Below are 57,671 nucleotides of genomic sequence, written 5' to 3' on the forward strand. Positions count from 1 at the left end.
TGAAGTACAGTCTTCCAACTCATGTATGACGCTGGAGTTTGTTTCTGATGGTTTCAACTCCGCTGGTGGTTTTGTTGCCAACTGGCAATGTTCACCATTGGAATGTGCGGGATCTGAGTTTGACAACCCGGTAACAATTACGGAAATCCCGTTCAATAACCCTGCCCTCACTACTTGTGGGGAAGGCGCCAACTTTAATACCACTCCTTGTGGTACTATTCCTTTTTTGAACGGTCCTGAAACAGTGTTTTTGTATCAGTCGGAGGGAGGCATTTGTGCGTCGATCAATGTTACTGGCGCAGAACCAGGTACCGGTGTATTGGTACTTGACGGCTTGCCAGACGACCCTGGTACCGTTTGTGTTGCCCAAAGTGCAGCAGGAACGATCAGTAGCGCTAATTTCCAAACACCAGGCGATTACTACATTATTGTAGCCAACCCTTCTGGATGTACCGATTTCGGATTGAATATCGTAGAAGCCGATTGCGCGCTTTCCCCAGCTTTAGTGGATGCCCTTTGTAATCCGCTTAATGGCTGTATTGATGGTGATGATATCACCAGCGAGTTCATGTTTGAAGATGGTTTTCAGGATATTCCCAATACCCAAGGTGTCAACAATGGTTGTTGGGGTGGTGTAGGTGTAGAACCTGATTATTACTGGTTTACCATTGAGGCACAAGCTGATGGACCATTTGGTTTCATCCTGAGCAGTGCGAATATTCCTTCAGATATTGACTTTAACGTATGGGGGCCTTTCTCACCGGAAGAGGTTTGTGAAACACCTCAGAGTGTAATAGATTTTGTTACCAATAACCAACCTATCCGTAGTAGTTATGCTGGTGGTACAGAGCCTACCGGCCTTGCCGATGTTCACCCGCAGCTGGGATATGATATAGAAGATGAGTACGATTGTCAAGGAATCAACGATGATATAGTAATGACGATCCCTGCAATGGAAGGAGAAGTCTTCGTGGTATTGGCCAATGACTGGGGTAACCAAATTCAAAACGGAGGTATTCAAGTTGATTGGGGGCCTTCTGATCCTGATGTAATCGCACCCCTCACAGGAGGAATATCGGTAATAGGAGCAGATACTTCGGTGTGTATCGGCGAAACGGTGCAACTGGAAGTTATTACTGGTTTGGAAGTTATTGAGTGGATTGGCCCCAATGCAGGTGATTTATCTTGTACTAACTGTTTCGATCCAATAGCTACGCCTAGTGAGACCCAGGTTTATCAAGCTGTTGTTGATGCTGTTTGTTATGCAGATACCTTGGAAGTAACCGTTAATGTTTTTGACCTTGACGCAGGCCCAGATATCATTGTTTGTATCGGAGAAGAATTTGAAATTCCTGCCGGTCAGGATTTTGCAACAGCTACCTACTCCTGGTCACCTCCTCCTGGGTTGACCTTTAGCTGTACAGAGTGTCCTACCCCGATAGTGATTGCTGATACGCCAGGTGTTTATGATGTACCCGTTACGCTTAATGCCGAAGCTTGTAGCTTCATGGATTTTGTAACCATTACGGTACTTGACTTTACCGCCCCAGAATACACGATCGCAGACGATGAGCGTATCTGTGATGGAGAATTAAGGCAAATTGGCGGTGATTTTGTTGATGGCAATGTCTATGTATGGACGTCTGTACCCGCATCAACGGTTGAACAACTCGCCAACCCAGTTGTACAACCTGATGTAACAACGACTTACTTTCTTTCGGTAACAAACGGAGAATGCCCCACACCTTCGGTGGATAGTATTACCATTGAGGTTACTCCTTTACCGATCATTGATATTGCGGAAGAATCGATGGATGCTATTTGTTTGGGCGATGAGATTTCTCTATCGAACACCATTGTTGAAGATGATGTAAACTACAGCTGGTCTGGCCCTAACTTCATCGTTAGCCCCGACAGTAACATAACCGTCATTATACCAGCTGTTAGTGGCGATTTTGTACTCACAGGCGAGCGCCTGGGCTGTGAATCCACAGATATTATACCCGTCGAAGTGGTGGATATCTCCATAGATTTGAACGAACCCGATACTACCTTTATTTGTCAGGGGGAGTCGGTTCAGGTACAAGCTGCCGTCACGCCAACGGATGCTACTGTCGTATGGAACCCTGCTGATGTATCAGGCCCTGCACCGTTGCTGAGTCCGGATACCTATACGGTATACACCGCCACGGTAACGATTGGCAACTGTGTACGCAGTGATACTTTTGCTATCCAGGTAGATTCTCTTCCCGGAGACATGGCTATTATGGCCGACCCCATGGAAGATTCTTACTGTCAGGGCGAATTGGTAACGCTAAGTTCGCCAACTTATGACCCTGTTATGTATCCGGATATTACGCACGAGTGGATAGGCATTGGCCTGGAAACTTCCGATACCTTATTTAATATGGTGTTGACCACTGCAGATACCTTTACTTACCAGCGTATAACGGTTAATGGCGGCTGTGTGCAAGTTGATACCATTCTGTTGAATGTGATCAGTAACGATGCATTAGAGATTACACCAGCACAACCAGAAGTATGTGCTGGAGAAAGCATTCAGTTGACAGTAATGTCAACGACACTCGGCGAATTAGAATGGACACCAGGCGAAACCCTGAGTTGTGATGATTGCCCTAATCCACTAGCCAGCCCTACATCAACGACTACGTATACCGTAAGCTCGAGTATAGAAGGTTGTGCGATTGAACAAGGTGTGACCGTTATAGTGCCTCCCGCTCCGGTGATGAACGCACGGGGAGATATTACGCTATGTCCTGGTGAGTCTATTGACCTCAACCCCAATGGTGGTGGAGGCCAGGATGGTACCACTTATCAATGGACATCAGCGACCAATCCAAATGTAAGCACAGACGTTAACCCTATCGTTACTCCTGTAACTACAACGACTTACACCGGTACTGCCACCAATATTTGTGGTACGGCAACCGATGAAGTCACCGTCACAGTGGTTGACCCAGGCGTATTGCTAGATGTCAATGGCGGCATCGAAACCTTAGTCACTTGTCGTGGCTTCGAATTTGATCTGGTTGCCAATGTTGACAACAGCACCAACGGTACCGAAACACTTACCTGGTTGTATAATGGCGAGAGCCAAATTGGTGAAACAACTACTTGGGTTGCCAGTGAAAGCGGCATCGCAGAGTTTATTTACCAGTACGGAATTTCTGCAGACGAAGATTGTGCCGAGTTTAGAGACACCGTTATGATCGTTGTCAACGATGCGCCACAGTTAGTAGAGGTAAGGCCTGATACAACGATCTGTTTTGGTTTAGACCTTCCATTGACCTTATTCACCGGCGAAGTAGAACCAGGTGTTACTTACAGCTGGACAAGTACCGCAGGTGACGTATTTATGGAGGCAGACCCTGAAGTTCAACCAACAGCTACCACTACTTATACACTAGAGGCCAGCTTAGGAGAATGTGTGGCAACCGAAACCGTAACAATCACGGTTGTTGAGGAAGCTACTTTCGCTATTGATACAGATCTGAGTACTACCCTTATCACGGAAAATATGACTTCCGTAGATTTGATTGCAGCTATGCCTAATGAAAGTAACCCTGACGTGGTTTGGTCCTTTAGTGGCGTTACGATTGGTAATGGTTCCCCACTGGGATGGATGCCAAGTAGTGCACAGCAGGATTCTTTGCCTGGCTACGTTTTTGCATCCTTAGATACGGGCTGTCAGACCTTAGAAGATTCGATCCTTATTCAGAAGCTTCTTTTCGAGATGCCAAATATCTTCTCTCCTAATGGAGATGGTGACAATGATGTATTCAAGCCCTTCTTCCTTGGCGAAATGGAAGTGGTAGAACTAACGGTCTACAACCGTTGGGGGCAAGTCGTTTTCGAATCTAACGATCCTAATAACCCAGGATGGGAAGGTAAGAAAGACGATAAAGATGCTCCTTCCGAAGTATACATTTACACTGTGCGTGTAGGTGTGGGCGGAGAAATTGAGGAAAGAACCGGGCAGGTGACGCTGCTGAGGTAATCCTCCTGGTTTTATAAAATAAAAAGGGTGTAGCGATTTGTCGTTACACCCTTTTTTGTTGATTTGGGGCCATGCCATCTCCCGTCCCGACTTTTCTAGTCGGCACGGTATCGGCACCGGGCTGTCGGTCGCTACCGCTCCTGCCCATCCCATTGTCCTTGCGCCGTCCCGGCCCCGAGCTCCGGCCTATTGGCCTGCGCACTGGCTTTAGGCGCTTACTGTATGCCTAATACGCCAACAATCCAGCAATTTTATCTACCACTTTTTCAGTATTGGGAAGCATCGTTGCTTCTAAGGTACTGTTGAGGGGAATTGCTGGCATATTTACGGAGCCCATTGTCATCACTGGTGCGTCCAACTGCTCAAAGCAATGTTCCTGAATACGGGCAGCAATACTTTGGGCGAAGGTATTATTGACAGGCTCTTCGGTCAATACGAGAATCTTGCTGTGGCGGCGTGCCGCCGCATAGATATACTCCTCGTCCAGGGGAGCTAAGGTCCGCAGGTCTACAATTTCTACCTGGCCGGGGAATTTTTTTGCAGCATTTAAAGCCCAATGAACACCCATGCCGTAGGTAACTACAACGACAGAGTTGCCTTTTTCAAGTGCGACATCATCAGCTTTTAATGGTGAAGCTGCTTTCCCAAACGGAAGGATATAATCAGCGGCAGGTTCAACTGTACGAGCTGCTTCTGTACCAGGGACTTTCGACCAGTAGAGGCCTTTGTGTTCCAGCATCACTACTGGGTTGGGGTCGTAGTAAGCGGCTTTCATCAAGCCTTTGAGGTCTGCACCATTACTGGGGTAGGCAATCTTGATACCACGTATATTGGTCAATACCGATTCTACACTAGAGCTGTGGTAAGGGCCACCACTGCCATAGGCACCAATAGGCACCCGCAGTACCATACTTACTGGCCACTTACCATTAGAAAGGTAACAGGATCGACTGACTTCTGTAAAGAGCTGGTTAAGGCCCGGCCAGATATAATCGGCAAACTGGACTTCTACAAAAGGCTTTAGGCCCACAGCAGACATACCAACGGTGCTGCCTACGATGAATGCTTCTTGAATTGGTGTATTGAAGACGCGTTCGTCGCCAAATTTCTGCGCGAGGGTAGCCGCTTCGCGGAAGACTCCACCCAAGCGAGCGCCTACATCCTGGCCATACAATAGGCATTCAGGGTGTTCTTTCATCAACTCTTCGACGGCGTGCAAGGCGCTATCGACCATTACCGTAGGGCTGCTTTCTGTGGGTTGCCGTTCGCCACGTTCTTCTTCAATAGAGGTAGGCGCAAAATCGTGGGTGTAAAGATCTTCGGGGCGAGGGTCTTCCGCGGCCTTTGCGCGTTCAAAATCAGCAGTAACCAGTGCCATTGCTTCCTGCTCAATCTTGTTGATTGTTTTTTCGGTAACACGAGCGTCAAGTAAATACTGCCGCAGCTTGGGGTAAGGGTCTCGTGTTTGCTGTTCTTCAAGATCGTCACGGTACCACTCTTTGCGTACGCCACTGGTGTGGTGATTCAGCAAAGGAACAGAAGCATGGACAAGAAAAGGGCGTCGCTCCGTACGGACAGTCTTGATAACTTGTTCCAGCGCAAGGTAACTTTCTGCAAAGTTACTGCCATCCACTCGCACTACTTCCAGGCCATGGAAGCCCGCAGCATAATCGGCGGCATCCTGGGCCCGGGTTTCTTCCGCATTGGCGGAAATATCCCACCCATTGTCCTGCACCAGGTAGATAATAGGCAGCTGCCGTAGGGCGGCCATCTGAAAAGCCTCTGCAACCTCTCCTTCCGTAACACTGGCATCACCGAGGGAACAGACGGCTATCGGAGCGGTATTCTTTTTCCACTTTTGTAAATTTGTCTGCTCCTGGTATTGAAAACCCAAGGCTACGCCAGTCATGGGGATTGCTTGCATTCCTGTAGCGGAAGACTGGTGGGGGATTTTAGGGAAACCTTCCCGCCGTAGGCTGGGATGAGAATAATAGCTACGCCCCCCGGAAAAAGGGTCGTCCCGCTTTGCCATCAACTGTAGCATGAGTTCGTAAGGTTCCATACCGATGCCCAAAAGCATCGCATCGTCACGGTAGTAAGGACCTAGATAGTCCTGCTCCTTTAACTGTAAGCCCATTGCCAGCTGTATAGCTTCATGCCCACGACTGGTAGCGTGTACATATTTAGAGACGAACTTGAAGTTGTCTTCATAAAGCTCGGTCAGCGATTTGGCAATGGCCATCTTGCGAAAGGCTTCTTTTAAATCTTTGGTTTTGATAGTGGTGGAAGTCTTTGGTTGGACCATGGTTAAGGAAAATATGCTTGGTTAGGAACAGCACAAAAATGAATGCTCAACTTACTTTTTGTGCACTATATCGTATGGGCAAATGAAAAATCACTGGTGTAACAATGAGAACATTGAAATTGATCAACCTCACTGAGGTAATTTTGGGAGTTTCTCTAGAAGCAGTTGGTATTGCAATTGGTTAAAAGGAGTGTCTCCAAAAATAGAATCTGCCATCTGGTGGGCCATCACGCCTGCCATCATGGATTTAGCTTCCTCTTGTGTATAGCCCATTTTTACGAGCCGCCAGAGGGTGTTCTGAACAAAAGGGGGCTTGCCGCTTGTCAGTTGCTCTTCCACAGTATTTAAAAAACCCTTTAGCAAGTTATCTTTGGACATCGATCGGGGGGAACTTACGCTCTATTTATTCTTAAAAGCGGCAATTGCATTCCTGGTAAAGTCTGACAGTACCAACTCTCCGCTTATTGCAGCACGGGTGTCCAGTAGTTCATTCCAGTTTTCGGTACCTTCCCAACTGATTCTTTTAAGCTCCTTCATTGCTTCAGGGCTTGATTGAGCAAGTTGCTGAGCGAGTTTAAGCACGGCAGCATCTAGTTCTTCAATACTGGGGAATACTTCGGCAAACAAGCCTTTTTCGCGTGCCCATTCTGCTGTTTGAAAAGCCGTAGCGTTGATCGCCAGTTGCTGAAAGGCGCTCTGTCCAACTTTACGTGCAACAGCAGGGCCGACGACGAAAGGTCCAATACCGATGGCCAATTCACTCAGTTTTATAGCAGCAAAAGTAGTGGCCAGGCAATAATCCGTTGCCGCAGCAAGTCCTACACCTCCACCAATCGTCTTTCCTTGTACACTGCCAATGACAAACTTGGGGCATTCCCGCAAGGCATTGATAACCTGTGCGAAACCGAGAAAGAATTCCTTGCCAGCGGCAAAATCACTGATCGCCATCAATTCGTCAAAGCTGGCACCAGCACAAAAAGTACGGTTGCCACCACTTTTGAGAATGATTACCCGGCATTCGGTATTGGTGCCAGCCTGGCGGATAGCATCACGCAACTGCGCCAATAAACGCCCCGGAAGGCTGTTATGCGCAGGGTGCGAAAAAGTGATAGTGGCTATCCCTCCTTCAAGCTGCGTATCGATCTGTCCTAAAAGTGTTTTGTCTTCCATACGAATGAATGTTCGTTCGCAAAGGTAGAAAAATCCAAGCAGGTTTTATACCCATTAATTGGATGATGATTTCGTTAAAAAGTCTTAAAAACGCGTTAGGGAAGGATTAAAGGATAGGAAAGGGGGTACCAAAAGTGACCTGAGAACGTCAATAGCTACAAATCACAGAGCAATGCGTAAACTTCTTGACACTTTCGTTTTGGTATGTTTGTTGGTAGGCCCAGCTTTGGTGCTTACCTGCGTACGTCAACCAGCTACCGAACAAATCACTGAAGAGCAAACGGCAACGGAAGAAGAAGAGCTTGCTGATTTGTATGTACTCAATGAATATCCACGTCCATAGTATTTTTGCGAACTCCCTTTAATACTTCTTTTGCCAAGGTTTCGCCCAATAAGTCGTTCTTCCCGCAATTTTTCCACTTTCTACTTTACTTTTCCCGTCAGGTGCCAGGTGGCCGTCGAAGCGCCATTTATTCCAAAACCAGTCTTCCTCATATTGTTTGTAATAAGGAGCTTTCTCTACGGCTTCGTGGAGGACTTCCTGTGTTTTAGCAAAGATTTCTTTCCTCTTCTTCAAAGGTATTTTAATTACGGTACTCGCCGGATGAACCCTGGTTTGGAACAAAACTTCATCCGCATAGAGGTTACCGACACCGGCCAGGTTCGATTGATTCAAAAAGAAAGCCTTGATATTGGTTTTCTTGCCTTCCATTGCGGCTAGAAACTCGGCTTCACCAATGACCAGCGCATCCGGTCCCAATTTCTTTTCAATAATAAAAGCGTCTCGATCGTCAAGGTAATTGATACGGGCAAACTTCCGCATGTCTTCAAATCCCAGGCGATTTCCATCTTGAAAGACAAAAGCGAAACGCTCAAAACGCGGTCGGTCTTCTTCGTGTTGATAAAGTTTAAGATCTCCTGTCATTCCAAAATGGAGCAAAACGCTATGGCCGTTATCGAGGTCGGCAAAAAGATACTTACCTCGCCGGGTGGAATTAACGAAAGTACGCCCGACCAGCTTTTCTGCAAAAGTAGCTCCGTCAGAACTGCGGATAATCTTGTCATCAGAGACATCTACCTGCATGATGGTTTGTTGCAAGGCAGCTGCATCAAAATATTGCTTAAAGGTGTTGACTTCGGGCAGTTCGGGCATGGGGTTTGTATTTAAGGAAAGTAACAGGGAGAAAGAGCCGCTGGTTCACCATTATCTCCGACTTCCGCCTTCAAAAACCATTAAACCTTTACACCCTTACACCTTTATTACCCTTACACTCTTTTTATATCCCCCCCATATACCAAATCACCATGTCCCGAATATCATTTTTTACGGTCTCACCACTGGCGGTAAACTCTTCCAGTTTATCGTAAGTGTACTCGCTGAGGAAATCGAGATTAGCTTCGAATCCTTTAGCCATGAACTCAGGAAGAACGACTACGTAGGTGTTAGTACTGTCCAGCGGATTACCGTTTACGATCCACTTATCGCCTTTCTTTTCGGCTTGGTAACGTTGGAGATAGCCGCCTTCCCCCCTGTTCGTGGTTTCGCCGGTATTGAGCAGGCGAGCGAGTTGGTCTCCTTTCATACTCATTCTTACAACGGGGCCTCCGTAAGGAAACGAACGTAGCACATCGTAGGCAGTAACAGCACCAGAGAGATTGTCGTCGAGCCGGAGTGATCCGCTGTTGAAGGCGTACACATCAGCCCCTGGCCATGCTTTGGCGATGGCTTGGTTGGTGAGCAGCCCGTAATTGGTCTGGCTGGTACGGGTAGCGGCTTCTGTGCCATTGAGTGGCGTAGCCAAGGTGGTCAATTCCGCACTGGCATCGTATCCCATCTGGCTGATAAGGTCTCCAATTTTAGCCTGCCATTTGTCAACTACAGCAGCGGTAACAGGATCTTCGGGAGTTGATTCATCGATAGGGACGAGTTCTGAAAACAACTGTGTTACTTTACTGTCGGGATAGTAGGTAAAGCGGTGGATGTATACCGTTTTAGCATTAGCATCGGCTTTAGTGATGGCGGTTTGCCCTACATAACGGCTGAGGTTTTCATGTTCATGGCCTCCCATAAATAGTGGCAAGCCAGGTACGGCAGCAGCCAGCGCTACGTCGCCGTCCACGCTTAGGTGGGTAAGGCCGATAACAAGATCAGTCTCTTGCCTGGCAGTCTTCACCGCGGCTGCAAAAGTAGCTTCAACGTCTTTGTAACCCACATAAGGTGGTTTCGCAAAGGGAAGGACAACTCCTACAATTCCTAGTTTGTAAGTAGCGCCATTTTGTTCAAAAGTGAAGGTGCTGAATTCAGGAACAGAGACACCATTTTGCTGAAACGGCCGTTGCTGCTCTCCGTCTACGCAATAGGCATTGGTAGTCATGTACTCGAACTCACTTTGGTCAAGGCGTTTTTCAAGAAGTTCCGCATTTTTCAGGTCAAATTCATGGTTACCAAAGGTGGCATAATCAAGCCCCATCGCGTTGAGGGCTTCTACCATTTGGAGGCCAGCAATACGTTCGCCATTGTCTAGTTTTAGCGTTCCCATGAAGGAGGGACTTAGAAAATCACCTGCCAATACCGCAATGGTGTTAGGGTTTTCGGCTTCTAATTGTCGGAGTAAACCTGCTACTCTGGCCAGCCCGCCTACTTTGCCGCCTTCCAGTGGAGCGATTTCGTAAACGTCATTGATTTGGAGAACTACAAATTCTACGGGCGAGGTATTTGTGGTGGATAGGGTATTGGTCGTGTCACAACTGAATAGCAATAGGCCACTCACTAGAAGACTAAAAATGGAGTGTTTCAGCATCGTATAAAATTTAGGTGTTTTGTGAAAATAAGTTTTTTTGGCAAAATTCGGTAGAAAGAAGCGGGCAGCTTCGCGCCCTCAAGGTAAAGCGTATAGGGACTATTAATCTCTATACGCTCTACTCAAAGCGGCGATTTAATCGTCGCGTATCCTTTTACAACTCGTAATTTGGCCGGAGCTCCTTCGCTCTGACTTCATAGAACTCGTTGATAATTTGGATAATATCCTCTGGCGTATCTACAACAGGGATAAGGTCCAGATCTTTAGGGCTGATATTTCCTGCCTTATCCAGCATACTGGTTTTTATCCATTCTTTGAGGCCTCCCCAAAATTCAGAGCCTACCAAAACAACGGGTACGGGCGTGATTTTTCCGGTTTGTACTAAAGTGAGGACCTCGAAAAGTTCGTCTAGTGTACCAAAACCACCGGGAAGAGCAATGAAGGCCTGCGCAAATTTCACGAACATTACCTTTCTGACAAAGAAGTATTTGAAGTTGATGTCTTTATCATGATCGACATAGGGGTTAGAGCCCTGTTCAAATGGAAGGTGAATATTGAGACCTACTGATTTCCCGCCATTGAGGTGAGCGCCTTTGTTGCCAGCTTCCATGATACCAGGGCCGCCGCCAGTAATGACGCCGTAACCTTCTTCGGTGAGATGCTGGGCGATTTGTACCGCAAGTTTATAATAAGGATGATCAGGTTTGGTACGTGCAGAACCGAAGATACTTACACAAGGACCTACCAGGTTGAGTGTTTCGAAACCCTGAACAAACTCTGAAACTACTTTAAACATTGTCCAGGAATCTTCCCCTTTGATCTGGTCACTCCATTTTTTCATGTTGTGGTGCTTGGGGCGTAGATGGTTTTTATTTTCTTTTGTTTCCATTGGTATAGTTTTTAAAAAGCTTTGGGGTATTTTTAATTGGATCATTAATGGTTAGGAAAAACAGAGAGAAGACTCCGGTTATTTTTGTGTAATACTTAATGATCACCCGAAACTTGTGATTTTTTTTGCAAAAAGCTCGTTAAGGTAAAGAATTTCAATAAAAAAGGCAGTACTCGAACAAAATAGACGTCAAAAAGGATCATCCTTAGTGGAGGGATGTTAATTTTGCGACAAAATTGATGATACGTATGATTCACTGTAGGAACTGGATGTTGCTGGGAAGTTTTTTGGTATTACTTATAAGTAGTGCTTGCCAGTCGGATTCTCCTGCAAGTGAAGAAAATCTTCTAGCCGAAGAGCGAGTGTTAAAACCTCAGCAGTCGAACCGTTATTATCACCTTCAAGGGTCTTTGGGAGATTTAGCCATCAGTATGGAGTTGCAAGAGGAAAGTAACTACCAGGGGAGGAACGGGCGATTTTTTCGCGGGTTTTACCGTTACGATGATTACGGCGGCCCTATTGGCATTTATGGCAACCTGGAAAATGGCAACCGCCTTATTCTTACCGAGCAAGGTTCCTGGGATGGTGACCCTCATTTGTTTCAGGGGCGTTGGGAAGAAGATGGCGACTTTTCGGGGCTTTGGCAGCATAGCAATGGCAAAGATGTTTATGATTTTCGATTGCAAAAAAGCGCCAATGCCGTTCCTCTGGAAGGATATTGGATACAAGATTCACTGATTGCTTTCCCGGAGTGGGAGGCATCGCCTGTTCTTTCTTATTCACTAGAGTGGCTGGATGTTGCCGAAGGGAAAATGCCGGAAAAGCAACGTGATTTTTTGAGAGAACAGATCGCACGAGGAATGTTGGAAGGCAGCGCAATTGGTGATCCTAATGATCTATTGACGAAACTTACGGAGGAGAGGAATACCTTGTATTCGGACTTCAGGGAAGAAATGGCCTCGATGACAGACGCAGGGATTATTGATTCTCTTGCGGATCCAGATATGTTTTTGAGCTTCCATTATTCTTACAATACCTCGGTGCAGGTTTATTATAATGCCCCCGAGTTGCTGACCCTGGGCTTTACGGATTATTCCTATACGGGAGGTGCGCACGGCATGTATGCGACCATCGTTTCTAGCTATGACCTGAAGAACAAGAAGGTGCTCAAGTTGAGCGATATTCTGCTTCCTGGCTATGTAGAGGCGGTAAGCAAGGCATTGGCAAAAGCGGTGCGAACAAAGTATAACTTGGGAGCTTCTGCACCACTCAACACCTTTCTTTTTGAAGAAGAGATTGCGCCTAATGAAAATTATGGCTTTACAGATAAGGGCGTGTTTTTTGTTTACGCACCTTACGAAATTGCGCCTTATGCAGCGGGCGAGATTGAGCTTTTTGTTTCTTTCGAAAAAATAAAGGAGTTTGTAAACCCCGCATGGCTTACAGAAGAGGAAGCAGAAAAAGAGGAATGACCAGCTTTCAAGGAAACTTTTTTAGACCTGCAATCATTAGTTTAACTTACGGGATTTAGTCCTTTGTATTCAAATTTTAATAATTCTATGAACCGTTATCTCATTACCTCGGCTTTACCTTATGCCAACGGCCCTTTACATCTTGGGCATTTGGCCGGAGCCTATCTGCCTGCTGACATCTATGTTCGTTATTTGCGAGCGATGGGCAAAGACGTGGTATGGGTGTGTGGTAGCGATGAACACGGCGCAGCCATCACAATTCGCGCCAAGAAAGAAGGCATTTCTCCTCGCGAAATTATTGATAAGTACCACAATCTGAATAAGGGCACCTTTGGTGACCTGGGGATTTCATTTGATTATTACCACCGGACGAGTGATCCCTTGCATCACGAGACGGCTCAAGCGTTTTTTCTCAAGCTCAATGAACAGGGCGACCAGTTTGAAACCAGGGAACAGGAGCAGTATTATGATGAGGAATTCGACCAGTTTTTAGCAGATCGCTACATCAAAGGTACTTGCCCAAAGTGTGGTCATGCAGAGGCTTACGGTGATCAGTGTGAAAATTGTGGTTCCGACTTGTCACCTTTAGAACTCATCAACCCGCTTTCTACCCTTAGTGGCAAGCAGCCTATTCTGCGGAAGACCAAACACTGGTACTTCAAGTTGGATGAGCACAATGAGTGGCTCAAGGAATGGATTGAAAAAGGAACGATTGATGGTAAACCGCACCATGACCCCAAGTTGTGGAAAAAGCACGTTACTGGTCAAAGCCTGGGTTGGTTGAACGAGGGCTTGCAACCTCGTGCCATCACTCGTGACCTGGACTGGGGGATCAAACTACCCGTCGAAGGGGCGGAAGGTAAAGTCCTTTACGTATGGTTTGATGCGCCAATTGGGTACATTTCGAGCACTAAGCAATGGGCTAAAGAAAACGGGAAGAACTGGGAAGATTATTGGAAAAATGAGGACACCCAGCTGATTCACTTTATTGGCAAGGATAACATTGTCTTCCATTGTATCATCTTCCCTGCGATGCTTAAAGCACATGGTGATTACAATCTACCCATCAATGTACCGGCTAACTCGTTCCTGAATTTTGAAGGACAGAAATTTAGCAAAAGCCGTGGTTGGGGCATCGAACAGCATGAATACCTCGAAGAATTCAAAGATTTCCCGAATGCAGTAGATGCCTTGCGTTGGGCCCTCGTTCGTAATATGCCCGAAACCAAGGATGCCGATTTTAAGTGGGATGAGTTTGTTGATTTCCATGATAAAGAATTGGCAGATAAGCTGGGGAACTTCATCAATCGAGTAGTTGTGCTAACGCATAAATACTTCGACGGGAAGGTGCCTGCTACAAATGCCGATATCAATACTATTCTGGCACCGGTAAAGGCTTTTACCGATCAGCTGGTCGCAGATATTGAAGGATTCAGTTTCAAGCAGGCTGCTTTTAATGTGGTGGAAATTGCCAGTTGGGGTAACACTTATCTACAGGACGCTGCTCCGTGGACTTTGGCCAAGGAAAATAAGGATGATCCGCGTATCGCAGAGGTAATGAATGTTAGCCTCCAGGTAACCGCATTGGTTGCCCAGCTCATTGAGCCTTTCTTGCCTTTTATTGCTCCCAAGTTGAGGGCCCTGGTAGGACAAGAACCTACACAGTCTGGCGAACTAGAGGAGACGCTCAATAAGTTGGCTGAGGGAGAGTGGCTACTGGAGCCAGGGCATCAGATTGGCAAGTCAGACGTTTTATTCCCTAAGATTATCGACCGTAAAGATGATAGTCGTAAACAAATCATTGATCGGCAGAAAGCAAAGCTGGAAACCATCCTCGCAGAGGAGAAAGGCCCTGAACGCCCACCTGTAAAAGAAGAGATCACTTTTGATGACTTCACTAAATTGGATTTGCGGACAGCTACCATCAAGGCAGCAGCTCCTGTACCTAAGGCGGATAAATTGCTACAATTGACCCTTGACCTAGGGTTTGAGGAGCGGACTGTGTTATCTGGTATTGCAGAACATTACAAACCTACCGATATCATTGGTAAGCAGGTGGTAATGGTTGCTAACCTTGCTCCTCGTAAGATGAGAGGCGTCCTTAGCCAGGGAATGGTCTTGATGGCAGAGGATGAAACCGGTAAATTGGTGTTTGTAAGCCCACCTGCCGGATTTGGCGATGGTTGGGTGGTGAGGTAGTTGTTTTTACAACCACAGGCACCAATTATTGAACCATATGAGGGATTTAAGGAATTATAAGAGGCTAGCCTGACAGGGTAGATTCATGAATTTACCCGACACGCGGATTTTTAAACCACCACAGGTACCAAAGGTTTTGAACCATATGAGGGATTATAAGGAATTATAAGAGGCTAGTCTAGTAGGGTGAATTCACGAAATTTACCCGATATGTGGATTTTTGAACCACTAAAGGCACCAAAGAAATGATTATGCAAAATAAAAAGGATAGGACGCAAGTCCTATCCTTTTTTATGTGGTTCTATAGAGGAAGAGAAGGCATGGTGCACATAGTTGTATGGCCTAAACCATCTAACAATCAACCATCAACCATCTAACCAAAAAAAACTACCTCCGCTTTCCTTTCTTTTGTTTAGGGAAACCGAATTTCTTTTCTTTTCTTTTTTTGAAAGAGCCCTTCTTGGAGAAACTACGGTCTTTCTTGGGGCCGCGATTACGGCGACCATCACCGCCTCCACCCTGAGGGCCATCGTCAAAGTTGACTCTCATGGCACGTCCTTCCCATTCTGAGCCTTTGAATTTCTTGACGAGGGCACCAGCCAATGCATGGTCTACGTCAAAGAAAGTATGCTTGTCGCGCAGCTCTACGTCACCAATGCCTTTGGCGTCAATTTCACCGAAGAAACACACGAATTCTATAAATTCAGGAATGCCGGCGACTTCTTTCTTGCCGATGTTGATAAACATCCGCTGGTATTTGCCTGGCGACTTACGGACCTCACTTTCTTTTCTGTGGCCTTTGCTTTTGTTAGCATTACGTGGGTCTAGTAAGTATAGAGCTTCGCGCTGGTAATGCACAGGCAATTCGCCGAAGTTAAGTGCAGCGACACGCTGGATAAGCTCCTCTTTGCTGAGGTCGAAAAGGGTCACTTCCAGCTCTGCGGTAAGGGGTGCCAAGGCTGGGATAGTTTTGGCTTCGAGCAGGCTTTGAAAAGTGCGCTGTAGGCGGCGTTCTACCAATCCTAATACACTTGGTGGCTCTGTTTCGTTGAACTGGAGGTTCATCTGTCTGTCGAGGCCCCGTAGCTTGTGACGGTCATTGGGGTGCAACAACATGATGGATTTACCTTTTTCGCCAGCGCGTCCGGTACGACCAGAACGGTGAGCATAAAAGGCCCAATCATCGGGGATGTTGAGGTGGAAAACGTGAGTGATCCCTTGTACATCGAGTCCGCGAGCAGCCACATCTGTAGCAATTAGAATTCGTACACGCTTACTGCGAAAACGCTCCATGGCTCGGTCGCGTTGGGCTTGGGAAAGGTCACCGTTGAGAACGTCTACAGCGTAGCCATCGCGTTGCAGATCATCGGATAAGCTCAATGTTTCGGCACGGGTACGACAGAAAACCAGCGCGTAAAGTTCTGGATCTGAATCGAGGTAGCGGCGCAAAACTTCCAGTCGTTCACGGGGGCGAGCTACGATGAACTGGTGGTCAATATCTTCATTGGTTTGGCTGGTGTCACCCACTTTGATTTCGTGGGGGTCATGCATGTAGTGCTTGGTCAGCCTCCTTACTTCTTTAGGCATGGTAGCCGAAAAAAGCCAGGTACGTCGTTCGGAAGGAACGCTTTCCAGGATTTCGTCGATTTCTTCCTTAAAGCCCATATTGAGCATCTCGTCGGCTTCATCAAGAACAACAGTTGTGATGGAGTCGAGTTTGATGGCTCTACGCTTAATAAGATCACGCAAACGACCAGGGGTAGCTACAACGAGCTGAGAACCGGCCTTGAGTTGTTTCATCTGTGCCCAAATGTCAGCACCTCCGTAGACCGCTGTAATATTGAGCATTGGCCGGAAAAGCGCAAATTGTTGCAGTTCCTTGGTGATCTGTACACACAATTCACGGGTAGGTGCAAGGACCAGCCCCAAAGGCTTACCGATGCTGAGGTCCATGCGGTCGATGAGGGGAAGGCCAAAAGCAGCAGTTTTACCTGTGCCTGTTTGTGCCAAACCCACGAGGTCGCGGTCACCAGCGAGGAGAAAAGGAATAGCCTCTTGTTGGATGGGGGTAGGTTCTACAAAACCCAATTCAGCAATAGCGTCTAAAAGCGGTTGGGACAAGCCCAGAGAAGAAAAATCTGACATTAAAATAGTACTACGAATGAAGAAACGACGGGAATGAAAAAATAGCGTTCCTGAATTAAGCCGCAAAGGTACGATTTTTAATAACCATTGTGTGTGTTTTGACTGATTATGTGTTAATTAGGAGAGATTAACGTGTGCTGAAAATAGCTGGCTTGCTAATCATTGCAAAAAGTAAAATCGTAATTTATTTTTTTTGCTGTTCCTTTTTTGATAGCAAGGGCTGTTAGATGGGGGCAGGAAGCATCAAAAAGGAGGAGGATATTTCTTAATGTGCGACCTCCTCCGAGGTCGTTTCATCCTGGATGAAGTCCTTTGTTTTTTGGAGATGTGCCCTCAATTGTATGATGGCACTGGTACGATTGGCGGAGAAATCGGCGCGGAAGGCAGCGCCTGAAGCCCGGCGGATCCCGATTTTTCATCGGGAGAGCAGGACAAAGGGTGGCAGCGGTATGCAATGCGCAGCACTGCATGAGAGCGAACAACCTGGTGCCGTAGGTGCGGTTGCGCAGCAACGCTACTACCGGCATGGCCCCTAAGTAGATAATTTCCTGACTTTTCCTTAAGGGATGAGGAAATAAATAATCTACGCAAAGGGCGTAGCAAGTTTTTAATTAGACAAGTCAGATTTTTCGCGGCATAGCGGGCTACGCAAGGGAAATCTGATGATGGATAAATAAAAATTTGTAGCAAGGTGTGTAGATTATTTTTTGCGAACTCCCTAAATTGTATTCTTCCAAAATACTAGCCAATGACCGCCAATTACCTCGATAGCGCCCGTAAGCAATTCCAGTATTATAAAACATTGGGAGATCGAACGATGGACCAATTGACCGATGATCAGTTGTTTTGGCAATATAATCCCGAAAGCAACTCTATCGCTATCATCGTCAAACATTTGTGGGGTAATATGTTGTCGCGTTGGACTGATTTTCTGACTGCTGATGGCGAAAAAGAATGGCGCCAGCGAGAAGCGGAGTTTGATGCAGATATAAAAGACCACAAGGAGCTGCAGGAAAAATGGGAGGCCGGATGGCAGTGCTTATTTACGGCTTTGGACACCGTGGATGAAGAAAACTTTGACACCATTATCTATATTCGAAATATGGGCCACACCATGGTGGAGGCGATCAATCGACAACTTGCCCATTATGCCTATCACGTAGGGCAAATGGTGTATATTGGTCGGATGTTAAAGGGGGCAGAATGGGCAAGTTTGTCTATCCCCCGAGGCGAATCTGCTGCCTACAATGCTGAAAAATTTAGTCAACCCAAGCACCGTGAGCATTTTACGGAAGAGTGGGGAGACCGAGAGACGGAGAAAAATAAATAAGAATATGTTTTACGCTTTTAAAGGCTTTCAACCTGTCGTTCACCCTACTGCTTTTGTACACCCACAAGCCACGGTAACAGGGAATGTTGTTATTGGAGCCGACGTTTATATTGGTCCTGGCGCTGCGCTTCGAGGAGACTGGGGGGGGATTGTGATAGAAGATGGTTGTAATGTGCAAGAAAACTGTACTATACACATGTTTCCAGGCGTGACGGTATTGCTGGAGGAAGGCGCACATGTAGGGCACGGTGCGATCATTCATGGTGCTCGTTTGGGGCGTAATGTAATGATCGGAATGAACAGCGTCATCATGGACGAAGTTGTGGTAGGGGAGGGGAGTATCATTGGCGCACTCTCTTTTGTGAAAGCCAAGACGATTATTCCTGAGCGCAGTTTGGTGGTCGGGAATCCTGCCAAAATCATCAAAGAAGTAAGTGACGAAATGCTGGCCTGGAAAACCAAAGGCACTCGCCTGTATCAGCAATTACCTTCGGAACTGCACGCACAATTGGAAGCTTGTAAACCCCTGCGAGAAATTCCAGATGATCGACCTGCGCAGGAGAGCCTTTATGCTACCTGGGAAGCGATAAAAGGGAGTTGAGACCCGGTAACCAGATGATAGACCAACTCATAAATTGGGGTAATTCTGATCCAAGAAAGCTATTCTTGGTAGATGGATTAGGAGCGATGCTATCGGCTTTTCTGTTGGGCGTTGTTTTGGTTGAATTTGAGGAATACTTTGGAATTCCCAGACCAACACTTTACACCCTCGCACTATTACCGTGCTTGTTTGCGAGTTATGATTTTTTCTGTTACCAGAAGAAAAATAGAAATATCGCCCCCCTTTTGAAGGGGATTGCCCTCCTAAACATAAGCTACTGTTTACTGTCTATTGGGTTGGCCATCTATCATTACGAGAGGATCACCTATCTCGCGTGGGGGTATATTTTGATTGAAGTTTTGATTGTGATGACGCTCGCGATGATTGAGCTCAAGGTATCAGACTCGTAGTCTGATAACAAAAAACGCGTACTTTGAATTAGCAGTGTTTTTTTAGCCCATGATTCCATTAAGCTTGTCTATATCAAGGATATGTATACGGCCATCGATGATCTGGATGTAGCCGCTTTCGCGGAAATCTGTGAGGGTACGAATTACGCTCTCTTTAGCGGTACCAACCATTTTGGCGAGGTCTTCACGTAGGATGTCAAACTCCATGGTGTTTTCCTTTTCTGCAATGACGACCAAGGTGTCGGCCACCCGTTTGCGGATCGAGTCGTAGGCGAGTTGCATCAATTGTTCCTCCTTGTCTGCAACATTATTGGCCAACATTTTTATCATGCGGGAGGTGACGTTAGGATTGGCAGAGAGTAGTTTTTCAAAATCTTCCCTTGGGATTAATCGAAGTTCGCTGTCTTCCATCGCTGCGGCGGTAAAAGAATAGGCTTCCTGGCCACTGATCAGGGGGGTGTAGCCTAAGAAATCGCCTTCCTGGCAGTAGTTGATAATGTATTCTTTACCGAAATCATTGGTTTTGTAGAGTTTGATTTTACCCTTCTCAACCAAGTATAAATAACGGGGATAATCGCCTTCCGTAAATACTTTTTCTTTTCTGGTGTAGCTGCGCAGGCGGTGGTCTGTAGAGAGTTTTTTTAGTTCGGCATGGCCTCTGGCTTCGTCGATGAAGGCGCTGAAGGTAACAGAGGTTTGGCTGAACTGTCGTTGCAGGCGCTCGTGTTTAGCGAGGCGTTGCTGTACGACTTCGAGGAGCTCGTCTTTATAAATTGGCTTCATCAGGTAGTCGTCAGCCCCGAGGTTCATGCCTCGGCGTAAATCTTCTTTTTCTGTTTTTGCCGTCAGGAAAATAAAAGGAACCCCCAGGGTAGTCTCTTTCTGGCTCAGTATTTTTAAAACGCCATAACCATCCAACTCAGGCATCATGACATCACATAGAATCAGATCGGGGGGGGCTGCCAGCGCCTTTTCCACTCCTTCTTTACCATTGATCGCCTCCTCAATGCTGTAGCCATAAAGGCTGAGGATTTCCGAAAGGTTCTCCCTAACCTCGGCGTTGTCTTCAATGATGAGTATACGTTTCATGATTATTAGTTTAGTATTGTAAAGCAACGGTTTTTTACCAATTCTAGATAGGCAAAGTAATTCGAAAAACGGAGCCTTTGCTCATTTCGCTGGTAAATTCAATTTTCCCTTTTAGTAAATCGAGATACTGCTGTACAATGTGCAAACCTAGTCCCGTGCCCTTAATGTTTTCGACATTATGTGCTCGGAAAAACCGGGTGAATAGATGTTTCTGGTCTTCTTTGGGAATGCCCATACCTTCATCTTTAATCACAAAAGTAACAGCTGTTTCGTCTTTTTCCACATCAAGATAGATGGTTTGCCCTTTTTCGGAATACTTGCTGGCATTGGAAAGAAGATTGAGTAAGATATTACGCAATATTTTGGGGTCGGTAGTGATGACCCATTTTTCCTTCTGAGAAGGGAACATTAATTGCTGCCCGTCTTTGAGTAGTAGATTAATTTCATCTTCCATTTCACTAAGAAAAGCTACCAGTTCAAGTTCTTCCAACTGCACATCGAGTTTTCCTTCTTCCAACCTACTGAGGGATAAGAAATCATTGAGGATGTTATTGAGGTTACTAACCGCAGCTTTTATCCGGTCGATATGGCGAAGCCGCTTGGGCTGCTGTTCCTCCTTATGATACATTTCCACCAACTCGGTAGAGCTTAGGATAGTACTCAATGGTGTGCGAAATTCATGAGACGCCATACTAACAAAGCGACTTTTTAGTGCATTTAGCTCTTTTTCTTTCCTAAGGGCTTGCTGGAGTTCTTGCTCTTGCTCGCGAAGCTGGTTTTCGACGGCTTGCTTTTCCTCGATTTCTTGCTTAAGGAGCTGGTTTGTACCTAGAAGCTGGTCTACGGCATTAGCCAAGTCTTCGGTGCGTTGGACGACCTTTTCCTCGAGGGCACGATTGAGTTCCATAATGCGCTGTTCAGCGGCTTTAATATCACTGAGGTCATGGACAACCCCGGTGTACATGCGCTGGCCATCAATAGTCATTTCACTTACAGCTAAACGAAAAGGGAAGACGGTGCCATCGCTACGAAGTCCTTCTACCTCTCTGCCTTTGCCAATTATTTTTGCCTTACCGGTACGGTGGTAGTTATTCATGTAGTCATCATGCTCTGCATGGTAAGGAGAAGGCATCAATATATTGATCTTTTTTCCCATTACTTGTTCAGGCTGGTAAGCAAATAATCTAGCAGCAGATGGGTTGATGGTTTCGATAACCCCTTTTTTATCTATTGTAATAATGCCATCGGTAGCAGTGTTAATAATGGCTTCTAGTCTTCTTGCTTCGGCAGTTAATGCCTTCATGTTTTCCATTTTTGAAAGGTAAGCAATGACTGGAAGATATCCCTAATACATTGCAGAAAATGTGATTGATCCCTGTCAATCTCTTGGAAGCCGTATGTTAATTAGCCTTCCTTTCAAATACAAATTAGGCGAGATTTGAGGATCACCGGGTAAGTGAAAATCATAAAAGAGGGTGACAAATGTCATCATTTGTGCCTATCAAATTGGCCGATCTTGCAGATGTAATCAAAAGCAAGGTGGACTTCTTGAAAAGGAAACACTAAGCCAACTAACACAACTAATTTCCAAGATCAAATTTTTTCATTATGAATATCATTGCACCGGTTTCTACAATTATGAGTACGCGTTTGATAACTGTAAATCCAGATGATAGTTTGGAAACGATCAAAACTCATTTTGATAACAACAGTATTCACCATATCCCCGTAGTACGTTATAAGAAACTTGTGGGGATTATTAGCTCTACCGATTTCAACCATTTTCTCAGAGGGTTTACCCGCAACGATCAGGATTCTTTGTTAGAGAGCGTGCGTTTGAGAGCATGGAAAGCGGAGGATATTATGACGAAAAAACTAGCTAAGGTAGAAATTAACGACCCTATCAGAACTGCTTTGGAAGTCTTTAAAACCAATCGCATTCACGCTCTTCCAGTTGAAGAGAATGGCGAGTTGGTGGGTATTGTTACTACTTATGATATTATCTGCGCTCTTGCGGAGGAAGAAATAAAATTAGGGGACTATAAGCGCCTTTAAATTAAAAAAAGCCACAGGAAGAGGTGATGGCTAGCATGTTGTCTGCTTCCTGTGGTACTTGTAATCTTTACAGCTTTGTACAGAGGCATTTTGTTTTTGTACAAGGCTAAATATTTTTTTTATGATAGCGATTCAACTGTTCGGTATCACAGAATCCAAAAACCTGGTAGCTTGGCGTGAGCTGGTTAGTGAGGCATTAGAAGAATTGGAGATAGACTTCAATATTCAGGTAGTAAGTGATCTGGAGCAGTTTATCCGTTATGACCTTATTGGAATTCCTGCGCTGGTTATTGGAGAAGAGGTTCTGTTTCAGCGTGAGCTGCCAGACTTGCAAGAGTTGGTGGCTATTTTAAGGGAGAAGATAGAAAATACCGAGCCAAATCAGTCAGTTGCTTGATTTGGCTCGATATTCTTCTTCTAAGCGAAGGTTTGATACACCTTTTATCTTCTTTGGCGTATTATTCTAACGGAATCTAATCCACTGGTTCTACAGGAATGCGTGCGCCAGCTTTTTGTTTCCTGGAAGAAGACTCTAAATCCATAGTTTCAGGATTTAGGCCTATAAAGCTGAGGTCAATATTTTTGTAGGCAGCGTTGGCTTTGTATTCCATGATGATCTCCTTGATATCATAATCAATATGAAGGGTTTGAGTGGCATCAATGACTACTTTACTATTTCTAGGTAGCTTTTTAAGACTTAACAGCATACTGGCTTTGTTTAAAAAAGATACGTCTTCTGCCAGTTCAAGATGAATAATGCCAGCATCTTTGCGTTTGTCCTCTACAAAATACGGCGTCTTGTAATTGTTAAGTAGGATGTAGAATATAGCTACTACCATTCCGATACCTATTCCTACTAATAAGTCTGTGAAAAGAATAGCTACAATAGTGACTACAAAAGGCACCAGTTGCTTATTCCCTAGTCGGGCCATTTCTTTAAAGAGAGATGGTTTTGCAAGCTTGAACCCTACAACAATCAGAATAGCTGCCAAGCTTGCCAGAGGAATCATATTTAATAGCTTTGGAATAACCAATACGCTTCCCAAAAGCATTAGTCCATGAATGAATGCTGCTGCTTTCGTTTTACCTCCAGACTGGATGTTGGCAGAACTTCTAACAATTACCTGGGTCACGGGCAGTCCTCCAATCAGTCCACTGATAAGGTTACCGACACCCTGTGCTTTCAATTCTAGATTTGTAGGCGTAAGTCGCTTGTAAGGATCAAGTTTGTCTGTAGCCTCTACACATAGTAAAGTCTCAAGGCTAGCTACAATTGCAATGGTAATTGCTGTAACCCAGATCGCTGGATTGCTCCATTGGCTAAAATCAGGAAGTGTAAAAAGTCCGATAAATTCTCCCCATCCATTTGCTATAGGTAAGGTGACAAGGTGCTCTGGTTCCAGGTTCCATGACGTTCCCATGAGGACTTGTTGAAGAATTATTCCTACAGCAACCACCACCAGCGGCCCCTGAATGATATTCGTGATTTTGAACTTTTTAATGAAAGGCTGTTGCCATAAGATCAAAATACCCAAAGACAAGACACTGATTAATAAAGCGCCAGGGGTAATGGCGTCCAGCATGTGTTCTAGTGCCGAAAAAGTGGTCTCTCCGTCTATCTGCTTGAAAGCAAAATCTCCTTCCGGGTCACTATCATAACCAAAAGCGTGGGGAATTTGCTTTAAAATAATGATTAAACCAATACCAGAAAGCATCCCTTTGATCACAGAAGAGGGAAAGAAATAACCGATAACACCAGCTTTCGCAAAGCCAAGGACAATTTGGATAATTCCCGCAATAGCTACCGATAATAGAAAGGCTTCGTAACCCAAAGTTTGGATGGCCGTAAGTACAATAACTGCTAAACCAGCAGCAGGACCACTAACACCCAGAGGAGAACCTGAAAGCAGAGCAACGACGGTACCACCCACAATACCTGCAATGATACCAGAGAAAAGCGGGGCTCCAGATGCGAGTGCGATACCTAAACAAAGCGGAACCGCTACGAGGAAAACAACCAGTCCTGCTGGTAAATCTGATTTTAGTTCAGAGAATAATCCGGGCTCTTGCGACTTCATAAAATTACTATTTAGCTTTCTGTTTTTGTAAGTATCTCATCTTTAAATAAATAAGATAACGGCAAAGCTAATAGTTTTACTATTGTTTATGGATTATTTGTAGATATTTTTTATTTAAACAAATAGTGAGGCTAAAAAAACGCCCAATAGCTTGATGTTGGGCGTTTTTATGCGAAGGAAACAGGGAGTTGGTGCTTTAGTTTAATATATCTACCAGGTTTTTAGTCTGGTAATGACGCTTAATACTTGTTTTTAGTAATTTCCGTGCTTGGTGGATTCTACTTTTAATCGTTCCCAGTGGCAAGTCCATCTCGCTTGCAATTTCTTCGTACTTATATCCCCGGAACGCCATTAAGAAGGGCTTGCTTAGACCTTCCTCTAACTGATCCATAGATTTCATTAATTCCTGCATGGTTACCTTACTTTCCCCGTCATTACGAGTAGCACTAGTTTGGGTTAGCGTCACGCCAGGGATTTGGAGCTCAGCAGCCTGCTGCTTACGTTTGCGCTTGCGCCATTCATTGATGAAAGTATTACGCATGATCGTCATCAACCAGGCTTGAAGGTTGGTTTTAGGTTGATAAAGGTGACGATAGCGCATTGCTTTATATACGGTGTCCTGGAACAAATCTTCTGCATCGTTCTTGTCACGCGTCAATTGTAGCGCAAAAGCTTGTAAATTGGGGGTATGGTTCTGAAAGAGTTGACCGAAGTTTGCAATCGTCATAATATGATAATCTAAAGAGTGATTTACTGACGCAAATATAATAGTAAAACTATCATTTATGCAAATAAAACTATTTTATCATTTCGATAAGCGTTTTTTATGCACCTTTTATCGACGACTGTTGTTATTAGTACCGTATAGAAAAAGATAATCTCATTAAGAGGTTAATAATCCTTTATATCTTATGTCTCAGCTGAGCTCATTGAAGCGTTTTTTTAAGTTACTGGAACCAGACCGGAAAGACGTTGCCTACATTTACCTTTACGCCATTTTCGGCGGCCTCCTTACGCTTACTTTGCCTTTAGGCGTACAGGCCGTCATTGGTTTGGTGCAGGGAGGGGATGTTTCTTCTTCATTGGTCATTTTGATCGCTGTTGTTACATTGGGTACCCTTTTCTCTGGGGTATTGAAAATTATGCAGATTACCGTAGCGGAGACCTTGCAAAGGAGAGTATTTGCTCGTTCTGCATTTGAGTTTGCTTTGAGGATTCCTAATTTGCGAATGGATGCTCTACAGCAAGATTACCCCCCGGAGCTGGTAAATCGTTTTTTTGATACACTCACGGTACAGAAGGGCTTGCCCAAGGTGTTAATGGATTTTTCTACCGGTATTATACAGATCATTTTTGGTTTGATTCTCATTTCTTTTTACCACCCTTTCTTTGTCTTTTTTGGGATTAGCGTGCTGGTTTTGCTATTTGCACTACTCCGCTGGACGGGCCCAAAAGGATTAGAAACCAGCCTGATCGAGAGTAAGTATAAATATAAGGTAGCGCATTGGCTACAGGAGGTCGCACGAACGATGGTCACTTTTAAGCTGGCCAGCGGTGCGCGGTTATCACTCAGTAAAACCAATAGCCTGGTAGACAGTTACCTGACAGCACGGGACAATCACTTCCGAGTACTTGTTAGTCAGTATGGCTACATTGTTATTTTCAAAACCCTGGTGACAGCTATTTTGCTAGCCCTTGGCGGAGTATTGGTGATTGATAATCAAATTACGATTGGCCAGTTTGTCGCGGCAGAAATTGTAGTATTACTGATTTTAGGCTCTGTCGAGAAGGTTATTGTAACCTTGGCGGATGTTTATGATCTACTCACGGGCTTGGAAAAAATGGGTTATTTCACGGACATTCCCCTAGAGCCGAATGAAGGCATGAGTTTTGAGCGTGTTGATACAGGAAAAGGTATGGAAGTAGATATCCAAAACCTTAATTTTCAGTTCAGTGATAGCGATCAACCAACCTTGCGAGACCTTAATTTTAAGATTAAATCTGGAGAAAAGGTGTGTGTTGCCGGCTATAATGGTTCTGGAAAATCAACACTGATTCAGGTGATTTCCGGGTTGATGCTTAATTATAAGGGGTCTATAAGTTATAATAATGCACCGATGTTTAACTTCAACCTGCGTAGCCTGCGTAGTTATATTGGAGATCACGGTAGCCAGGAGGATGTTTTTCAGGGGACCCTTTGGGAAAATATTTGCTTGGGGCACGAAGACATTGATTTTCAGCAGATCGTTTGGGCAACTCGCCAAGTTGGGCTTGAGGATTTTGTCAAAAGCCTGGCCAAAGGTTATGATACACTACTGCTACCCGGCGGCCGTAACCTACCTCAAAGTGTGCAGACGAAAATCTTACTAGCTCGGAGCATTGTTTCCCAGCCGCGCTTACTGGCACTAGAAGAGTTCCTCAATCGGCTCCAACCTCAGGAACGTGAGCGGATGTCGGATATGCTGACAGACCGTAGTCAACCTTGGACCTTAGTGGCCGTTTCTAATGATCCTTTATTGGCAGCCCGCTGTGAACGAATTATCCTCATGGAAAAGGGGCAGATTATTGCCGAGGGGACTTACGAAGAATTACGAGAAAGCCCCCATTTTGAGCGTATCTTTCAAATGAGCACTCCCAATGGCTCGGCTATTCAACCTAACTGGCAGGAAAAAAAATAAGTAATGCTAAATATTTCACCTCAAAATTCGGTCACCCAACGTTTGCCGGAAGGTAAGTGGACTTGTTTGGAGCGTAATCCTTTACCTGCAGGCAACAGGATGATGCGGAATTGGTTATTGGCACTTTTGGTCATTTTTATTATTCTTTTGTTTCTGCCCTGGCAGCAGAATATTCAGTCGAAAGGAAAAATGACAACCCTCGATCCTAGTGATCGCCCGCAAACCATCCAAGCTACCATTCCTGGTCGGATTGACCAATGGTTTGTTCGGGAAGGGCAATTGGTAAAGAAAGGAGATACGATCGTTCACCTTTCAGAAGTTAAGGTCGATTACTTTGACCCCGAGTTGGTGGGCCGTACCGAAAATCAGGTCCGTGCCAAGGCGGGAGCTATCACGACTTACGAACAAAAAGCAGGTGCGCTGGCGGAACAGATTGCTGCGATGCGTGCCGAATTAATCCTTAAGAAAGAGCAACTGGAAGCAAAAGTTAAGCAGGTAGAACTGAAACTGTTGAGTCAGGAGGCTGACCTAGAGCAGGCGAGGGTATCGCTGTCTATTGCCCAGCGGCAATTGGCGCGAACTGATACCCTTTTCCAACAAGGCATTAAATCGAGAACCGACCTGGAAGACAAGCAGCAAAAGATGCAAGAAACCCAGGCGAAAGCTATCGCAGCAGAGAATAAGGTTGCTGAAAACCGGCAGGAATTAGAGGTTACCCGTTTGGCTTTGCGCAATATTGTCAATGAGTACAACAACAAAGTCGCTAAGGCACAATCTGATCGTTTTAGCACTTTGTCGGATCGTTTCGGTGCCGAAGGAGAGCTCAATAAGATGCAGATACAGGCTAAGAACTACGAGGAGCGTTCTCAATTCTACTACATTATTGCGCCGCAGGATTGTTACATTACCCAAGTTGTAAAGCCGGGTATTGGAGAAACAGTAAAGGAAGGCGACCCCATTGTAACAATCATGCCCGCCAATTTTGAGCTAGCTGTAGAGATGCACGTACGCCCCATGGACCTGCCGCTGGTGCGCCAAAATGAAGAAGTTCGCTTCGTCTTTGATGGCTGGCCAGCCATCGTGTTTTCAGGTTGGCCTGATCTGTCAGTGGGTACTTATTCTGGTCGTATTGTAGCCATTGACAATAACATTGACAAAAATGGCCGCTACCGGTTGTTGGTCGCTCCTAATCCAGATGACCGCCCCTGGCCAGAAGCGCTGCGCCCTGGCTCGGGCGTACAGGGTATAGCCTTGCTGGGCCATGTTCAGGTTTGGTACGAATTGTGGCGGCAGCTGAATGGGTTTCCTCCTGACTATTATGGTATAGGGGACAAAGAAGAAGAAAAGAAAGGCACTAAGGCACCGATCAAATCTTTAAAATAAATAGGGGATAATTAATTAATAATGATGAAATTGCGTTGGTGGGTTTTAATATTTTTGCAGGTTGTAGGAGCAATGTCTCTCGCAGCACAGCAAGAAATCCTGGAGGCTGATTTGTTTTGGCAACAAGTAAAAGCCAATCACCCTGTTGCCAGACAGGCGGCACTTTTACAGGAGCAAGCTGCGCAGGAACTATTGTATGCCCGCGGTAGTTTTGATCCCAAGCTTTATGCTTCTCAGGAAGAAAAGGTATTTGGAGGGAAAGATTATTACCGGTATGGGCAGGGAGGAGTTAAAATCCCCACGGCATGGGGTATTGCCCTCAAGGCAGAATACGATTGGACAGATCCTAATGGAACCTACCTAAATCCAGACCGAACCATTCCTCAGGGAGGGCAGGCCATTGTTGGTATTGAAGTTCCACTTTTGCAAGGATTGTTTTTCGATGCATCGCGTTCGTCTTTGCGTCAAGCCCAAGTGGGTACAGATCGCTATCGGGCCATTGCGGATGAACTCCGAAATGAGCTCTTTCTGGCTGCTAATAAATCCTACTGGGACTGGTCTTATGCCTATTATTCGCGGGAGTTGGCTATCTCTGCAAGAGATTATAGTTTTGAACGACTTGGGGGAATTCGCGAAAGCTTTCGTGCTGGCGATTACCCGGCTATTGATACACTCGAAGCTTATTTGCAATGGCAAAGTTGGGAGTTGGAGGTACAAGAAACAGAAATGCAGCTCAACCATACTGTTGCTAAAATGAGTGCCCTATTGTGGAGTGATGGAGGCCTGCCGGAAATGTGGAAAAAAGATTGGGTGCCCCAATCCCCCGTAATTGCCCCTACTACGCCTGTGATTGCAGACTTGCAGCAAGCAATAACCGAGCATCCTAGTTTGGTAGCTTACCGGTATCAAAAAGAGCAATTGACCATCGAACGACGCTGGAAAAAGGAACAGTTTAAACCAGAACTAACTTTCAACTATAACTTTCTCGCCAATCAGTTTGATTTCAACCCTGAGAACACAGATGGTATTAGCAACCTTGTATCAGATAATTATAAGTGGGGGTTTACTTTTAGCCAGCCATTACTGTTGCGAAAAGAAAGAGCTGGTGTTGCGTTGACGGAGGTTAAATTGGCACAAACAGATTGGAAATTACAGCAAAAACAGCAAGACTTAAGCGCTAAACTCACGGCCTATTGGCAGGAATGGGAAATCCGCCAACAACAATTACAACTTTCCCAAACGGTAGTGGAAAACTACCAAAGCTTGCTGGATGCCGAAAGTGTAAAGTTTGAATTGGGAGAAAGCTCTGTGTTCTTGCTCAATTCCCGCCAGCAAAAGCTTCTGGGAGCCCAGCTCAAACTCCTCAAAACCCAAGCAGAGTTGCAGAAGACCGTGGTGGCGTTGTTGTATACGGCAGGGCAGAGTTAGAGGGTAGACACCTCTAAAATAGAGGTGTCCCAGATCCTAGTCGAAACAGGACCTGGGATGCCTCATAATCTTGCAGCTTAATCGATAACGATGAGTTTGCCCGTGCCCAGTAAGCTGTGATCACCATAGAGCCTATAGACGTAGATTCCTTTGCGAAGCCCATTTACAGGCATGGTAAGCGAGCCACCACTTCCTGCAAATTGTTGAATTAATCTTCCTGAGGAGTCATAAACGTCTAAATTCAGTGAGGCATATTTTTGCTCTGTAAGAACAAAATTAGCTGAAGTCTTTATGGGGTTTGGAAAAACTTGGATAGGCATTTGTGTATCAACTTCCTGGTCAAAGCTTATTAATTCAATCAAAACAAAATTTGAATCAATGGTATGGAATACCGTATTCGTGACGATAGGCTCATTAAAGTCAAAGTAAATACCTGCTTTGTTTTCTATCACCGTCCCTAATTCAGTAGCTTCTTTGGGCGAGATACTAAACTTGAAAAAGCCATGAGAAGCTACTTCGTTGATATTAGAATCTGGTAGCATTATATCATCAAATATCACTTTCAGCGTATTACTGTTAACGATTTCCCATTCGTAGGCGTGACTGGCTACTCCCATTCTAAGGCTGCTTACATCCAGATCTGCTGATAATTCATCTCGTACCACTATTCGAAATGCGGTGTCTGTACCTGTGTTTTGAAACCGAATTAAATATTCAAGTTCTGTGCCTGGTTTTATTTGGTGGGTATTGCCATAGCCTCGGGGGTAGGCAATTTTATCATTGGGGTCATAGGCGCCAATATTTTGCTGACAGTCAATGTCTTGAAACGAATAGAAATCATTTAGTTCAAACCAATTTACAAAACCGGCTACTCCAAAGTCCGGGCATCCGTCAAGGGTGAAGCTAATCTCTATACTTTCTGGGTGGCCGGGCGATTGCTCTGACTCTATTCGATAGGTTTCTCCATTAGCAAGTATGGCTACCTCCTGCGTTTCGCCACTATCCAACTGGAAATCACCTTGTAGCATGATCACTTCATCAACTACAATGATGTAATTCAGTGGAGCAGCCATATTTCCGACCCCCTCGTTTTTTATTTCAAATCGAACAGAATCACTTTCACAAGCACCGTCTAAGGTAATACTGGACATATCCCAATTTACGTCAACCGGCAAGCAATAGTCATCGGGATAGATATGCGCTTCCGTACAATGGGTCTGTCCCAGAATCGTAGTCTCACAATCAAGATGGGTAGTGATAGAAAACTGGCCGCATTCTCCAATCCCGATATCTCCTACAGGAAAGATTAATATCGAGTCCATTTGGTTTTCATAAGGAATGGAGGCCGACAAGACAGTCATGAAATCATCTAATACGACTTCTATATAGGCATCTGTGGCATTGTCAGTACCGATGTTGCAGTATTCAACATAATAGGTGTTGTTGAAGCATCGGCGCAAGAATGGGGTAGAGATATCTACCGTTAATACAGGGCATTCATAGATAGCCACGATAGGAAAGTCAACTTCTTCTATTTCAGGAGGGGTATCTTGCGTTGTGATGGTAACCGTTTGGATAGTCTGGCCGGGACAAGTTTGCCAGATAGGCACAGGGGGAGACACCATTACATCATAGGTGCCATTGAAGAGCGCTAATTGATAATCCCCTAAACTGTCCGTAGTGGTAGTATAGGTATGTTGGGTCGCGTTGTTCAGGGCTGTTATTACCCAGTTGCTGAGGCCGTTTTCCCCTGTATCCCATGAGCAAGAAGAATTCTGGTCATGAAAGACATTACCCTGAATAAGTCCGTGTAATATTTCCCCGTCATTATTGGTTTTTGAGACGATTAACTCCGCTCCCATTCCAGATATCCACTCACTTCCGACGATAGCGTATCCACCGGCCTCGCAAGGTGTAAATGCGAAGGCATTGTAATAGGGAGACATATAGAGTGCGTCAGTGGCCAGGTTTAGTATGGTTCCATCTTCATCCAGCTTTGTTATAGGTGAACTAGCTATAGAAAAACCGTGTAAGGTTAATATTTCAAAAACGCCATCGGTATTCTGGTAGAGCAACTTTGAGCTGCCCTCTGCATTAGCAGTCTGTGGAGTCCATTGCGTTGCCCAGATCAATTCGCCATTCATATCGGTCTTTAGCAGTTCGACTTCGTGGTTAGGACTTAGCGATACGGCTTTAAGTAGGGCAATTCCATTATCGTTCGTTTCGATCACAGAGGCGGCATAATCGTATTCGCCTTCATAACCATAGATACGTTGCCAGATTAATTCACCAAAGCTATCCATTCGATATAAATACACGTCGCGACTACCGTTCTCTAAAATACTTCCGCAATAAATGAGGTCGCCATTAGATGCTTCAATAACTCGGGTAGTATATAGGCCAGGATATTCTTGAAACCATTCCTGCACCCCATTATCGTCCAGCTTCATGACATAGGAAGCCGAGTAATCAGAATTGTGCCCCGAAAGGATAAACCCATTATCGCTAGCTTCTACTAGACTCCTGATACTGTTGTATTCCAGGTCTGGATTGGGATAGGCGGTTTCCCAGATAGTATTCCCTTCCTCATCAAATTTTCTGAGCACCACAGCGCTATTTTGCTGGCCGTCAACCGTAACCAAGCCTACGTAGGCAGCTACATAATGATTGTCATCTGTTCTGATTAAGCTAGGGCCCCAGTTCGAAGTATTGGGAGCTATACTAAATTGCCAGACAACGGAGGCTTCAGGATCGATACGGGTAAGGACGATTTCATTATCAGCACCTTGATGAGCAATGGTTAGCAAGTCGCCATTGGCAGCTTCCACAATGTCAAATCCACTTCCTACCCCAGGGTAATTGTGGAGCCATGATTGCGCGTGAAGTGTTGTGGCTAAAAGACATAGAATAACAGCAAAAGAACGAGAGAGCTGCAAGAAAAAAGGAGAGAGCGTGTTGTTGTGTGTTTTCATTTGGTAATCTGGCTTTTTCATAGTTGTTGCGCTTTTTGAAAGGATCAATTCGATTCCCTTGTGACAAAGGTGGCCTCCCAGAACTCAATACACAACTATGTTTTTTTTGTATTTTCGAGTTGTTTTTAACTTATTAAACTCTTAAGTACTTGATTATAAGTAGATAATTATATTTTTTTTCGAAAAAATATTTGATGAATCAGAAAAAACTAATCACGCTGTTTCAGTCTTTGACTGCTAAAGATCTCCGTAACCTTAAGAAATTTGTTCGTTCTCCTTACCACAATACCAGGGAAGATGTGATTTTGTTATTCGATTTGTTGAGAAGTAGCCCTTTGGAAGAGCTAAATGAGGAAAGACTGTTTAGTGCCCTTTTTCCTCAAAAGGTATTCGATAAAAAAGAGCTGGCCTATGTCTTGAATTACCTCATGAAGGTAATCGAAGATTATTTTGCAGTACAATACCTAGAAGCGAACCAAGAGGAGAGGGAGTTTGCTATTGCTAAGGAGGCATTGGCACGCCAACAAAAGAATATCTTTTTCCGAAAAGTAGAAAAAGCATCAAAATTGTTATCGGTAGGAGGTATAAATACGATTGAGTCGCATCAACTTAAATATGAGTTGGAAATGATCCTGTGTGATCAGCAGATGAATGAAGAAAGAGGGGCATCACTTAACCTAAAACAGCCTAGTGAACGTCTTGAAAGTATTGTCATTGCTTCCATCTTAAGGCAAGCTTGTTCTTTGCTGACACACGAGAATATATCGAAAACTTCCTACGACTACGAGCTACTCCATCACATTCTGCCCTATCTGGAGTCGCCAGAGAAAACCCATTTGGTAAACCAGCCAGTCATTGCTTTGTATTATCATAGCTACAAGACATTGAAAGAAGATGATATCAATCATTTTCAGGAACTGAAACAGATGCTAATTGCTTTTCGGGCGAGTTTGTCCAAGCGGGACTTGAAGAATTTCTATATCATAAGCATCAATTTCAGTATTAAGCAACTGAATAGTGGGAATGGTGACTACGTCCGGGAAGCATTCAATCTTTACCAAAAAGCATTGGAAGATGATGTTTTATTAGATCATGGGGTCTTGTCGCAATTTCACTATAAAAATATTGCCGCTTTGGGATTGGGCTTGAAAGCTTATGATTGGGTAGAACAGTTTTTAATAAAGTATCGAGAGAAGCTTAAAACGCAATATCAAGCGCTGAATTTCAACTATAATTTTGCCAAGTTGCAATATGAGAAAGGGGAGTATGAAGCAGCGTTGAAACTATTACAAGCGGTAAAATATGATGAGTCTTTACCGAACCTCACGAGTAGGATTCTTTTGATGAAAATTTTCTATGAACTGGACGAAAGAGAGGTACTTGCCAGCTATTTAAATAGTTTTGAAGGTATGGTTCGCCGGCAAAGAAAGCTAGGCTATCATAAAAATAGCTACCTGAACCTGATATCTTTCATGAGGCGAATGCTGCATTTAAACCCATATGATAATCTTGCTAGACAAAAATTAAGGACAGCTATAGAAAACAAAAATCCTCTTCCGGAAAAAAAGTGGTTGTTGACAAAATTGTAACAAGGAATAGTTTCTTACAGGTACTGAGTTGATTTTTGTTCAAACTAGTCACTCACTAGCTGTTTAAACGACTAAACGCCTCAATTACTTCGTGTCTATCTCACTACGACCTGACGAACCGCCCTGTCTTCACCATTGACGTATTCTAACCAATAAACACCAGCGTTGAGCGTGGACAAATCCAGGTTGTCTGTAGTGCCGATTACAGGCCAGGATTGCAGTACTTTCCCTGAAGCATCCAGAAGTTGGATATTCCCTTCCGGACGATTACTGGAATTTAGGCGTATACTAACATTACCATTGTTCGGGTTTGGAAATACCTCAAAGCTTATGTGGGTATTGGTAATACTGGTACTCACAGGACTACAAGCGGGCGTATTTCCTTCAATCGCTGTAAATGACCCGGCATCTGCCGACCAGTCTTGCCACTCACCTCCATCTCCATCCATCCAGGTATTGAGGTCGAAGGTATACAAACCGGTAGGAGTACCTTTGACGGCGTAGACTTTGAGGGCTTGCCCGCCTTGGCTCCAGCTTAGGGGCTGATTGCTAGCACAATTTTCTGGCAAGTTGTTCATTACCTCGCAGTTAGGGGTAATGAAGTAAGCGTTGTCGTCAAAGTCGGGGTAGGTGCCATAGACGCTGGCAGTGCCACTCTCATCTATGCATACAGCCGTGTATTCATCACAAGCTATTCCGTAATAAGGAGTGTTGTAATCGACGATGGCGCGTGCCATAAAAACGGTATGTCGTCCCCGCCGGTCGGGGTTGTCGTAATGGGTATCCGTAATGACCTGTGTGAGGTACGGGACGCGAATAAAAGGAGCATTACTGATCGCAACTTTATTGTCGTAAGGATTAGCAAGGGCTGTAGCGCTGGTGACTGTGCCGTTTTGAGCCGTGAAATAGACGCCTCCAAGGATGGCCATTCCTGCACTTGTGCCTCCGATGACGATGTTTCTCTCCGTAATTCCTGCGTTGATGAGGTTGGCGACTTCCGTATTTCTCCAAAAAGAAACGTAGTTGTATTGGTCACCGCCAGCAATCCAGATGGCTTCGGCTTTGGCAATACGATCTAGTACATAAGGATCAGTGGCTGCTTGGGCATTATTGAAGACAATGCTCTCGACAGAATTGACGGTCACTCCTAAATCACTAAACATATAATCGTTGTAACCATCAGAACCCGAAGCACGAATGACCAGGACGTCACCACCGTCGGCTCGTTCAAGGAACCACCGCATAGCGTTATCGTTTTCGGAAGCACCTCCCATCAGGCAAACCCCACCTATGGGGTTTGTTGTAGCATCCATGAGGCTACCTGTAAAAAAGGAGGTGTAATCTTCTTGGGCACTAAGCGTACAAAACGCTAAGGCCATCAAGCCAAAGGCCAGAAGCTTTTTCATGAGTAAGTAGAAGTTGAATTGTTGTGTCGCGAAACCAATTTTTCTTTACAGAAAAATTCTAAAGAACAGCACGAAAAAAAAAACACGATCTTTTTCTGCGCAATTCTAACGCAAGGTCGGGCTTTTGTTTGGTATAAAAAAGTTAATACTTACCTATAGCCTACCATTTCTATTAAATAGGCCCCGTTGTAACCCAGATTTCGGAGCTTGTTTTGCAACTTTAGTGCCTCCGATCGACTGGTAAAGCTTTCTCTTGATTCTATGACCCACACCTCTTCGCAAGGGCGATGACGAGCAACGAGGTCTTCATGAAAAGGGTATTCCCTGGGGTCGGTATTGCGTAAAATAGCAACCTGCACCTTGTATTCAATCGTAGGCGTGGTGCTGAATTTAGGTAGCGAAGGGCGGCTGTTTCTAGAAGCACCCTTGCTGTAAGTGACGGGCAACTCGTCACAGTAGGAAGGTTTTTCGTTTTGGGCGGAAAGCTCAAACGACCAGCCACAAAAAGCGACTAATAATAAGCTGTAAATCAGATGTTTCATAGAAAATAAAGCTTGAAGTTGGTGTTGGAAAAATACGGGAAACAAACTGTAGGCTCTATTGGACGGTGCTTGACTGGGTGGTCACGTTTTCATTTCAACCATTAAAGTTAAAGAATAATTGATTCTTGTAGAGACTTAGGGCTGTTCTCTTCGAAAGAATGTTCCCAATTATACTGGTTTGGGCTTTTGCCCAAACACTTAGTTGCCGGGATAGATAGGAATACTTACCTTGTAATCCTCTCATCATTTAAACACTTATGTTTAAGCGCTTCCCATTTTACCAACAGCTTGATAGTATGGACTGTGGCCCAGCTTGCCTACGGATGGTAGCAGCTTATCACGGTAGGAAATACCCGCTGTCTTTTTTGCGCGATCAATCCTACATTGAAAAGGATGGTGTGAGTTTGCTGGGTATCGTAAAAGCAGCAGAAACCATAGGATTCGATGCTCATGCTTTTCGGATTCCCTGGGAAGGAGGGGAGGATCAAGCAGGTTTGGAGGACCTGGAGTTACCGCTAATCGCACACTGGGAGCAAAATCACTTTGTCGTTGTCTTTAGAATGACCAACAGCTTTGTATGGGTAGCTGACCCTAGAGAAGCGGGGGTAAAAAAACTTACACGTAAGGAATTTATTCGCGGCTGGTGCTCTGTAGGTGAGACGGAAGGCATTGTGCTGATGTTGAGCCCTACACCAGCTTTTTATGAGCAAGAAGGGGAAGAGGAAACGAACGGTCAACTAGGTTTCAGGTACTTGTTTCAATTTGTGAAACCCTACCGCCGCTTGGTCGGCCAGTTATTGATAGGTTTATTAGGCTTGAGTGTGTTACAACTGCTTTTCCCTTTCCTCACCCAGGCTGTTGTTGATATTGGCATTAGCAACCAGGATATTGATTTTATCTATTTGATGTTGGTGGGGATGCTACTGCTGTTTGTGGGAGAAGTGACGATTACGCTTTTGCAAGGATGGATTTTGTTGCACGTAGGCACGCGTATCAATGTAAGTTTGGTTGCTCAATTTCTGCGAAGAGTGATGAGGCTTCCATTAAGGTATTTTGATCAAAAATCGACAGGAGATTTTCTACAACGGATTTACGATCAACGGCGCATTGAGTCATTTCTTACCAATACCTCGCTGTCGGCCTTGTTCTCGTTTACAAGCCTGTTTATCCTTGGGGGAGTTTTGTGGTGGTACCATACGGGTATTTTTGTGGTGTTTTTTGTTGCTGCGGTACTTTATCTGGTTTGGATTTTGGTGTTCCTGAAAAAACGAGCGCTAATTGATCATCAACGCTTTCGCGAAATGACGGCCAATCAAAACACCTTGATAGAGCTTATTCAGGGAATGCCGGAAATAAAACTACAGCAGAGTGAATACAAGCGCAGGATGGGGTGGGTGAAAATTCAGAACCAACTCTTTCGTACCAATACCCGTTTTTTGAGCCTTACCCAGTACCAAGATACTGGCGCTCAATTTATCAGTCAGTTGAAAGATATCATTATCGTTGTCATTTCGGCGAAGGCTGTTATTGCGGGGCATTTAACCTTGGGAGCGATGTTGGCTATCCAGTACATTGTGGGGCAACTAAATGTGCCCTTGCAGCGATTGGTAGGTTTTCTACGTACCGCCCAGGATGCGCAATTGAGCCTGGAGCGACTAGGAGAGTTGCAGCAGATGGAAGTGGAAGAAAAAGAAGGTGAGCAGCGAATGGAAGTGTTGCCGGAGTCGGCTGACTTGGTGTTGGAAAACCTGAGTTTTGCTTACAGCCCACTTTCCGGCGATGTCCTGAAAAATATTGATTTAAAGATCCCACATGGGAAAGTGACTGCCATTGTAGGGGCCAGCGGAAGTGGGAAGACGACTTTGATAAAACTGCTGCTCGGTTTTTATTTACCCAACCAAGGACGCATTCAACTTGGAGGATACGATTTACAAGGATACGCCATAAGTACTTGGCGCCGCGCTTGTGGAGCCGTCTTGCAGGATGGGTTTCTCTTCTCTGATACCATCGCCAATAATATTGCAGAAAGCAGCAGTGTAGTCGAAATAGAGCGGCTCAGAAAGGCTATTGTGTTGGCGAACTTAGAAGCATTCATCCAGGAGTTGCCGCAGCAATTGCAGACAAAAATAGGGTCGCAGGGCAATGGTGTAAGCCAGGGGCAACGCCAGCGGCTGCTCATTGCCAGGGCCATCTACAAAGACCCTTCTTTCCTGTTTTTTGATGAAGCAACCAACGCACTGGATGCTGAAAACGAAAAAGTCATCGTCGATAACCTTGCTCATTTTTTTGAAGGCCGCACGGTGGTAGTAGTCGCTCACCGCTTGAGTACGGTACGCAATGCCGATAAAATAGTGGTTCTTGAAGCTGGGCAAATCGTAGAAGAAGGTACCCACGAGGAGCTGGTAGCAAAGAAAGGCCGCTACCTGGAATTGATCAGTAACCAGTTGGAACTTGGGGGGTAGAGCGTTTGTTACTAAATAGAGAAAAGCGTATATTTAAAAGAAAAACAGGATAGATATGACAACTCTTGCTCCACAACGTATGAAATTCACCGTTGATAGCTACTACAAAATGGCGGAGCATGGACTATTGGGTAAAGACCGTCAGGTAGAGTTAATTAATGGTGATATAATAGATATGAGTCCAATTAGAAGTGCACATGCTGGTATGGTGAATTACCTAAGTAAAATTCTCATTCACTGTTTATTTAATAAAGCAACGGTTTGCGTACAAAACCCTGTTCATTTAGACGATTTTTCTGAACCTGAACCTGATGTTTTGATAGCTCAATTTAGTCAAGATGATTATCGTGAACGTCACCCTAGAGTGGATGAGGTAATCTTATTAATCGAAGTAGCAGACTCCTCCCTTATTTTTGATCGCAATGTAAAAAAAGCCCTTTATGCGGAGGCAAGTATACCAGAATACTGGATCATCAATCTGGCTGATGAGCAAATTGAGATTTTTCAACAACCTCAAGATGGAGAATATCAGCAGATGAAGATTGTGAAAAAAACAGACCACTTCTCCACCACGATTCAGGGAGAAGAAGTCGTTTTTGAAAAATTATTCGGATAACGAAACAAGTAAAACCTCCATGTATCTATTTTTCTCTCTCTAAAACGCGCAACATGAAAAATACGCTCATTTTAGCACTGATACTCAGTGTTACCAACCCAGTACTAACGCAGAACTATAAACCATCCACAACAAAACAGTATCAGTCTTTGATTGATGAAGTGTTTATCCTTACTTTATTTGTCGATACTGAAGTCGATTATTGGACAGATGAAGAGCAGGCTTATTATGTAGATGAATTGCATAAGAGTCAGGCTTGGCTCATAGATCAAGCTTGGCGCTATGACCAATATCTAACTTTTAATAACGACTATTTTTTACGAAATAATGAGATCGTATATATAGAAGAAGCCAGCCGAAGCTCTAGCTTTCAATTATTGAATAAGGTGATGAGAGAAATGAATCATGATGGGATTGACGAATTCATGGATTATAATAATTTCGATTTCACGAAGCAAAAGCTAAAGGTGGTCCTTTTTGTAAAAAGCAATAGCCGTAGCCATGCCTACAATTATTGGTCTAATAGCGAGGTAGATGTAGCAGTGGTGTATTGTCGTTCTACGATGGGGATGCAGACAGATCATAAGACTATTTCTCATGAAATTTTGCACCAGTTTGGCGCTTGGGATTTATATTTTGGAACCAGCCAATCGGAAGAGAAAGCGGCACGATTAAAGGAACTTTACCCTAATTCAACAATGATTAGCACCTGGCTCAATTGGGAGGCAGAAGTAGACGAACTCACTGCTTGGAGAGTAGGTTGGAATACAGAATTTAAACCACTTTATAACGAATTTACACCCGTCAGGGATAGCAAAAGGAGCAGCAGTTCCCGCCAAAAAACGACGATTACCATACCGATGAGAAGGAAGAGGACGGGTGGGGGTTAAATGTATTAGCACCAATGAAGACATGTGAGGTTCATTCGAAAAGCAAGCCTGTATTATTAATTAGGTGCCAATTGTTGATGTTTTTTTATCACCATCTACGCTGTAATAAGCTCTCATCAGAATTATGAAAAAGAATATCTGCCTTTTTGCAATTTTTATATTAATCACCATTCAATCATTTGGTCAAAGAAGAACGTATGATTCTTTATTTGAAAATCAGGTTGATGTGTATACTCGAGATGGAAATATAGTATTTGAAAACAATTCAGCCAATTCACTAACAATCGAAATTTGGCGAAATAACAATAAGGTTGATGAGTTTTTATTGTCTCCTGATATTGGATTACCTGATCAAAATAAATTCTTTCAAAGAAGAAGTATTTCTTCTTCAAGAGAGATTGTGAATTTCAATAAGATAAGTAAGGATGTAGAGGGCAGCTATTTCAAAATAAATTACGATGAAGCCGCCTATAATAATGATATTGAAATAATAAAAGAAGAAATAGAAAGCGACAAAGTAATGGACACAGATATTCCTTTTCGGAATTCTGCCCTTAGAATGTTAGGGGCTGATGAACTATTGTTTTATAGTAATCTATATTCTATTGCTGTTTCGAACGATACTGCTGAGGAAAAATTTAGTAAAGCCGTAGAAGCATTCACGAAAAAAACGCTACTTAGCAAAATTGATAATGAGAGAGCAAGAATCGCTGCTACAGGACATCTTGATTTGGCAAAAAGGTTGAACGATACTTCTCAAGATCAGGAGATCCTTAAGTATGGCAACTACTGTACAGAGCGATATGTACGGAATGAGCCTACGAAGCATTTTTTTAATATAATAGATTTTCATTTTTACCCACGTCATACTCTAATTTTAGGAATATCTTATCCAGTCCAGTCAACCCTGAGATCGTTTCAAGGAGAGAAGTACTCATTAGGAGAGTTAAATTCTAAAAGTCCTATAAGCCAGACTTTCTCAATCGATGTAACTGGAACAATACTGGGAAGACAGCAAAGGTTCTATGATGGTAGATTTTTATTTTCATATGGTGGATTTTATGAGAAGGGGCAGACTTTCTATTCAAAGGAAATCAATGCAGATTTTCCACTAAATACTGGCTATACTCATCGGAAATTTGGTTTACAAGCTGGTACAGGAGCCAGATGGTTGGAAAATAATCAACTGATGGGGTTAGAGGGAGAAGTATTGATTGGCTATTCACAAATCGAGGAAGCAGAAGTAGCGTTAGATAACTCCGAATCTCCTTCTAGTTTCAGTATCGGAACTTATGATGACTCCTATGGTGCTTTATTATGGAGAGCAAGGATAAAAGTCGATATAAAGTATGTAATACTTGCATTTGATTACAAGAGAGAATTTGCGATTGGAAAAGGAGTCCCAGTAGACCGTTTCTATTTAACGAGCTATTATTTAACGCTAGGAATCCCAATTCATAGAGTTTTGAAAATAAAGTAAGAAAGTACTTAACCATGCTAGTACCGTGGGACATGAAGTCGCTATAAATACGCTCTTAATGCCGGGTATAGACTTCCAAACCGCTGAAACAGCGAACCGAACAGGTGAGCCCGGTAAACGGAGTGCGCAGGGACTAAGGGCGGTAGCGGTACCGCAGGTGAGAGCGGACGACCTGACGCCCCGCCGGTGGCGGTAGGCGGAGGCCCCAAAAAGGAATTATTATGGATGTTTGGCATCCACTAAAATGAAGCGTTAAACCTCCGTCTTCAACCAATCTCCACGACGAAATAGAATAAAAGCCAAAGCTGTAAGCACCATTTCTGCAATGATGATCGCCCAAGTGACGCCGGCCACGCCATACCCCAGATAAAGCCCGAGATAATATCCCATTGGAATCTCAACGATCCAAAAGGAAATGATATTGATCATCATTGGTGTATGTGTATCTCCAGCACCGTTAAAGGCTTGACTGAAGATCATACCAAAACCATAGAGGGTGTAGCCCAATGCGAATATCTTCAAGGCCGTAGTACCTGCCTCAAGAACAGCGGGCGTATCATCGAAGAAAAGGATCAGGTGAGGGGCGAATAACAGGTAGACGATAGAAATAATGCCTAAAAAACCACCGGCCATCATGGCGGCCAATTTCACGGAGCGTATCGCCCGATCGGGTTCTTTTGCGCCCAGATTTTGGCCTACGAGTGTAGCGGTGGCATTGGATAATCCCCAGGCAGGCAGGAGGGTAAAGATGATCAAGCGAATAGCAATGGTATAGCCCGCCACGGCTTCACTACCAAATTTGGAAACAATTCTCATCAGGAATACCCAGCTGGCAGAGGCAATGATGTATTGCATGGCGCCCGAAGAAGCAATCCGGCCTAGTCGTTTGAGGATACCCCAGTCGAGGCGCCAACCGCCCGCCCGAAGTTGAATGGTGCCACGACCGCCAAAAAGAATGTAAAGCTGGAAAGCGACCCCAATACCACGACCAATAGTGGTGGCTACCGCTGCACCCGTAACGCCCATTGCCGGAATGGGCCCGAAGCCGTGAATGAAAATAGGGTCAAGAATAATATTAATACCGTTGGCCAACCACAAGGCTCGCATGGCGTAAGCGGCATCTCCCGCGCCACGGAAAATACCATTGAGCAAGAAAAGAAGCATGATGACTGCATTGCTGCCAAAAAGCAAACGGGTATAGTTTTTACCTGAAGCAATCAAAGTTTCACTTCCTCCCATCATCCTCAGTATATCCTCTGCATAAATAACACCGGGGATTCCCAGGATAAAACTCACCCCAATGGCCATATAGATGGCTTGTTTAGCTACACGCGAGGCATTGGCCTGGTCTTTTTGCCCAATATAGCGGGCGATCATAGCTACCGGTGCCGTACTGATCCCGATGGCAATGGCGTAGACCAAGGTGATGACCGCCTCGGTGAGCCCAACAGTAGCCACCGCATCGGGGCTAACCTTTGCAACAAAATAAGCATCGACCAAGGCAAATAAAGACTCCATAGCCATCTCCAGTACCATGGGGATACTGAGCATCACAATCGCCTTTTTTATAGAACCGGAGGTATAGTCGTACTCATCTCCGCGAATAGCAGCGCGGAAGAGTTGGAGGAGTTTTTGCATGAGGGAATTTTGGTTAGGCCGAATTAGGCTTTTTCTTTGACCGCCGTGGTGCAAAGGCACAGATTATTGCTCAAAGGTCTGTTTTTGTGGGAATAGTTCCGGTATTAAATAATATTTATCTCTTTTCCAGAGTTTTTATTTAATCGACTACCTTTTGCGTATTCTACTGCAATGAGTAAACCCACTGAAGCATTCTCCCCCCGCTTCTGTAAGTGTAACCCAGATAAAGTCTTTTGATTTTTTGATTTAAAATTATTATTCATCCGTAACGAATTTAGTGCGGAGGGTAATAATAGACCAGTAGCTGTAATAAATACCAAGCTTAAAGTGAATTGGGCCCTGCCCAAAGCACCTGGGTATTGGTATACTTAATCATACCCTAAAACTATTCTGCTATGTCTACGCCTATTTACCTTCTGGGGAAAACTCCTTTGGTCATCCTTGGCCTTGAAAGTGTCTTGAACGACACTTCTTACAATTTCAAAAAAAGTTTTTTGCTGGGAAAGGACGAGTTCTGTCCAAACTGCTCATCAGCCTTCTTACTTTTCGTTCAGTTGAATGAAGAAAAAAGCAAACGTTTCACTTGTCTGAAAAGAATAATTAAAAATTACCCACTGGCGCGACTTATTGTGCTCCACGACACCACGGACGTGAAACACATAAAAGCCTGTTTTCGACTTGGCGTAAGCGCCTATTTATTGTCGAGCATTTGTGCCGCCGATGTTCGCAAAGCCATCCAGGCGGTCTCTGATGGGCAGACTTACCTTGATCCCATCTTGAGCCAATATTGGGCGAGCCAGACCATGGGCTTAGGTAATGATAATTTATCCCTTACCCGTCGGGAAAAAGAAGTCCTCAACTTAATTGTAGAAGAATACACGACCAAAGAGATTGCCAAGCAGCTTTATATCAGCCCATGCACGGCAGAAACTCATCGGATGAATATCATTCATAAAATGGGAGTCAGGAATACGGCCGGAGTTGTTCGTGAGGCTGTCCGGATGGGGTGGTGATGTTTCTCATGGAAAACCACTAGATTTTATATTCAGGGTTTTCCTTGATGTTTATTGGGTTAGTTATCAGCAATTTGTGGGGGTCTAAGTAATACTGCCAAGTAGCTGTTTTAACCTAATTACCTATTACCTCATGCCAATAGTACGCGATACCATCGCCGATACTTTATCCATTCTCAGGCTGACCCTTGAAAATGGGCTGGATGATATCGAAACTAATACAGACGATGCTGTTGAACTTAACAATATCGCCTTCTGGGATATGGCGAGTACTGACCCACGAGCCGTAAGTAATAGCATCATTGTAACGCTGGTCAAAACAGAGGAGGAGTTTGCAATGAAAAACCGGCCGGCACACCGCCGTAATCCGGTTACAGGTAGCTTGGAGTATGTTAACCCACCTGTCTTTTTAAACCTTCATGTACTCTTCACGGTAAACACGCCTAACTATGATACCGCGCTTACCTATCTATCAAGAATCATCGGTTTTTTTCAACACCAGCGTGTTTTCACGGAAAATAATTCCTCTGTTCCTAATGATGTCAATATCGACACCTTCCACTTCAATGTGAGCATGTTGTCTCCCTCGTTGGAGCAGCTCAACCATTTATGGGGGATACTAGGAGGGAGGATGCTACCCAGCGTGTTGTACCGGTTCCAGATTCAGCGCATCGAATACATCGATCAGCCTGAACCTGCACCACAGATTGAAACCATTATTGTTAACGAACAACTCTATTAACAATGGGCTTCATCATCAAATATCAACGGGTAATTAAGCTACACTTTTGGCAGTACCATTGGTTACTAAAAGGAGCAGACGTATTGGTTTTACCTCCCACGGGGAGTACACAAGCTGTTCAAGAGAGAATTATCGCTTACGATTTGAGAAATGTACTCAAGGTAAGTTTGACAGCCACGTCACAAAAGGAATTAGAAAAAAGAGGTCTGGTTTTTAAAGCAAATACGACCGGAGCAATTATAGTAAGCAAGGATGGTTACACGGAAGCCGATGATTCCTTTAGGCTCAGTTTTGCGGTAAGCTTAATTGACCCCGAGTGGCCTTCTTACACCTTGACCGGTGTGACGGACATTCAACACCAGGTCTTTCACTTGACCAATTTTGGTCGCGTACCTGCTGCCCGCACTTTACTGACGGATGGCGGAAATGAGACGCTACGTACCAGCCACTTTATTCCCAAGCAGGGGAGGGTGGTTCGTTTGCCACAATTGGTAGCGGGCACTGCTACGACCATCGACGTTTTTGATGCTTTAAGCACGGCCGTCACCCCTGCGCTGAGTTTTACGTTTCCGGCGATCGCTGGACAAGAAGAATACGAATTGGATTGCCGCTCCCTGCGAGAGGGGCTTTACCGTTTTTCCGGAGGAAATATCGACCCCATTACACAATACCTTGGACTAGAAAACCAGCCTGCATTGATAGGAGTGGTAGATCTATTTACCAAAGATTGGGAAGGAGCTGGTGACCCTGCTCAAGAAGGATCGGAGTACGATATTCGGCTTGCTGCGCCTTAGTATTGCGCAGAAAATAAAATGCGATTTTTTTAGGTTTCCCAAATAGTTAACACACTTAAATGAATCGTTTTGTCAACTATTTTGGAAACAAAACCGCATTTTATTTTCGTGCTGTTCCTTCGTATTGCGCAGAAAAAAATTAAAGAAAATGATTTTGCCAAAACTCATAAATATCTGATATATGCCCACTAATTATGCTATTCCAGGCGTGTACGTAGAGGAGATTACCAAATTCCCTCCTGCCGTCGCTCAGGTAGAAACAGCAATTCCGGCTTTCGTTGGCTATACGGAACGCAGGCTAGATGCCAACGGCGGCACCCTGGCCCAGGATACGCCCGTGAGGATTTCCTCCATGACCGAATTTGAAACACTATTCGGCAATGCTCCCCGCCTAACGGTGACGGAGGTGCGCCTGGATGCGGATAACAACATTCTGGGGGCTACAATCAGTACCTCGTTTTACCTGCATCATGCTGTGCAGATGTTTTACGCCAATGGCGGCGGCGACTGCTACATCGTATCAGTTGCGGCGGCGCCCGGCTTTACCGGCGGCTACGTTTCCGGAGAAATATTGAGTGGAGTCAATGCCCTCGAACTGGTAGACGAACCCACGCTCATCTGTTTTCCTGATGCTGCTGGCAATGATGATGGAGGAATTTCCACATCCCTGCAAGTCAGAGCGCTTCAGCTTTGTGCGGAGTTGGGAGATCGCTTTACTATTTGTGATACGCTGTTGGGAGACCCGCTAGGAGCGACCTTCCGCAACGAAATTGGTATTAATAATCTAAAATACGGAGCCGCGTATACGCCCTGGCTACAAGCCACTTTTGCCAAGAACCTGACTTTTGAGGAATTGAGCACGGGCATCTTTACCCGTAACGGTGTTAGCGGATTGGCCTTAGAAGCACTCACCACGGATACAGCTACGCAAACGCTGATTACAACTTACCGTGCCAATTTGGGCGTAGAAACTGCCGATCAGCTGGCAGACCGGGAATTAGCTTTACGCAACAACTTTGGCTTGTACAAAGCGATTATTGCAGCTATCAACGGTTTACCCCTCGCGATGCCCCCGAGTGGCGCGATTGCTGGCGTCTACGCGACAGTGGATCGTACTCGCGGCGTATGGAAAGCCCCTGCGAATGTGAGCGTGAATTTGGTGACGGAACCAACTTCTGGTTTTACCCAAGGGCAGCTCGCCAATTTGAATATTGATCCCGTTGCCGGAAAATCTATCAATGCGATCCGGACATTCACAGGGAAGGGCGTACTCGTTTGGGGTGCCCGTACCCTGGCTGGTAACGATAATGAATGGCGCTACATTAATGTTCGTCGCTTCTATAACATGGTTGAGGAATCAGTGAAGAAAGCTGCCGGGCAGTTTGTCTTTGAACCCAATGATGCCAATACCTGGGTGCGAGTGCAGGGAATGATTGAAAACTTTCTGACCCTTCAGTGGCGAGCGGGAGCATTGCAGGGAGCTAAACAGGAACACGCCTTTCAGGTAGCTGTAGGATTGGGTAAAACCATGACGGCTGATGATATTCTGAATGGCCGGATGATCGTACAGATTGCCATGGCACCTGTGCGCCCCGCCGAATTTATCATTCTGCGCTTCGAGCAAAAAATGCCTGAATCTTAATCTGACTTGCGCCATTTGCCAAAAGGCTAACTTAATTATTGACCACCTTCATCCATCCTTTATTGGACGGATATCATAAATCCTATTATGCCTAATAACTATGCGATACCCGGTGTATATGTGGAAGAAATACCCAAGTTTCCACCTTCTGTTGCTCAGGTAGAAACTGCTATCCCGGCTTTTATGGGTTATACCCAAAAATCCTTGGATACATCCGGCAACCCTTTGGCGATAAACACCCCTGTACGTATTACTTCTTTTACGGAGTTTGAGACGCGCTTTGGCGTAGCACCACCATTGGGCGTGTCGGAAATTCGACTGGACGCCGCAGACAATTTTGCGGGGGCTGATATTACCACAGCGTACTATATGCACCATGCTGTTCAGTTGTTTTATGCCAATGGCGGTGGTGATTGCTACATCGTTTCTGTTGGTCCTTACGCGACAACTGCCTCCTTTGCCGATGAGGCCCACTTTACGGGCGTCGGAACGGCACTGGAAGCCATCAGTCGCGTTGATGAGCCTACCATTTTACTTTTCCCGGATGCGGTTTTGCTTTCCGATGTTGCGTTGGGAAATGTTCAAAAAGCTGCTTTGCTGCAATGTGCCAACTTACAGGATCGTGTGACGGTTTGTGATTTGAAAAATGACAGCCCTGCCGACCTCCAGGATGTTGTAGATTTTCGTCAGCAAATTGGTATTAATAACCTAAAATACGGCGCTGCCTATACCCCTTGGATAGAAGGGCTGCTGCCTAAAAATATCGGTTATGCCCAGCTCAATGGCGATATTTTTGTAAGAGCAGGCGCACTGCCAGCAGTCAATTTGGCGGCAATCAATACAGACGCAGATATCGCCAATGTTCTCGATAATTATGACTTGATTTTAGCTATCAATGGCATTGGGACAATTGACACGCTGCGCTCGGATATTAATGATCAATATGCCAGTCTACTCCTAATCACGGACTACGACACTGCCGGTATGACGACTGCGCTGGATACAGCGATCACGGCAATGGATACCGATATTAATGGAGATTTGGTGCCGGCACCATTTCCGGTTTTACCCGCCAATTATACGACTGCACTTACCAATCTACAAGCTGCTGTAACAGCCTATGAAGCACTGACCAATGTTAGCACAGCTGTAGATATAGCGACTGCCCGAGAGGATTTAGCAACTGCGATGAGTAATTATCTCGGTTTTGTGGGAGCAACAGCCACGGCTGATGCCGAAGAAAACCTGCGTGCTGTTTATCCTATCTACCGGGCGATTATTGCGGGTATTAACGCTGTTCCATTAGCGGTTCCTCCCAGTGGTGCTATTGTAGGAGTATATGCTGCTGTTGACCGTACACGTGGTGTATGGAAAGCACCTGCCAATGTGAGCCTTAATCAGGTGGTCGGCCCTACTAAAGCCTATGTACAATCAGCTTTAGCTAACCTGAATGTTGATCCTTCGACCGGAAAATCTATCAATGCCATCCGCAGTTTTACAGGCAAAGGAACCCTGGTTTGGGGTGCACGAACCTTGGCTGGCAACGATAATGAATGGCGCTACGTAAGTGTCCGCCGTTTTGTGAACATGGTCGAAGAATCCACGAAAAAAGCCGCTGAACAGTTTGTTTTCGAACCCAATGATGCCAATACCTGGGTACGGGTGCAGGCGATGATCGAAAACTTTCTCACGCTACAGTGGCGAGCAGGTGCCTTACAGGGTGCCAAACAAGAACATGCTTTTCGGGTTGCGGTAGGCCTTGGTAAAACCATGACCGCCGATGATATTTTGAATGGTCGGATGATTGTTCAGATAGCTTTGGCGATCGTACGCCCGGCCGAGTTCATTGTGCTTCGTTTTGAGCAGATGATGCCTCAGTCTTAATCAACAAAAATTTAAGCTCGTACCCTTTTGGTACACAATATCTAAACCAATATGGCTAATTACCCACTTCCCAAATTTAGTTTCCTCATCGAATGGGGTGAGGCTCGCCTGGGATTTACTGAAGTTACGGGTCTGGAGCGTTCCGTAGAAGTAATTGAATACCGTGAAGGTTCCAGCAAAAGTTATTCAAAGCTGAAGATGCCAGGCATGGAAGCACTATCAAATGTAACCCTCAAACGGGGCACCTTCGAGGGGGATATCAGCTTCTACAGCTGGTTCAATACGGTACAAATGAATACCGTAGAACGCCGCGATGTCATCGTGAAGCTACTCAATGAAGAAAACGAGCCAACGATGGTCTGGCGTTTGGCCAACTGTTTTGCCGTCAAATACCAGGCTTCAGAGTTGAAGGCTGATGGCAATGAAGTAGCCATTGAGACCCTGGAGATTGCCCACGAGGGCTTAAGTATGGTCAGCTAATAATCCACTGTTGCTATGGCATTTTACCCACCGGTAGGTTTTCACTTTGCAGTTCGCTTTGGAATCAGCGACCAAGACAATGATACTCGCTTTCAGAGTGTCACTGGCCTGAGTGTTGAATACGAAACGGAAACGATTAATGAGGGTGGTGAAAACCGCTTTGTTCACGAAATTCCTGTGCGTACCAGTTATAGCAATCTGGTGCTCAAGCGGGGAATGATGGTAGATTCTACCGTCGTAAAGTGGTGCATTGATGCTTTTGAAAACCGAAGCTTTGAACCCACAGACATACAGGTGATCCTCCTGAATGAAAACCATGAGCCGCTACGCACCTGGAGCGTAGTAAGGGCCTGGCCCAAACGGTGGTCGGTCAGCGACTTTAATGCCGAGGATAACAGCATCGTCATTGAAACGCTTGAACTCAGTTACCGCTACTATAAACTCCTGTAATTATGCCCGTTGAAATCAGAGAACTCCACATTAAAATTAATGTGAACGAACAGACGCAGAACAACAATAATGCTACTTCTAGTACGGAAAACACCAGGCAGGAAACCCGCAAAAAGGAAGATGCACTGGTGGCGGAATGCGTAGCACAAACACTGAATATTCTCGCCGACGAGAAGGAACGATAACAGCGTTCATACGTTGACTTTTTTTTTAAAAAAAACTCCGTGTCTCGGTGCCTCCGCGGCAAATTGTCAGAGAATAGAAAAGCAAAATACTAAGCGATGGACATCCTCGGGAAGTTGGAAAAAATGAGAATCCTGGCATTTAAAGACAATGCCTTTAGCAAGCCGGCTTCGCCAGCTTCTTGGCCAGTATTGGTCAATCCGGAGTCTTATGCGATGGACTATAAAATCGAGTACAATACGGATGCTGCTCCGGGTAATGATGGAACATCTGCCAAGTATACGCGCCATGATCCGGNAGAGTTTTCCTGCGATTTGTGGTTTGATAATACAGGCATTTTAGACGATACTCCACGCCCGGATATCTATTCGGAAATGGATAAGTTTCGGAAGTTCTTGCTGGATATTGAAGACGAGACCCACGAGCCCCGCCATTTTATGATCATCTGGGGAAAGATGATTTTTAAAGGGCGGATTACCGGATTGCAAATTCAGTACAAGTTGTTTAAATCGGATGGTACCCCTATTCGGGCCATGGCAACGGTGAGCTTCAAGGGCAGTTTCGATGACTTACTGAGGTTGGCAAAAGCCAATTTGCTTTCTCCGGATCTCACCCACAAGCGGGTTGTCAGAGCAGGAGATACTTTGCCCAATATGTGTGAAGAAATTTACGGAAGCACGGCCTATGTAACCCAAATAGCGAGAGTTAATAACCTGGCAAAATTCCGGCAAATACCTGCTGGGACCGAATTGTATTTTCCGCCATTTGCTAAAGTTTGATCAAGATTAAAACAAAAGAATGTTAAGCGATAGAATTATACCAACTCCGGTGGCGCCTTCTGTGGCAACGTTTACCGTCCTTTCGGCGGGAACCGAAGTGCCGAGGGAGTTTCAGGTCTTGTCGATAGTGGTCAATAAGGCCGTTAATCGTATCGCAACGGCAACGCTGATTTTAAGAGATGGCGATCCGGCGGCCCAAACCTTTACCGCCAGTGAAGAAGATTACTTTGTGCCCGGAAAAGAGCTGGAACTGAAGGCCGGCTACCAAGGCACAGAAGACAAAATATTCAGCGGAGTTGTGGTGAGCCATGCCATTCGGGTTCGTGATCAGCGATCAGTGCTGGAGGTGGTGTGTAAAGACCCTGCTTTTAAAATGACCTTAAATCCGGAGAATCGCTATTTCCGTGACACAACAGAAAGCGATGCGCTTGAAGATATCATTCGAGCCAGTGGATTAACGGCAGAGGTGGAAGCAACCACGGAATCAAAAGCAGAAATCATTCAATACCACTGCACCAATTGGGATTTTGTCCTCACGCGGGCAGATGCTTTAGGAAAGATTTGCATTACGGAAGGCGGTACACTCAGCGTAAAAGCGCCCAACCTTACCCAAGCCAGCGCATTGAACTTGAGTTATGGTGGAAACCTGCTCAGCCTGGATTTGCAGATGGATGCCCGAAACCAGTTTAAGTCCATCAATTCCAAGGCGTGGAGCATGCCGAATAGCGAATTGGCGGAAGCGGAAGAAAGCACTTTTACTGCACCAAATGCAGGAAACCTGACCGCCAATGATTTAGCAGATGCACATGGCATTGATCCTTTGCAGCAACAGCACGGCGGCAATGTTTCGGAAGCAGAATTACAAGAGTGGTCGAAAGCACGACTGCAAAAAAGCCGTTTGGCTCGCATTCGGGGGCGGGCACAATTTCAGGGGATAGCCAGCCTGGAAGTAGGACAATTGGTCACGCTGCAAGGTGTGGGTGACCGCTTCAACGGACAAGTTTTTGTATCCGCTATTCGACATGAAATCAATAATGGCAACTGGCTCACTGATGCCGAGTTTGGCTTGGATGACAGCTGGTTTACAGAACGATTTGAAGTTACCCAACCGCGAGCTGCGGGAATTATTCCTCCGGTAAGCGGCCTGCAAATAGGGATCGTCACCCAGATTCATGATGACCCGCTGGGCGAGCATCGTGTGCAGATACGCTTGCCGCTGATCAGTACAGAAGATGATGGCACCTGGGCACGCGTAGCCGTTTTGGACGCTGGCGACACCCGAGGAAGTTTCTTTCGCCCCGAAGTTGGCGATGAAGTTGTGGTTGGTTTCCTCAACGATGATCCCCGCTTTCCGGTGATTACGGGCATGCTCAACAGCAGTACACGCCCGGCACCGCTGGATGCCACTGAAGATAATCACGAGCGAGGTTTTGTTTCCCGTTCGGGAATGAAATGGCTCTTCAATGATGAGCACAACAACATTTTACTCGAAACCCCGGATGGTAACCTCGTCGATATTTCTGGTGAAAACCAGTCTGTCACCCTGGGAGACCAACATGGAAATAAAATTGTGCTCGATAGTAATGGAATCACTTTGGAGAGTATTAAGGATATAGTACTCAAGGCCGCTACCAATCTGGAAGCAGAAGGGATGGCCGTGAAGATTGATGCCCAAAGCACTGGCGAATTTTCTGCCAGCGGAACGCTCACCCTCAAAGGAGGACTGGTTCAGATTAATTAAAAAAATAAACGATGCCACCTGCTGCTCGAATCAATGATATGCACGTTTGTCCAGCTTCCAATGGCCCCGTGCCACATGTGGGAGGGCCGATCATTCCTCCTGGAGAGGTGACGGTACTCATCGGTGGTTTTCCAGCCGCAAGGGTAGGGGATCAGGCACTCTGTACCGGGCCACCTGATGCTATCGTGGCAGGGAGTGGAACCGTATTGATTGGCGGAATGCCTGCTGCCCGATTAGGCGATAGTACCGCCCATGGTGGAACCATCGTCATTGGCTGTACCACGGTACTGATTGGAGGATAAGAGCATGTTTTTACTAAAAAAAGAAGATACATGGACGATAGTAAGCCAGCTACCAATTTTTTAGGAACGGGATGGAGTTTTCCTCCAACGTTTAGAAAGGCTTCCAGAGGAGTACGAATGACCACCGGGCAGGAGGATATTGACCGGAGCCTGGAAATTTTACTCTCTACGGCTTTAGGAGAGCGTGTTATGTTGCCCAACTATGGTAGCAACATGGAAGAGCTCTTGTTTGAACCCATTGATACCGGCTTACAGACCTTGATTTTTGACCGAATCAATACCGCTATTCTGTATTACGAACCTCGGATTGAAGTAGAGGATATCCTGCTGGATACCGAACGCGTGAACGAAGGAGTGCTCATCATCACGATTGCTTATCGGGTGCGAGCGACCAATTCGCGCTTCAACTTTGTCTACCCCTTCTATTTAACGGAAGGATCACAAGTTGATAATCCGATATAGCACTTGACCATGTGCCTAACCATTTAATCACCTGCTCACCCTATTATTTGTAGGAGACAGCACAAAAACAAAATGAACATTCGGTTTTTAAATAGCTAGCTAAGCGGTTCACTTTAAGCGTGTTAGTTGTTTGAAAAGCATCAAAGAATGTTTAGTTTATTTTTTGCGCAATACAATGATCTATGCCAAGTAATTGCAACGATATCCGGAACGACTACCGCCTCAACCACGGCGGAACGGCCCAGAGTGAGCGGCAGCCGCTGGCGCAGCAGCCGGATTATGTAAAGGTGGATGAAAAAACCTTCGCAGATTGGATAGTTTTTGTCCGAGATTATGCGCGTTTCGTTCAGTTTTATAATAGTACAGACACGCCTGAAGGTGATTGGACTGATTTCTGGACCGCTAATCCAGCGATCATTTTGGCAAATTTAGCGGCCGCACCGATTGATGATTTTCGAACAGCCAGCCGGCAATTATTTATTGAATTACAAAAACTGGAATACCAAGACGGTAGCGCTGCCAGTAACCTACATTTACAAGAACATCTGAATCAACTTTTTGACCTCTTTACCAACCTGACTTGGCAACTGGATCGTCATATTCGCTTGCTTCCGGAAGGCTTGCCCATCAAGGAAGTGTTGCGGAATCGGGTGAATAAGTACTTATCACCGGCACTACAAAAGTGGATTGCTTGGCACAAACACGCTCAGGCAACTTTGTTGGATGATGGTCAAACGACGCTAAGCCCTGCACTCGCTGGAATCCGTGTCCTTGGTGCAAACTTACTGCCCACGGAAGATTTCTATACCGCACCAGCTCCTGAGACTTTATTTACCGACGATTGGCTACCAGCAGGTGCGACCGATTGGGCAACTTACTTGGCCGGAATTGCTGCGGACGATACCGTTTTTGGAACAGACCCTACTGTGGCGACGTCTATTAGTTTTGTGGTTCGGCATTACTTCTTTACGAGTGTTTATGAGCAATTTTTACAGGCTTTTGTCTTGGCCATCAAGGAAGCGGAAAAGGCTTTGGAATCCTTGTTGTACAACTGGAATAAGCACGAACCGCACTTCGCTCTTTTTCTGGCATTCCTGCGATTGCTATCCAAAGAACAAGCTTACCTCAACACCCTGACAGATAGGCACCTCCGCTTTTATTACGAGCGTGTACTGCGTTTGAAATTTGCTCCCGGAAAACCACCAAAAGCATTTCTTACCGTAGAGTTGGCCAAACAAGTAGATCAACACCTGCTGGCGGCGGGCGTGACCTTTAAGGCAGGAAAAGATGCCACCGGGCAGGAAATCATTTTTGCGGCAACCGAAGATTTCGTTGCCAATAAAGCCAAGGTGACAGACCTGCGAAGTATTTTCAAAGCCCCCAATGATATAGCAGCATACAGCTTTGGTGACCCAGAGCGGCCCATTTATAAAAGTCGCGATCGGAACCGCTATTTTGCATCTCCCGTAAGCAATTCTGCCGATGGTTTAGGAGAAGAAGAACTAACCAGTGCCGATGGCCGATGGCATCCTTTTGGGAATAAAGAAGTAGGAGATGATGCGACGACCTGGGATATTAAAATGCCCACTGCTCGGATCGGTTTTGCCATCGCTTCCAATTACCTGTATCTGAAACAAGGGAGCCGTACCATCAGCCTCAAGTTTAATGGAAGCGGCATGAATGTGCTGGCAGGTGTCAAATTTAAGCTAAGCCTCACGACCGAAAAAGGCTGGTTGGAAAAAACAATTACCGTTGATCAAGACCCGGAAGATGGTCGTTACCGATTGAAGTGGACCATTGAGGGCGATGACCCCGCTATTTTGCCGTACCAGGCAAAGACTCATGGCGGAGCTTTTCAAACGGGTTTTCCGATGCTGAAAGCAGAATTGGTACACGAAAACAACGTTCCATTTCCTTACCAGGCCATAAAAAATCTAAAAGCATCAAGCCTTTCGTTGAAGGTAGATGTAACCGGAAAACGCGATATGGCCCTTAGTGGCAGTACTGGGCCATTGGATGCCAGCAAGCCTTTTCATCCCTTCGGGCCAGCACCTGGCGATGGTTCCGTTTTCGTTCTGGGTGATAAAGAAGTTTTTCAAAAAGATTCTATGATCAGCCTGAAGCTGGTTTGGAAGGAGAAAAAAGGTACTAACTATTATCAAGATACGGTTAGCGGATCAATAGCTAGCACTCAATTGAGCACTCTGGTAAGCGGAACCTGGTCGACCCCCAGTAACAAAAATATCTTGCCAAATGATAGCTCTACTACTGTTCAATTATTAGAGGATGCTGGCAACGGTATCGAGCTGGATACTAACAGTGTCATTACCCCTGATTTTTCTAATAACCAGCCTTACTCTAATCAAGCTACCAGTGGTTTTCTTCGGTTTTCCCTAAGTGGCGATTGGGGGCATGCGAAATATCCACTTGCGCTGGCCGCTTATGCCAAGGGTGACGGTGCTACTCCGGCCTTGCCTAAATCATTGTACGATCCTCAGTTATTGGATGTGGAACTGGACTACAAGGCTACTCAGGAGATTACATTGAATAATACTGCTGCTTATAATGATTTGACGGCGGAGTTTTTTCACCTGCACCCTTTTGGGGAAGCCGAGAAGCAACCCACCGCTGGGCCAACGGCTTTACTGCCTTTGCTGGTGAGTCAGTACAACACCTCTACGCCTGATGGCCCTGTAAATAATGTGGGCAAAGACGGCGGAGAGTGGCTGATCGGCTTAGAAGGATTACAAGCACCACAGGTGCTCTCACTCCTCATTCAGGTCGCTCCAGGAACGGCCGATCCATTACTGGCAAAACCCAAACCTCATTTGAGGTGGTGGTATCTCCGCCAGAACGAATGGGTGCCTTTTACCGAAAGGGAAATAAGTGATGGTACGCAGGGCTTATTGCAAAGTGGGCTGGTGCGTCTGAGCATTCCTGCTGATATTAATGAAGATAATACCCTCTTGCCCGCTGGTAAAGCTTGGTTATGCGCCACCGTTGAGACGGCAGTAGATGCAGTCAATCAGATTGTTGGCGTATATGCCCAAGGTATGGCCGTAGCCATGATCGACAACCAGAATGATCCGCAGTTGGGGGCCTTGCCTTTACCTGCAGGAACCATCGCCAAATTGCGCCAGGCAGTAGGGGCTGTCAAGAAAGTAGCGCAACCGTATGCCACTTATGGTGGAAGTGCAGAAGAACTACCATCGGCTTATTATACCCGCACCAGCGAACGCCTCCGGCACAAGGATCGCGCCATCAATATGTGGGATTATGAACGCTTGTTGTTGCAAGAATTCCCCCAACTCCATAAAGTAAAATGCCTCAACCATCTGCGGTATGAATCGGGTAGTCCCCAACCGACGTACCGGGAATTGGCACCAGGGCATGTAACCATTGTTGGCATCGCAGACCTCCAAAATCAGGGAGCTGTTGATCCTTTGCGGCCTTACGTGAGCTTGGCTGACCTAGAAGCTATGGCGACTTTTTTGAAAAAACGAATGTCTTGCCAAGCTACGTTACACGTACGGAATCCCATCTTCGAGCCTGT

Annotated in this window: 46 protein-coding genes (2 of these 46 running past the window's edge); 30 read left to right on the forward strand and 16 right to left on the reverse strand. The window is 45.3% G+C overall.

The annotated features are described in order from the left end of the window. Nucleotides 1-4,018, forward strand: the 3' portion of a protein-coding gene (locus A3EU_RS0109470; protein WP_020535913.1) for a T9SS type B sorting domain-containing protein. Its footprint begins 767 nt before the window's first position; only the last 4,018 of its 4,785 coding nucleotides appear in the window; its start codon lies off the left edge, out of view; the stop codon is at nt 4,016-4,018. A gap of 226 nt (nt 4,019-4,244) precedes the next feature. Here the strand turns inward: A3EU_RS0109470 and A3EU_RS0109475 are convergent, their stop codons facing one another. The 3 genes from A3EU_RS0109475 to A3EU_RS0109485 all read right to left on the reverse strand — a co-directional run bounded on the left by A3EU_RS0109475 (nt 4,245) and on the right by A3EU_RS0109485 (nt 7,493). Then, nucleotides 4,245-6,323 carry an alpha-ketoacid dehydrogenase subunit alpha/beta gene (locus A3EU_RS0109475; protein ID WP_020535914.1) on the reverse strand — a complete coding sequence of 693 codons (2,079 nt, stop codon included), beginning with the start codon at nt 6,321-6,323 and terminating at the stop codon, nt 4,245-4,247. A gap of 129 nt (nt 6,324-6,452) precedes the next feature. Then, nucleotides 6,453-6,701, reverse strand: a complete 249-nt coding sequence (locus A3EU_RS0109480; RefSeq protein ID WP_020535915.1) for a hypothetical protein — start codon at nt 6,699-6,701, stop codon at nt 6,453-6,455. 21 nt (nt 6,702-6,722) lie between these two features. After that, nucleotides 6,723-7,493 carry an enoyl-CoA hydratase/isomerase family protein gene (locus tag A3EU_RS0109485; protein WP_020535916.1) on the reverse strand — a complete coding sequence of 257 codons (771 nt, stop codon included), beginning with the start codon at nt 7,491-7,493 and terminating at the stop codon, nt 6,723-6,725. Between the two features lie 172 nt (nt 7,494-7,665). Between A3EU_RS0109485 and A3EU_RS34210 the strand changes: the two genes are divergently transcribed. Continuing rightward, nucleotides 7,666-7,836 carry a hypothetical protein gene (locus A3EU_RS34210; RefSeq protein WP_020535917.1) on the forward strand — a complete coding sequence of 57 codons (171 nt, stop codon included), beginning with the start codon at nt 7,666-7,668 and terminating at the stop codon, nt 7,834-7,836. 18 nt (nt 7,837-7,854) lie between these two features. Here the strand turns inward: A3EU_RS34210 and A3EU_RS0109495 are convergent, their stop codons facing one another. The 3 genes from A3EU_RS0109495 to A3EU_RS0109505 form a co-directional block, all read right to left on the reverse strand. Beyond that, nucleotides 7,855-8,646 carry an Fpg/Nei family DNA glycosylase gene (locus A3EU_RS0109495; RefSeq protein WP_020535918.1) on the reverse strand — a complete coding sequence of 264 codons (792 nt, stop codon included), beginning with the start codon at nt 8,644-8,646 and terminating at the stop codon, nt 7,855-7,857. Nucleotides 8,647-8,770: 124 nt separating this feature from the next. After that, complete coding sequence (locus A3EU_RS0109500) at nt 8,771-10,294, reverse strand: bifunctional metallophosphatase/5'-nucleotidase (RefSeq protein ID WP_020535919.1); 1,524 nt, start codon at nt 10,292-10,294, stop codon at nt 8,771-8,773. A 154-nt stretch (nt 10,295-10,448) separates the two neighbouring features. Then, the gene (locus tag A3EU_RS0109505) at nt 10,449-11,183 is read right to left on the reverse strand and encodes an LOG family protein (protein WP_020535920.1); all 735 of its coding nucleotides are present in this window, start codon (nt 11,181-11,183) and stop codon (nt 10,449-10,451) included. Between the two features lie 248 nt (nt 11,184-11,431). On the opposite strand from A3EU_RS0109505, the gene A3EU_RS0109515 reads away from it, so the two are divergent. Both A3EU_RS0109515 and metG read left to right on the forward strand, forming a co-directional pair. Then, a complete protein-coding gene (locus tag A3EU_RS0109515; RefSeq protein ID WP_169433336.1) occupies nt 11,432-12,655 on the forward strand; it encodes a DUF3298 and DUF4163 domain-containing protein in 1,224 nt (407 codons plus the stop codon). 87 nt (nt 12,656-12,742) lie between these two features. Further along, a complete protein-coding gene (gene metG, locus A3EU_RS0109520; protein ID WP_020535923.1) occupies nt 12,743-14,854 on the forward strand; it encodes a methionine--tRNA ligase in 2,112 nt (703 codons plus the stop codon). Between the two features lie 387 nt (nt 14,855-15,241). Here the strand turns inward: metG and A3EU_RS0109525 are convergent, their stop codons facing one another. After that, the gene (locus A3EU_RS0109525; RefSeq protein ID WP_026211314.1) at nt 15,242-16,999 is read right to left on the reverse strand and encodes a DEAD/DEAH box helicase; all 1,758 of its coding nucleotides are present in this window, start codon (nt 16,997-16,999) and stop codon (nt 15,242-15,244) included. Nucleotides 17,000-17,747: 748 nt separating this feature from the next. Between A3EU_RS0109525 and A3EU_RS0109535 the strand changes: the two genes are divergently transcribed. Genes A3EU_RS0109535 through A3EU_RS0109545 form a run of 3 tightly spaced genes read left to right on the forward strand, consistent with a single transcriptional unit; the run spans nt 17,748 to nt 19,340 of the window. Next, a complete protein-coding gene (locus A3EU_RS0109535; RefSeq protein ID WP_020535926.1) occupies nt 17,748-18,329 on the forward strand; it encodes a DUF1572 family protein in 582 nt (193 codons plus the stop codon). 4 nt (nt 18,330-18,333) lie between these two features. Beyond that, the gene (locus A3EU_RS0109540) at nt 18,334-18,930 is read left to right on the forward strand and encodes an acyltransferase (RefSeq protein ID WP_020535927.1); all 597 of its coding nucleotides are present in this window, start codon (nt 18,334-18,336) and stop codon (nt 18,928-18,930) included. Nucleotides 18,931-18,944: 14 nt separating this feature from the next. Next, nucleotides 18,945-19,340 carry a hypothetical protein gene (locus A3EU_RS0109545; protein WP_020535928.1) on the forward strand — a complete coding sequence of 132 codons (396 nt, stop codon included), beginning with the start codon at nt 18,945-18,947 and terminating at the stop codon, nt 19,338-19,340. Between the two features lie 42 nt (nt 19,341-19,382). On the opposite strand, the gene A3EU_RS0109550 is transcribed toward A3EU_RS0109545, so the two are convergent. Both A3EU_RS0109550 and A3EU_RS0109555 read right to left on the reverse strand, forming a co-directional pair. After that, the gene (locus tag A3EU_RS0109550; protein WP_020535929.1) at nt 19,383-20,429 is read right to left on the reverse strand and encodes a response regulator; all 1,047 of its coding nucleotides are present in this window, start codon (nt 20,427-20,429) and stop codon (nt 19,383-19,385) included. Nucleotides 20,430-20,472: 43 nt separating this feature from the next. Then, a complete protein-coding gene (locus tag A3EU_RS0109555; protein ID WP_020535930.1) occupies nt 20,473-21,732 on the reverse strand; it encodes a PAS domain-containing sensor histidine kinase in 1,260 nt (419 codons plus the stop codon). A 305-nt stretch (nt 21,733-22,037) separates the two neighbouring features. Here A3EU_RS0109555 and A3EU_RS0109560 point away from each other — a divergent pair, with 305 nt between their 5' ends. Both A3EU_RS0109560 and A3EU_RS0109565 read left to right on the forward strand, forming a co-directional pair. Then, the gene (locus A3EU_RS0109560; RefSeq protein ID WP_020535931.1) at nt 22,038-22,484 is read left to right on the forward strand and encodes a CBS domain-containing protein; all 447 of its coding nucleotides are present in this window, start codon (nt 22,038-22,040) and stop codon (nt 22,482-22,484) included. Between the two features lie 121 nt (nt 22,485-22,605). Then, on the forward strand, nt 22,606-22,881 hold the full coding sequence (locus A3EU_RS0109565) for a thioredoxin family protein (protein WP_020535932.1): 276 nt from the start codon (nt 22,606-22,608) through the stop codon (nt 22,879-22,881). Between the two features lie 76 nt (nt 22,882-22,957). Here A3EU_RS0109565 and A3EU_RS0109570 read toward each other — a convergent pair whose 3' ends face one another. Together A3EU_RS0109570 and A3EU_RS0109575 are read right to left on the reverse strand one after the other, a co-directional pair. Beyond that, a complete protein-coding gene (locus A3EU_RS0109570) occupies nt 22,958-24,562 on the reverse strand; it encodes a SulP family inorganic anion transporter (RefSeq protein WP_020535933.1) in 1,605 nt (534 codons plus the stop codon). Between the two features lie 196 nt (nt 24,563-24,758). Beyond that, nucleotides 24,759-25,289: an RNA polymerase sigma factor gene (locus A3EU_RS0109575; RefSeq protein ID WP_020535934.1), complete on the reverse strand. Its 531-nt coding sequence runs from the start codon at nt 25,287-25,289 to the stop codon at nt 24,759-24,761. 184 nt (nt 25,290-25,473) lie between these two features. On the opposite strand from A3EU_RS0109575, the gene A3EU_RS0109580 reads away from it, so the two are divergent. From A3EU_RS0109580 to A3EU_RS0109590, 3 genes are read left to right on the forward strand one after another with little or no spacing between them, the layout of a single operon-like run. Then, entirely contained in the window at nt 25,474-27,240 is a 1,767-nt protein-coding gene (locus tag A3EU_RS0109580; RefSeq protein ID WP_020535935.1) for a peptidase domain-containing ABC transporter, read from the forward strand. A 3-nt stretch (nt 27,241-27,243) separates the two neighbouring features. Next, the gene (locus A3EU_RS0109585) at nt 27,244-28,623 is read left to right on the forward strand and encodes an HlyD family secretion protein (RefSeq protein WP_020535936.1); all 1,380 of its coding nucleotides are present in this window, start codon (nt 27,244-27,246) and stop codon (nt 28,621-28,623) included. Nucleotides 28,624-28,644: 21 nt separating this feature from the next. Continuing rightward, complete coding sequence (locus A3EU_RS0109590; protein WP_044085643.1) at nt 28,645-30,051, forward strand: TolC family protein; 1,407 nt, start codon at nt 28,645-28,647, stop codon at nt 30,049-30,051. A gap of 77 nt (nt 30,052-30,128) precedes the next feature. Here the strand turns inward: A3EU_RS0109590 and A3EU_RS0109595 are convergent, their stop codons facing one another. Beyond that, nucleotides 30,129-33,044: a T9SS type A sorting domain-containing protein gene (locus tag A3EU_RS0109595; protein ID WP_020535938.1), complete on the reverse strand. Its 2,916-nt coding sequence runs from the start codon at nt 33,042-33,044 to the stop codon at nt 30,129-30,131. A gap of 173 nt (nt 33,045-33,217) precedes the next feature. On the opposite strand from A3EU_RS0109595, the gene A3EU_RS0109600 reads away from it, so the two are divergent. Beyond that, on the forward strand, nt 33,218-34,612 hold the full coding sequence (locus A3EU_RS0109600) for a hypothetical protein (protein WP_020535939.1): 1,395 nt from the start codon (nt 33,218-33,220) through the stop codon (nt 34,610-34,612). Between the two features lie 95 nt (nt 34,613-34,707). Here the strand turns inward: A3EU_RS0109600 and A3EU_RS0109605 are convergent, their stop codons facing one another. Together A3EU_RS0109605 and A3EU_RS0109610 are read right to left on the reverse strand one after the other, a co-directional pair. Beyond that, a complete protein-coding gene (locus tag A3EU_RS0109605; protein WP_020535940.1) occupies nt 34,708-36,018 on the reverse strand; it encodes a T9SS type A sorting domain-containing protein in 1,311 nt (436 codons plus the stop codon). A 149-nt stretch (nt 36,019-36,167) separates the two neighbouring features. Continuing rightward, nucleotides 36,168-36,560 (reverse strand): hypothetical protein, encoded by a 393-nt coding sequence (locus A3EU_RS0109610; RefSeq protein WP_020535941.1) that lies wholly within the window; start codon nt 36,558-36,560, stop codon nt 36,168-36,170. Between the two features lie 257 nt (nt 36,561-36,817). Between A3EU_RS0109610 and A3EU_RS0109615 the strand changes: the two genes are divergently transcribed. The 4 genes from A3EU_RS0109615 (at nt 36,818) to A3EU_RS0109630 (ending at nt 42,008) form a co-directional block, all read left to right on the forward strand. Continuing rightward, complete coding sequence (locus tag A3EU_RS0109615; protein ID WP_020535942.1) at nt 36,818-39,022, forward strand: peptidase domain-containing ABC transporter; 2,205 nt, start codon at nt 36,818-36,820, stop codon at nt 39,020-39,022. A 55-nt stretch (nt 39,023-39,077) separates the two neighbouring features. Continuing rightward, a complete protein-coding gene (locus A3EU_RS29945) occupies nt 39,078-39,638 on the forward strand; it encodes a Uma2 family endonuclease (RefSeq protein ID WP_020535943.1) in 561 nt (186 codons plus the stop codon). Nucleotides 39,639-39,691: 53 nt separating this feature from the next. Further along, nucleotides 39,692-40,528, forward strand: coding sequence for a hypothetical protein (locus tag A3EU_RS0109625; protein ID WP_020535944.1), 837 nt, complete (start codon nt 39,692-39,694; stop codon nt 40,526-40,528). Between the two features lie 124 nt (nt 40,529-40,652). Further along, nucleotides 40,653-42,008, forward strand: a complete 1,356-nt coding sequence (locus A3EU_RS0109630; protein ID WP_020535945.1) for a hypothetical protein — start codon at nt 40,653-40,655, stop codon at nt 42,006-42,008. A 252-nt stretch (nt 42,009-42,260) separates the two neighbouring features. Here the strand turns inward: A3EU_RS0109630 and A3EU_RS0109640 are convergent, their stop codons facing one another. Together A3EU_RS0109640 and A3EU_RS34215 are read right to left on the reverse strand one after the other, a co-directional pair. Next, nucleotides 42,261-43,646, reverse strand: coding sequence for an MATE family efflux transporter (locus A3EU_RS0109640; protein WP_020535947.1), 1,386 nt, complete (start codon nt 43,644-43,646; stop codon nt 42,261-42,263). 104 nt (nt 43,647-43,750) lie between these two features. Next, complete coding sequence (locus A3EU_RS34215) at nt 43,751-43,909, reverse strand: hypothetical protein (protein WP_020535948.1); 159 nt, start codon at nt 43,907-43,909, stop codon at nt 43,751-43,753. 132 nt (nt 43,910-44,041) lie between these two features. Between A3EU_RS34215 and A3EU_RS29950 the strand changes: the two genes are divergently transcribed. The 13 genes from A3EU_RS29950 to A3EU_RS0109710 all read left to right on the forward strand — a co-directional run. Beyond that, nucleotides 44,042-44,659 (forward strand): response regulator transcription factor, encoded by a 618-nt coding sequence (locus A3EU_RS29950; protein WP_020535949.1) that lies wholly within the window; start codon nt 44,042-44,044, stop codon nt 44,657-44,659. Nucleotides 44,660-44,792: 133 nt separating this feature from the next. After that, a complete protein-coding gene (locus A3EU_RS0109655) occupies nt 44,793-45,401 on the forward strand; it encodes a Pvc16 family protein (RefSeq protein ID WP_020535950.1) in 609 nt (202 codons plus the stop codon). A 2-nt stretch (nt 45,402-45,403) separates the two neighbouring features. Then, the gene (locus A3EU_RS0109660) at nt 45,404-46,195 is read left to right on the forward strand and encodes a hypothetical protein (RefSeq protein WP_020535951.1); all 792 of its coding nucleotides are present in this window, start codon (nt 45,404-45,406) and stop codon (nt 46,193-46,195) included. A gap of 181 nt (nt 46,196-46,376) precedes the next feature. Continuing rightward, complete coding sequence (locus A3EU_RS0109665) at nt 46,377-47,837, forward strand: phage tail sheath family protein (protein WP_020535952.1); 1,461 nt, start codon at nt 46,377-46,379, stop codon at nt 47,835-47,837. A gap of 87 nt (nt 47,838-47,924) precedes the next feature. Continuing rightward, nucleotides 47,925-49,721, forward strand: a complete 1,797-nt coding sequence (locus A3EU_RS35000; RefSeq protein ID WP_020535953.1) for a phage tail sheath family protein — start codon at nt 47,925-47,927, stop codon at nt 49,719-49,721. Between the two features lie 51 nt (nt 49,722-49,772). Then, nucleotides 49,773-50,201 (forward strand): phage tail protein, encoded by a 429-nt coding sequence (locus tag A3EU_RS0109675; RefSeq protein ID WP_020535954.1) that lies wholly within the window; start codon nt 49,773-49,775, stop codon nt 50,199-50,201. Nucleotides 50,202-50,216: 15 nt separating this feature from the next. Continuing rightward, the gene (locus A3EU_RS0109680; protein ID WP_020535955.1) at nt 50,217-50,651 is read left to right on the forward strand and encodes a phage tail protein; all 435 of its coding nucleotides are present in this window, start codon (nt 50,217-50,219) and stop codon (nt 50,649-50,651) included. 2 nt (nt 50,652-50,653) lie between these two features. Further along, the gene (locus A3EU_RS0109685; RefSeq protein WP_020535956.1) at nt 50,654-50,836 is read left to right on the forward strand and encodes a DUF5908 family protein; all 183 of its coding nucleotides are present in this window, start codon (nt 50,654-50,656) and stop codon (nt 50,834-50,836) included. Nucleotides 50,837-50,959: 123 nt separating this feature from the next. Further along, nucleotides 50,960-51,613 carry a CIS tube protein gene (locus A3EU_RS0109690; RefSeq protein ID WP_425412667.1) on the forward strand — a complete coding sequence of 218 codons (654 nt, stop codon included), beginning with the start codon at nt 50,960-50,962 and terminating at the stop codon, nt 51,611-51,613. Between the two features lie 19 nt (nt 51,614-51,632). Then, entirely contained in the window at nt 51,633-53,354 is a 1,722-nt protein-coding gene (gene vgrG / locus A3EU_RS0109695; RefSeq protein ID WP_020535958.1) for a type VI secretion system tip protein VgrG, read from the forward strand. Between the two features lie 11 nt (nt 53,355-53,365). Then, nucleotides 53,366-53,656 (forward strand): PAAR domain-containing protein, encoded by a 291-nt coding sequence (locus tag A3EU_RS0109700; RefSeq protein ID WP_020535959.1) that lies wholly within the window; start codon nt 53,366-53,368, stop codon nt 53,654-53,656. A gap of 30 nt (nt 53,657-53,686) precedes the next feature. Continuing rightward, complete coding sequence (locus tag A3EU_RS0109705) at nt 53,687-54,118, forward strand: GPW/gp25 family protein (protein WP_020535960.1); 432 nt, start codon at nt 53,687-53,689, stop codon at nt 54,116-54,118. A gap of 182 nt (nt 54,119-54,300) precedes the next feature. Beyond that, on the forward strand, nt 54,301-57,671 hold the 5' portion of the coding sequence (locus A3EU_RS0109710) for a baseplate J/gp47 family protein (protein ID WP_020535961.1). Its footprint extends 409 nt past the window's final position; only the first 3,371 of its 3,780 coding nucleotides appear in the window; the start codon lies at nt 54,301-54,303; its stop codon lies beyond the right edge, outside the window.

The organism is Lewinella cohaerens DSM 23179, from assembly GCF_000379805.1.
In the GTDB taxonomy this organism is placed as follows: Bacteria; Bacteroidota; Bacteroidia; order Chitinophagales; family Saprospiraceae; genus Lewinella; species Lewinella cohaerens.

Excerpts from the sequence above, each read along its gene's own strand:
- A3EU_RS0109585 (WP_020535936.1), top strand. The coding sequence starts at position 27,244 with ATGCTAAATATTTCACCTCAAAATTCGGTCACCCAACGTTTGCCGGAA.
- A3EU_RS0109630 (WP_020535945.1), top strand. The coding sequence starts at position 40,653 with ATGAAAAAGAATATCTGCCTTTTTGCAATTTTTATATTAATCACCATT.
- A3EU_RS0109705 (WP_020535960.1), top strand. The coding sequence starts at position 53,687 with ATGGACGATAGTAAGCCAGCTACCAATTTTTTAGGAACGGGATGGAGT.
- A3EU_RS0109550 (WP_020535929.1), bottom strand. The coding sequence starts at position 20,429 with ATGAAACGTATACTCATCATTGAAGACAACGCCGAGGTTAGGGAGAAC.
- A3EU_RS29945 (WP_020535943.1), top strand. The coding sequence starts at position 39,078 with ATGACAACTCTTGCTCCACAACGTATGAAATTCACCGTTGATAGCTAC.
- A3EU_RS0109610 (WP_020535941.1), bottom strand. The coding sequence starts at position 36,560 with ATGAAACATCTGATTTACAGCTTATTATTAGTCGCTTTTTGTGGCTGG.
- A3EU_RS0109640 (WP_020535947.1), bottom strand. The coding sequence starts at position 43,646 with ATGCAAAAACTCCTCCAACTCTTCCGCGCTGCTATTCGCGGAGATGAG.
- A3EU_RS0109605 (WP_020535940.1), bottom strand. The coding sequence starts at position 36,018 with ATGAAAAAGCTTCTGGCCTTTGGCTTGATGGCCTTAGCGTTTTGTACG.
- A3EU_RS0109540 (WP_020535927.1), top strand. The coding sequence starts at position 18,334 with ATGTTTTACGCTTTTAAAGGCTTTCAACCTGTCGTTCACCCTACTGCT.
- A3EU_RS35000 (WP_020535953.1), top strand. The coding sequence starts at position 47,925 with ATGCCTAATAACTATGCGATACCCGGTGTATATGTGGAAGAAATACCC.
- A3EU_RS0109590 (WP_044085643.1), top strand. The coding sequence starts at position 28,645 with ATGATGAAATTGCGTTGGTGGGTTTTAATATTTTTGCAGGTTGTAGGA.
- A3EU_RS0109655 (WP_020535950.1), top strand. The coding sequence starts at position 44,793 with ATGCCAATAGTACGCGATACCATCGCCGATACTTTATCCATTCTCAGG.
- A3EU_RS0109505 (WP_020535920.1), bottom strand. The coding sequence starts at position 11,183 with ATGGAAACAAAAGAAAATAAAAACCATCTACGCCCCAAGCACCACAAC.
- A3EU_RS0109575 (WP_020535934.1), bottom strand. The coding sequence starts at position 25,289 with ATGACGATTGCAAACTTCGGTCAACTCTTTCAGAACCATACCCCCAAT.
- A3EU_RS0109500 (WP_020535919.1), bottom strand. The coding sequence starts at position 10,294 with ATGCTGAAACACTCCATTTTTAGTCTTCTAGTGAGTGGCCTATTGCTA.
- A3EU_RS0109660 (WP_020535951.1), top strand. The coding sequence starts at position 45,404 with ATGGGCTTCATCATCAAATATCAACGGGTAATTAAGCTACACTTTTGG.
- A3EU_RS29950 (WP_020535949.1), top strand. The coding sequence starts at position 44,042 with ATGTCTACGCCTATTTACCTTCTGGGGAAAACTCCTTTGGTCATCCTT.
- A3EU_RS0109615 (WP_020535942.1), top strand. The coding sequence starts at position 36,818 with ATGTTTAAGCGCTTCCCATTTTACCAACAGCTTGATAGTATGGACTGT.
- A3EU_RS0109570 (WP_020535933.1), bottom strand. The coding sequence starts at position 24,562 with ATGAAGTCGCAAGAGCCCGGATTATTCTCTGAACTAAAATCAGATTTA.
- A3EU_RS0109565 (WP_020535932.1), top strand. The coding sequence starts at position 22,606 with ATGATAGCGATTCAACTGTTCGGTATCACAGAATCCAAAAACCTGGTA.
- A3EU_RS0109595 (WP_020535938.1), bottom strand. The coding sequence starts at position 33,044 with ATGAAAAAGCCAGATTACCAAATGAAAACACACAACAACACGCTCTCT.
- A3EU_RS34210 (WP_020535917.1), top strand. The coding sequence starts at position 7,666 with ATGCGTAAACTTCTTGACACTTTCGTTTTGGTATGTTTGTTGGTAGGC.
- A3EU_RS0109580 (WP_020535935.1), top strand. The coding sequence starts at position 25,474 with ATGTCTCAGCTGAGCTCATTGAAGCGTTTTTTTAAGTTACTGGAACCA.
- A3EU_RS0109625 (WP_020535944.1), top strand. The coding sequence starts at position 39,692 with ATGAAAAATACGCTCATTTTAGCACTGATACTCAGTGTTACCAACCCA.
- A3EU_RS0109515 (WP_169433336.1), top strand. The coding sequence starts at position 11,432 with ATGATTCACTGTAGGAACTGGATGTTGCTGGGAAGTTTTTTGGTATTA.
- A3EU_RS0109495 (WP_020535918.1), bottom strand. The coding sequence starts at position 8,646 with ATGCCCGAACTGCCCGAAGTCAACACCTTTAAGCAATATTTTGATGCA.
- vgrG (WP_020535958.1), top strand. The coding sequence starts at position 51,633 with ATGTTAAGCGATAGAATTATACCAACTCCGGTGGCGCCTTCTGTGGCA.
- A3EU_RS0109700 (WP_020535959.1), top strand. The coding sequence starts at position 53,366 with ATGCCACCTGCTGCTCGAATCAATGATATGCACGTTTGTCCAGCTTCC.
- A3EU_RS0109685 (WP_020535956.1), top strand. The coding sequence starts at position 50,654 with ATGCCCGTTGAAATCAGAGAACTCCACATTAAAATTAATGTGAACGAA.
- A3EU_RS0109535 (WP_020535926.1), top strand. The coding sequence starts at position 17,748 with ATGACCGCCAATTACCTCGATAGCGCCCGTAAGCAATTCCAGTATTAT.
- A3EU_RS0109680 (WP_020535955.1), top strand. The coding sequence starts at position 50,217 with ATGGCATTTTACCCACCGGTAGGTTTTCACTTTGCAGTTCGCTTTGGA.
- A3EU_RS0109560 (WP_020535931.1), top strand. The coding sequence starts at position 22,038 with ATGAATATCATTGCACCGGTTTCTACAATTATGAGTACGCGTTTGATA.
- A3EU_RS34215 (WP_020535948.1), bottom strand. The coding sequence starts at position 43,909 with ATGAATAATAATTTTAAATCAAAAAATCAAAAGACTTTATCTGGGTTA.
- A3EU_RS0109475 (WP_020535914.1), bottom strand. The coding sequence starts at position 6,323 with ATGGTCCAACCAAAGACTTCCACCACTATCAAAACCAAAGATTTAAAA.
- metG (WP_020535923.1), top strand. The coding sequence starts at position 12,743 with ATGAACCGTTATCTCATTACCTCGGCTTTACCTTATGCCAACGGCCCT.
- A3EU_RS0109480 (WP_020535915.1), bottom strand. The coding sequence starts at position 6,701 with ATGTCCAAAGATAACTTGCTAAAGGGTTTTTTAAATACTGTGGAAGAG.
- A3EU_RS0109555 (WP_020535930.1), bottom strand. The coding sequence starts at position 21,732 with ATGAAGGCATTAACTGCCGAAGCAAGAAGACTAGAAGCCATTATTAAC.
- A3EU_RS0109545 (WP_020535928.1), top strand. The coding sequence starts at position 18,945 with ATGATAGACCAACTCATAAATTGGGGTAATTCTGATCCAAGAAAGCTA.
- A3EU_RS0109665 (WP_020535952.1), top strand. The coding sequence starts at position 46,377 with ATGCCCACTAATTATGCTATTCCAGGCGTGTACGTAGAGGAGATTACC.
- A3EU_RS0109525 (WP_026211314.1), bottom strand. The coding sequence starts at position 16,999 with ATGTCAGATTTTTCTTCTCTGGGCTTGTCCCAACCGCTTTTAGACGCT.
- A3EU_RS0109485 (WP_020535916.1), bottom strand. The coding sequence starts at position 7,493 with ATGGAAGACAAAACACTTTTAGGACAGATCGATACGCAGCTTGAAGGA.
- A3EU_RS0109600 (WP_020535939.1), top strand. The coding sequence starts at position 33,218 with ATGAATCAGAAAAAACTAATCACGCTGTTTCAGTCTTTGACTGCTAAA.
- A3EU_RS0109675 (WP_020535954.1), top strand. The coding sequence starts at position 49,773 with ATGGCTAATTACCCACTTCCCAAATTTAGTTTCCTCATCGAATGGGGT.